Annotated in this window: 48 protein-coding genes and 1 tRNA gene; 40 read left to right on the top strand and 9 right to left on the bottom strand. The window is 63.2% G+C overall.

Translation table 11 applies throughout. The features are described 5' to 3' along the window. A partial coding sequence (locus tag H7A76_RS28965) for a retention module-containing protein (RefSeq protein ID WP_185701682.1) occupies positions 1-1190 on the bottom strand: 1190 nt, incomplete at its 3' end. 361 nt (positions 1191-1551) lie between these two features. Here H7A76_RS28965 and H7A76_RS28960 point away from each other — a divergent pair. The 7 genes from H7A76_RS28960 to H7A76_RS28930 all read left to right on the top strand — a co-directional run bounded on the left by H7A76_RS28960 (position 1552) and on the right by H7A76_RS28930 (position 11772). After that, positions 1552-2904: a TolC family outer membrane protein gene (locus H7A76_RS28960; RefSeq protein WP_152898918.1), complete on the top strand. Its 1353-nt coding sequence runs from the start codon at positions 1552-1554 to the stop codon at positions 2902-2904. A 38-nt stretch (positions 2905-2942) separates the two neighbouring features. Then, positions 2943-5099, top strand: a complete 2157-nt coding sequence (locus H7A76_RS28955; RefSeq protein ID WP_185701681.1) for a type I secretion system permease/ATPase — start codon at positions 2943-2945, stop codon at positions 5097-5099. Further along, positions 5089-6456, top strand: coding sequence for an HlyD family type I secretion periplasmic adaptor subunit (locus H7A76_RS28950; protein WP_185701680.1), 1368 nt, complete (start codon positions 5089-5091; stop codon positions 6454-6456). Before H7A76_RS28955 ends, H7A76_RS28950 begins: the two co-directional genes overlap by 11 nt. 153 nt (positions 6457-6609) lie before the next feature. Beyond that, positions 6610-7533, top strand: coding sequence for a LysR family transcriptional regulator (locus tag H7A76_RS28945; protein WP_185701679.1), 924 nt, complete (start codon positions 6610-6612; stop codon positions 7531-7533). 116 nt (positions 7534-7649) lie between these two features. Beyond that, a complete protein-coding gene (locus tag H7A76_RS28940; RefSeq protein ID WP_185701678.1) occupies positions 7650-9194 on the top strand; it encodes an MFS transporter in 1545 nt (514 codons plus the stop codon). A gap of 26 nt (positions 9195-9220) precedes the next feature. Next, positions 9221-10291: an HlyD family secretion protein gene (locus H7A76_RS28935; protein ID WP_185701677.1), complete on the top strand. Its 1071-nt coding sequence runs from the start codon at positions 9221-9223 to the stop codon at positions 10289-10291. Further along, the gene (locus tag H7A76_RS28930; RefSeq protein WP_185701676.1) at positions 10288-11772 is read left to right on the top strand and encodes an efflux transporter outer membrane subunit; all 1485 of its coding nucleotides are present in this window, start codon (positions 10288-10290) and stop codon (positions 11770-11772) included. Before H7A76_RS28935 ends, H7A76_RS28930 begins: the two co-directional genes overlap by 4 nt. Here the strand turns inward: H7A76_RS28930 and H7A76_RS28925 are convergent. Then, positions 11735-12484 carry a DUF3142 domain-containing protein gene (locus H7A76_RS28925; RefSeq protein WP_185701675.1) on the bottom strand — a complete coding sequence of 250 codons (750 nt, stop codon included), beginning with the start codon at positions 12482-12484 and terminating at the stop codon, positions 11735-11737. The two genes, H7A76_RS28930 and H7A76_RS28925, sit on opposite strands and share 38 nt — an antisense overlap. Then, positions 12454-14670, bottom strand: coding sequence for an outer membrane assembly lipoprotein YfiO (locus H7A76_RS28920; protein ID WP_185701674.1), 2217 nt, complete (start codon positions 14668-14670; stop codon positions 12454-12456). Before H7A76_RS28920 ends, H7A76_RS28925 begins: the two co-directional genes overlap by 31 nt. 230 nt (positions 14671-14900) lie before the next feature. On the opposite strand from H7A76_RS28920, the gene H7A76_RS28915 reads away from it, so the two are divergent. The 23 genes from H7A76_RS28915 (at position 14901) to H7A76_RS28805 (ending at position 45036) form a co-directional block, all read left to right on the top strand. Next, positions 14901-16487 carry a glycosyltransferase family 39 protein gene (locus H7A76_RS28915; RefSeq protein ID WP_185701673.1) on the top strand — a complete coding sequence of 529 codons (1587 nt, stop codon included), beginning with the start codon at positions 14901-14903 and terminating at the stop codon, positions 16485-16487. Between the two features lie 155 nt (positions 16488-16642). Continuing rightward, positions 16643-17104, top strand: a complete 462-nt coding sequence (locus tag H7A76_RS28910; RefSeq protein ID WP_185701672.1) for an aminoacyl-tRNA deacylase — start codon at positions 16643-16645, stop codon at positions 17102-17104. A 14-nt stretch (positions 17105-17118) separates the two neighbouring features. Then, a complete protein-coding gene (locus H7A76_RS28905) occupies positions 17119-17364 on the top strand; it encodes a DUF2789 domain-containing protein (protein WP_068576250.1) in 246 nt (81 codons plus the stop codon). Positions 17365-17428: 64 nt separating this feature from the next. Further along, a complete protein-coding gene (locus tag H7A76_RS28900) occupies positions 17429-17674 on the top strand; it encodes a type II toxin-antitoxin system prevent-host-death family antitoxin (RefSeq protein ID WP_085598199.1) in 246 nt (81 codons plus the stop codon). Further along, positions 17664-17945 (top strand): type II toxin-antitoxin system RelE family toxin, encoded by a 282-nt coding sequence (locus H7A76_RS28895; RefSeq protein ID WP_185701671.1) that lies wholly within the window; start codon positions 17664-17666, stop codon positions 17943-17945. The genes H7A76_RS28900 and H7A76_RS28895 overlap by 11 nt, the downstream gene beginning before the upstream one ends. 131 nt (positions 17946-18076) lie before the next feature. After that, the gene (locus H7A76_RS28890) at positions 18077-18505 is read left to right on the top strand and encodes a MarR family winged helix-turn-helix transcriptional regulator (RefSeq protein ID WP_185701670.1); all 429 of its coding nucleotides are present in this window, start codon (positions 18077-18079) and stop codon (positions 18503-18505) included. Further along, entirely contained in the window at positions 18502-20589 is a 2088-nt protein-coding gene (locus H7A76_RS28885; protein WP_185701669.1) for an FUSC family protein, read from the top strand. Before H7A76_RS28890 ends, H7A76_RS28885 begins: the two co-directional genes overlap by 4 nt. After that, the gene (locus H7A76_RS28880; RefSeq protein WP_022643266.1) at positions 20586-20795 is read left to right on the top strand and encodes a DUF1656 domain-containing protein; all 210 of its coding nucleotides are present in this window, start codon (positions 20586-20588) and stop codon (positions 20793-20795) included. Before H7A76_RS28885 ends, H7A76_RS28880 begins: the two co-directional genes overlap by 4 nt. Further along, positions 20792-21682 carry an HlyD family secretion protein gene (locus H7A76_RS28875; RefSeq protein WP_185701668.1) on the top strand — a complete coding sequence of 297 codons (891 nt, stop codon included), beginning with the start codon at positions 20792-20794 and terminating at the stop codon, positions 21680-21682. Before H7A76_RS28880 ends, H7A76_RS28875 begins: the two co-directional genes overlap by 4 nt. Beyond that, entirely contained in the window at positions 21679-23124 is a 1446-nt protein-coding gene (locus H7A76_RS28870) for an efflux transporter outer membrane subunit (RefSeq protein WP_185701667.1), read from the top strand. Before H7A76_RS28875 ends, H7A76_RS28870 begins: the two co-directional genes overlap by 4 nt. A gap of 90 nt (positions 23125-23214) precedes the next feature. Then, positions 23215-23850, top strand: coding sequence for an NADH:ubiquinone oxidoreductase subunit N (locus H7A76_RS28865; RefSeq protein WP_185701666.1), 636 nt, complete (start codon positions 23215-23217; stop codon positions 23848-23850). Positions 23851-24045: 195 nt separating this feature from the next. Then, the gene (locus H7A76_RS28860; RefSeq protein WP_185701665.1) at positions 24046-25548 is read left to right on the top strand and encodes a YdgA family protein; all 1503 of its coding nucleotides are present in this window, start codon (positions 24046-24048) and stop codon (positions 25546-25548) included. A 282-nt stretch (positions 25549-25830) separates the two neighbouring features. Further along, positions 25831-28308, top strand: coding sequence for a poly-beta-1,6 N-acetyl-D-glucosamine export porin PgaA (gene pgaA / locus H7A76_RS28855; RefSeq protein ID WP_185701664.1), 2478 nt, complete (start codon positions 25831-25833; stop codon positions 28306-28308). Between the two features lie 12 nt (positions 28309-28320). Next, a complete protein-coding gene (pgaB, locus tag H7A76_RS28850; RefSeq protein WP_185701663.1) occupies positions 28321-30318 on the top strand; it encodes a poly-beta-1,6-N-acetyl-D-glucosamine N-deacetylase PgaB in 1998 nt (665 codons plus the stop codon). Positions 30319-30321: 3 nt separating this feature from the next. After that, positions 30322-31671 (top strand): poly-beta-1,6-N-acetyl-D-glucosamine synthase, encoded by a 1350-nt coding sequence (pgaC, locus tag H7A76_RS28845; RefSeq protein ID WP_185701662.1) that lies wholly within the window; start codon positions 30322-30324, stop codon positions 31669-31671. Continuing rightward, positions 31671-32183 (top strand): poly-beta-1,6-N-acetyl-D-glucosamine biosynthesis protein PgaD, encoded by a 513-nt coding sequence (pgaD, locus tag H7A76_RS28840; protein WP_185701661.1) that lies wholly within the window; start codon positions 31671-31673, stop codon positions 32181-32183. Before pgaC ends, pgaD begins: the two co-directional genes overlap by 1 nt. Before the next feature lie 483 nt (positions 32184-32666). Then, positions 32667-34400 carry a ShlB/FhaC/HecB family hemolysin secretion/activation protein gene (locus H7A76_RS28835; RefSeq protein ID WP_185701660.1) on the top strand — a complete coding sequence of 578 codons (1734 nt, stop codon included), beginning with the start codon at positions 32667-32669 and terminating at the stop codon, positions 34398-34400. A 27-nt stretch (positions 34401-34427) separates the two neighbouring features. Continuing rightward, positions 34428-41927, top strand: a complete 7500-nt coding sequence (locus H7A76_RS28830; protein WP_260498104.1) for a DUF637 domain-containing protein — start codon at positions 34428-34430, stop codon at positions 41925-41927. A 2-nt stretch (positions 41928-41929) separates the two neighbouring features. Next, positions 41930-42202, top strand: a complete 273-nt coding sequence (locus tag H7A76_RS28825; protein WP_185701659.1) for a hypothetical protein — start codon at positions 41930-41932, stop codon at positions 42200-42202. A gap of 284 nt (positions 42203-42486) precedes the next feature. Further along, positions 42487-43632, top strand: a complete 1146-nt coding sequence (locus H7A76_RS32230; protein ID WP_260498103.1) for a VENN motif pre-toxin domain-containing protein — start codon at positions 42487-42489, stop codon at positions 43630-43632. 55 nt (positions 43633-43687) lie between these two features. After that, the gene (locus tag H7A76_RS28815) at positions 43688-44032 is read left to right on the top strand and encodes a hypothetical protein (RefSeq protein WP_185701658.1); all 345 of its coding nucleotides are present in this window, start codon (positions 43688-43690) and stop codon (positions 44030-44032) included. A gap of 365 nt (positions 44033-44397) precedes the next feature. Beyond that, positions 44398-44682 (top strand): hypothetical protein, encoded by a 285-nt coding sequence (locus tag H7A76_RS32900; RefSeq protein WP_185701657.1) that lies wholly within the window; start codon positions 44398-44400, stop codon positions 44680-44682. 3 nt (positions 44683-44685) lie between these two features. Beyond that, positions 44686-45036: a hypothetical protein gene (locus tag H7A76_RS28805; RefSeq protein ID WP_185701656.1), complete on the top strand. Its 351-nt coding sequence runs from the start codon at positions 44686-44688 to the stop codon at positions 45034-45036. A 1436-nt stretch (positions 45037-46472) separates the two neighbouring features. On the opposite strand, the gene H7A76_RS28800 is transcribed toward H7A76_RS28805, so the two are convergent. The 3 genes from H7A76_RS28800 to H7A76_RS32650 form a co-directional block, all read right to left on the bottom strand. Next, complete coding sequence (locus tag H7A76_RS28800; protein WP_185701655.1) at positions 46473-47066, bottom strand: DUF4291 domain-containing protein; 594 nt, start codon at positions 47064-47066, stop codon at positions 46473-46475. A gap of 113 nt (positions 47067-47179) precedes the next feature. After that, positions 47180-47641, bottom strand: a complete 462-nt coding sequence (locus H7A76_RS28795) for a hypothetical protein (RefSeq protein WP_022643471.1) — start codon at positions 47639-47641, stop codon at positions 47180-47182. Between the two features lie 5 nt (positions 47642-47646). Further along, positions 47647-48873 (bottom strand): PAAR domain-containing protein, encoded by a 1227-nt coding sequence (locus H7A76_RS32650; protein WP_085598071.1) that lies wholly within the window; start codon positions 48871-48873, stop codon positions 47647-47649. A gap of 442 nt (positions 48874-49315) precedes the next feature. On the opposite strand from H7A76_RS32650, the gene H7A76_RS28785 reads away from it, so the two are divergent. The 5 genes from H7A76_RS28785 (at position 49316) to H7A76_RS28765 (ending at position 53281) form a co-directional block, all read left to right on the top strand. Beyond that, positions 49316-49876, top strand: coding sequence for a YbhB/YbcL family Raf kinase inhibitor-like protein (locus tag H7A76_RS28785; protein ID WP_185701654.1), 561 nt, complete (start codon positions 49316-49318; stop codon positions 49874-49876). A gap of 90 nt (positions 49877-49966) precedes the next feature. Next, positions 49967-51715, top strand: coding sequence for a VWA domain-containing protein (locus tag H7A76_RS28780; RefSeq protein WP_185701653.1), 1749 nt, complete (start codon positions 49967-49969; stop codon positions 51713-51715). A gap of 37 nt (positions 51716-51752) precedes the next feature. Further along, positions 51753-52334, top strand: coding sequence for an RNA polymerase sigma factor (locus tag H7A76_RS28775; protein ID WP_185701684.1), 582 nt, complete (start codon positions 51753-51755; stop codon positions 52332-52334). Beyond that, positions 52331-53026, top strand: coding sequence for a hypothetical protein (locus tag H7A76_RS28770; protein ID WP_185701652.1), 696 nt, complete (start codon positions 52331-52333; stop codon positions 53024-53026). The genes H7A76_RS28775 and H7A76_RS28770 overlap by 4 nt, the downstream gene beginning before the upstream one ends. A 72-nt stretch (positions 53027-53098) precedes the next feature. After that, a complete protein-coding gene (locus H7A76_RS28765; RefSeq protein WP_185701651.1) occupies positions 53099-53281 on the top strand; it encodes a hypothetical protein in 183 nt (60 codons plus the stop codon). Positions 53282-53299: 18 nt separating this feature from the next. On the opposite strand, the gene H7A76_RS28760 is transcribed toward H7A76_RS28765, so the two are convergent. From H7A76_RS28760 to H7A76_RS28750, 3 genes are all read right to left on the bottom strand, one after another. Beyond that, a complete protein-coding gene (locus H7A76_RS28760) occupies positions 53300-53764 on the bottom strand; it encodes a hypothetical protein (protein WP_185701650.1) in 465 nt (154 codons plus the stop codon). After that, complete coding sequence (locus H7A76_RS28755) at positions 53748-54599, bottom strand: hypothetical protein (protein ID WP_185701649.1); 852 nt, start codon at positions 54597-54599, stop codon at positions 53748-53750. Before H7A76_RS28755 ends, H7A76_RS28760 begins: the two co-directional genes overlap by 17 nt. A 144-nt stretch (positions 54600-54743) precedes the next feature. Further along, positions 54744-54820 (bottom strand) — tRNA-Arg (locus tag H7A76_RS28750). A 187-nt stretch (positions 54821-55007) separates the two neighbouring features. Here H7A76_RS28750 and H7A76_RS28745 point away from each other — a divergent pair. The 5 genes from H7A76_RS28745 to H7A76_RS28725 form a co-directional block, all read left to right on the top strand. Further along, the gene (locus H7A76_RS28745) at positions 55008-55550 is read left to right on the top strand and encodes an RNA polymerase sigma factor (protein ID WP_260498102.1); all 543 of its coding nucleotides are present in this window, start codon (positions 55008-55010) and stop codon (positions 55548-55550) included. A gap of 118 nt (positions 55551-55668) precedes the next feature. Beyond that, positions 55669-55896 (top strand): RebB family R body protein, encoded by a 228-nt coding sequence (locus H7A76_RS28740; RefSeq protein WP_031321382.1) that lies wholly within the window; start codon positions 55669-55671, stop codon positions 55894-55896. Between the two features lie 24 nt (positions 55897-55920). Then, positions 55921-56553 carry a hypothetical protein gene (locus H7A76_RS28735; RefSeq protein ID WP_185701648.1) on the top strand — a complete coding sequence of 211 codons (633 nt, stop codon included), beginning with the start codon at positions 55921-55923 and terminating at the stop codon, positions 56551-56553. Between the two features lie 138 nt (positions 56554-56691). Then, positions 56692-57183 (top strand): hypothetical protein, encoded by a 492-nt coding sequence (locus H7A76_RS28730; RefSeq protein WP_185701647.1) that lies wholly within the window; start codon positions 56692-56694, stop codon positions 57181-57183. Positions 57184-57286: 103 nt separating this feature from the next. Next, positions 57287-57494 (top strand): RebB family R body protein (locus H7A76_RS28725; RefSeq protein WP_185701646.1); only part of this gene is annotated, 208 nt, incomplete at its 3' end.

Raw genomic sequence — 57494 nt, 5'->3', positions numbered from 1 at the left:
CCACCTTCAGCCACGGTGCCGGTGGCACTCAAGTTCAGCCCAGTGTCGTCGATGGTGTCGGTAACCGTGGTCACCGCCTTGTCAGGGTTGGGGACCAGGTTCTCGAAGTTGCCGCCATCGGCCTTGGTGATGCCGACTTCAACCTTGTCGCCATTCTTGTAGACGTCATCGGCTGGTGCCGGGACGTTGATCGAACCGCTGGACTTGCCCGCCTCGATGGTGATGACCGAGCCGTTGGACAAGGTGATGGTCACCGGGGTCTGCGCCGGGTTGGTCAGGGTCGCGGTGTAGGTGATCTGCCCACCTTCGGTGACGCTGGCATCGGCGGTCAGGGTTACCGTGGTGGTGTCGATGGTATCGGTGACTTGGGTCACCGCCGGGTTCGGATCGACCGTGACCAGCAGGCCACCGCCGCCGGTGGTGCCGGTCACGCTTACGCTGATCTGACCCGGGTCGATGTAGACGTTGTCCTGTGGCGCCATGGGCACCTGTACGGTCCCGGTCAGCTGGCCGGCGCTGATCACGATGACCGCGCCATTGGACAGGGTGACGCTCAGGCCCGTCAGCGGAGCTTGGGTCACGGTGGCGGTATAGACCAGGGTGCCGCCGGCTTCGGTGATGGTCGGGGTGGCGCTGAGGGTCAGGGTGGCCGGACGCAGGCTATCGCTGCCGCTGCCATTGGGGATGCCCTGGCCGTTACCGTTGGCCAGTCCGCCGAAGTTGTTATCCAGGGCCGAAGTGGCCCGGCCCAGGCCGGCGGTCGGGAAGCCGATGGTGGGGTCTACCCGGCCGGCGGTTTCCTGCAATTGGACGAAGCTGTGGCCACCCCCGGCATTGCCCCCGGTACCGGCGGCGGTCGGGCCGGCGGCAGTGGCTTCCAGGTCGGTGGTCGGGTCGACGCCAGCGGCGATGGCCTGCTGCAGCTCTTCGACCGAAGGTGCGGCTTGCGCGGCGGCCTGGGCCAGGTCGGCGCCGGAATCTGGAGCGGCGCCGCTCCATTGAGTGTCGCGCCCCAGGTCGAGCGTACGGCCATCGGTCAGTTCCAGGCTGACGGCGCCCGCGGGGCCGGTATCCACCTGGTCGCCCACGAACAGGCGGTCGCCTTCGATGAGTACACGCCGGATCCCTTCCGGGGATACCACGAAAACTTGACCGACAATGCTTTTGACGATGGCAACAACACTGCTCATTGAGAACTCTCCGGTGTACCGCTCATTCGACTTCCATGTACCGGCTCGGGCGCTGGCCGCAGCTCAGTCTGGGGGTACATTGCTGTGTATGTGGGAACGGGTAATTGACAGGGTGTCGTCAATATTTTGGCTATATTCTTTCGAAATTAAGTTTATGCCAAACTATTGACCTTCTGGGTGCCATCCTAAACAATCGCTCTATTAATGTCACATTGATATTCACGCGGTAACCTGACTTGAAGTATGTGAACCAGTTCTTAATTTGAACTTTCCGACAGACGGTCGTTGTGGTTGTAGTCATTCGATGTGGTCCCACGTTCTGACGTGAATCTGGACATACCGTCCGAGGAAATTTCTTACCATGCGTTTTCACCTGTTCAAGGCCCTGCCTTTCGCTCTTGCTGCCAGTTTCGTACAGGCGCAGACACTCCCTGAAGCCATGCAGAAAGCACTGGATGTGCACCCGGAAATCCAGGCCGGTGTGAACAGCCGCCTGGCCGCCGACTACCAATTGAAAGCCGCCAAGGGTGGTTACCTGCCCCGTGTCGACATGCTCGCCGGCTATGGCCGTGAGGGCACCGACAACCCCTCTACACGTGCGGGTACTGGCAGCAATCACTGGGAAAGCATGACCCGTGGTGAGTCAAGTTTACGTCTTCAACAGATGGTTTTTGACGGTTTTGCCACGTCCAGCGAAGTGGGGCGTCAACAAGCCACCGTCAACTCCCGGGCCTATTCCCTGTTGGGTACCTCCGAGCGCACCGGCCTGACCGTGGCCCAGGTGTACCTGGACGTGCTGACCCGTCGCCAGTTCGTCCAGCTGGCCGAGGACAACCTGCGCAACCACGAACGTATCTACGACCAGATCAAGCTGCGCACCCAACGTGGCGTAGGCAGCGGCGCCGACCTCGACCAGGCTGAGGCGCGCCTGGCCCAGGCCCGCAACAACCTGATCACCGAGCAGACCAACCTGGCCGACGCCCAGACCAACTACCTGAGCGCGGTAGGGGAGCTGCCCGACCAGCTGGAGCGTCCAGCCAGCTTCATGGCGATGATGCCGGCCAACCTCGACGAGGCTCGCCGCCAGATGCTGGAAAACAGCCCGATCCTGCGTTCGGCCGAGTCCGATATCGTGGCGGCCGAAAAGCAGTACGAAGCAGCCAAGTCGGCGTTCTACCCACGTTTCGATGCGGAGCTTGGGCGTACTGCCGATAACGACCTGGACGGCCAGAACGGCCACAACAACGAATGGCAGGCCATGCTGCGCATGCGCTTCAACCTGTTCGCCGGCGGCAGTAACAAGGCTGACCTGGAATCCAAGGCCTACCAGTCGAACCAGGCGCTGGATATCCGCAACAACGCCCTGCGGGTGCTGAACGAAGAGCTGGGCCTGGCCTGGAACGCCATGAACAACGCCAACTCCCAGGTGCCGATCGCCCAGGAATACGTCGATCGCAGCACCGCGGTACGTACCGCCTACCAGAAGCAGTTCAGCCTGGGCGAACGTACCTTGCTGGACCTGCTCGACAGTGAAAACGAACTGTTCACCGCTTCCCGTCGCCTGGCCGAGATCAAGAACATTCAGTTATTTACTCAGTATCGAATCAAGGCGACCATTGGCGAGTTGCTCAAGAGCCAGGGAGTGGTCGCACCCATGGCTTCCGTCGTGCAGAACGACGTGAAGCCCAAGGTCCAGCTGCCTGGGATGAATTGAGCTAATTTCATCCTTATAGCCAGCCAAGAGTGTCGAGCGTGGAATCAGAAGTCCGTCGAGTGCAGCTCCATCATGATCCACGCGGTATGCATGACGACCCTTTGCTGGACGGTTTGCTGACCCTCTGCTTCCTGCACCAGAAGCCTGCCAGCGCGGCCATGCTGACCACCGGCCTGCCATTGCCGTCCCAGCGCCTGAGCGCCGCGCTGCTGCCTCGCGCGGCGGCCCGGGCCGGGCTCCAGGGTCGCGTCCTGCGGCGCAAGCTGGAACAGATTCCGAGCATCGCCATGCCTGCCCTGCTGTTGCTCAAGGACGGCCGCAGCGCCGTGCTGCTGGGCTGGCAAAGTGATGACCAGGCGCGCCTGTTGCTCAGCGAAAGCGATGGCGGCGAGGTTTGCGTCAGCCGCGAGCTGCTGGCCGACGACTACATCGGGCAGGTGTTCTTCGCCCAGCCCCAGCACAAGTTCGACGTCAACCACGGTTCGCTGATCCCCCGGGCCCGCTCCTGGTTCCGCGATACCCTCAAGCGCTCGCGCTGGCTATACATCGATGCCGTCGCCGCCAGCCTGCTGATCAACATCATCGCCATGGCCGCGCCGCTGTTCGTGATGAACGTCTACGACCGGGTGGTGCCGAACCAGGCGACCGCGACCCTGTGGATGTTGTCCATCGGCATCATCGGCGCCTATGTCTTCGACCTGATCCTCAAGGGCTTGCGCAGCCTGTGCCTGGACCTTGCCGGGAAGAAGACCGACCTGATCATCTCCGCCACGCTGTTCGAGCGCATCGTCGGCATGGCCATGAAGTACCGTCCCCCGCGGGTCGGCAGCTTTGCCCAGAACATCCATGAGTTCCAGAGCCTGCGGGACTTCCTTGCCTCGCTGACCCTTACCAGCCTCATCGACCTGCCCTTCACCCTGCTGATCTTCCTGGTGATCGCCATCCTCGGCGGGCACCTGGTGTGGATCCCGGTGCTGGCCTTCCCCATCGCCCTGGGCATCGGCTATGCGTTGCAGAAGCCCTTGGTGGCGACCATGGAGAAGACCATGGCCCTGGGCGCCGAGCGCCAGTCGAGCCTGATCGAGACCCTGGCCGGGCTGGATGCGGTCAAGGTCAACAACGCCGAGAGCGAGCGCCAGTACCAGTGGGAGCAGACCATCGGCACCCTCAGCCGCCTCGAACTGCGGGTCAAGATGCTCTCCAGCCTGGCGATGAACATCACCCTGCTGATCCAGCAACTGGCCGGGGTGGTGATGATCATCTTCGGCGTGTACCAGATCATCGACGGCAACCTCAGCATGGGCGGCCTGATCGCCTGCTACATGCTCAGCGGCCGCGCCCTGAGCCCGCTGGCTTCGCTGTCCGGGCTGCTGACCCGCTACCAGCAGGCCCGCGTCACCATGACCTCGGTGGACCAGATGATGGAGCTGCCCCAGGAGCGCAACTTCGACGAGCGTCCGCTGAGCCGCAGAGTGCTGCAGGGCGCCATCGAATGCCGGCAACTGAACTTCACCTACCCGGGCCAGCAGAATCCGGCGCTGAAGAACATCAACCTGGTGATCAAGCCGGGCGAGAAGATCGGCATCATCGGCCGCAGTGGCTCGGGCAAGAGCTCCCTGGCCAAGTTGCTGGTGGGTCTCTACCAGCCGGACTCCGGAGCCTTGCTGGTGGACGGCGTGGACATCCGCCAGATCGACGTCAGCGAGCTGCGCCACAACATCGGCTACGTGCCCCAGGACATCCAGCTGCTGGCCGGCAGCCTGCGCGACAACCTGACTTCCGGCGCCCGCTACGTCGAGGACGAACTGGTGCTGCAGGCCGCCGAGCTGGCGGGGGTCCACGAATTCGCCCGGCTGCATCCCCAGGGGTACGAGCTGCAAGTTGGCGAGCGCGGGCAGAACCTGTCCGGCGGCCAGCGGCAGAACGTCGCGCTGGCCCGTGCCCTGTTGCTCAACCCGCAGATCCTGCTGCTCGACGAGCCCACCAGCGCCATGGACAACACCGGTGAGGAGCGGCTGAAGCAGCGCCTGGAAGCGGTGGTGCAGACCAAGACCGTGGTCCTGGTGACCCACCGGGCCTCGCTGTTGTCGTTGGTCGACCGGCTGCTGGTGGTCGACCGTGGGCAGATTCTGGCCGATGGTCCGAAGGCAGTGGTCATGGAAGCGTTGAAGAAGGGGCAGATCAGTGTTGCTTAAGCCGGAAATCAGGGACTCGATCCGCCGTTATTTCAAGGGCAGCGATTCCCTCCAGGGGCAGCCGCTGCCCGAGGTCAACAAGGCCCTGATCGAAGATGCGCCACGGGTCATCCGCCTGACCATCTGGGGCATCATCGCCTTCTTCCTGTTCATGGTGCTGTGGGCCAACTTCGCGGTGATCGACGAAGTGACCAAGGGCGAGGGCAAGGCGATTCCTTCCTCCAAGGTGCAGAGGATCCAGAACCTGGAAGGTGGAATCGTTGCCGAGCTGTACGTCAAGGAAGGCCAGGTGGTAGAGGCCGGCGCGCCGCTGATCCGCCTGGACGACACGCGCTTCCAGTCCAACGTCGGCGAGACCGAGACCGTGCGCCTGTCCATGCTGCTGCGGGTCGAGCGCTTGAGCGCCGAGGTGGAGGAGCGTCCGCTGAACTTCCCCGAGGACGCGCTGCGGGACGCCCCGGGCCAGGCGGCCAGCGAGAAATCCCTGTACGAGAGCCGGCGCCAGCAGCTGCATGACGAGATCGGCGGCATGCAAGAGCAACTGATCCAGAAGCAGCAGGAGCTGCGCGAGTTCAACTCCAAGCAGGCGCAGTACCGCCAGCAACTGGGCCTGCAACGCCAGGAAATCAGCATGTCCGAGCCACTGGTGGCCCAGGGCGCGGTGTCGCCGGTGGAAGTGCTGCGGCTCAAGCGGGCCGAGGTCGAGACCCGTGGCCAATTGGACGCCACCACCCTGGCGATTCCCCGCGCCGAGTCGGCGATCAAGGAAGTGCAGCGCAAGATCGACGAAACCCGCGGCAAGTTCCGCAGCGAGGCCCTGACCCAGCTCAACGAGGCCCGCACCGAGCTGAACAAGGCCAGCGCCACCGGCAAGGCCCTGGAGGACCGGGTCAGCCGGACCATGGTCACAACGCCGGTGCGTGGCATCGTCAAGCAGTTGATGGTCAACACCATCGGCGGGGTGATCCAGCCGGGCAGCGACATGGTGGAGATCGTGCCGCTGGACGACACCTTGCTGGTGGAAGCCAAGATCCGTCCCCAGGACATCGCCTTCCTGCATCCGGGGCAAGAGGCGATCGTCAAGTTCAGCGCCTATGACTACACCATCTACGGCGGCCTCAAGGCTCGCCTGGAGCAGATCGGCGCCGACACCATCACCGACGAAGACAAGAAGACCACCTATTACATGATCAAGCTGCGCACCGAGCGCAGCCACCTGGGCAGTGACGACAAGCCGCTGCTGATCATCCCCGGCATGGTGGCCTCGGTGGACATCATCACCGGCAAGAAGAGCATCCTCAGCTACCTGCTCAAGCCGATCATCCGCGCCCGCGCCGAAGCCCTGCACGAACGCTGATCCCTTCCCTGCGCCATGCTCGCTCGCCGGACGGCCCTTCGGGGCCGCCTGTCCCGGCAAGCCGTGGCGTGGGTTGATCCCGCTCAGGATCGCGACCCGCAAGCCTGCTAGGATTGCGTTCCAGTCATTATCGACCAGTCATGAGTGCTCAGAATGCAACTTCCGGACATGAATCTCCTGGTGGCCCTCGACATCCTGCTGGACGAGGGCAGCGTGGTAGGCGCCGCACGCCGCATGAACCTCAGCCCGGCGGCCATGAGCCGGACCCTGACGCGAATCCGCGACGCCCTGGGCGATCCGGTGCTGGTACGTGCCGGGCGTGGCCTGGTGCCGACGCCCAAGGCCCTGGAACTGCGGGCCCAGGTGCATGATCTGGTGGAGCAGGCGGCGCTGGTGTTCCGCTCGGCGGACACCATCGACCTCGCCTCGCTACAGCGGCGTTTCAGCGTGCGCGCCAACGACTTCTTCGTCGGTGTCTACGGTGGCCGCCTGATCGATATCCTCGAGCGCCAGGCGCCGCTGTGCGAGCTGCGCTTCGTCCCCGAGGGCGATGGCGACGACGAGGCCCTGCGCGAAGGGCGCATCGACCTGCGCATCAGCAATACCCGGCCCCTGAGCCCGGAAGTGAAGGTGCAGAACCTGTTCACCACCAACTTCGTCGGCCTGGTGCGCGAAGACCACCCGGTGCTGGCCGAAGAGATCACCGCCGAGCGGTTTGCCGCCTACCCCCATATCAGCATGTCTCGCCGTGGCATCGCCCGTGGGCCGATCGACGCGGCGCTGGCCGAACAGGGGCTCAAGCGCCGGGTGCCGATGATCGCCCCGGGCTTCCACGCCGCGATGTTCATGCTGCCGGACTCGGACCTGATCCTGCCGGTACCCAAGGAGTCCCAGTTCAGCGTTCGGCGCCTGGGGCTGCGGCTGCGCTCCTTCGTGTTGCCGATCTCCCTGCCGACCCTGATCCTGACCCAGTCCTGGCACCCGCGCTACGACAAGGACCAGGCCCACAAGTGGTTTCGCGAAGTGGTCCGCACCTGCTGCCACGAGACCTGGAAGGAAGCCCAGCAGGCGTCCTGACACAAGGGGATAATCATTGCGTCTGGTGCATTTATTAAGTTCCGATAAGTCAGTTTTCGTCAGCACTGCCTGTTCATAAACTGCTCTGGTATTTCTTTACCTGGAGCAGTACGTCCATGAGTTCCCTCGCTGTCGCTGCGCCTGCTTCGGTCGAAGCCGCCAGCAAGCCGGCAGCCCCCCCTGCGCAAACCTTCGGGCTGCGGATCGTCATCGGCCTGGTGGGCGTCCTGCTGGCGGTGCTGGTCTCCGGCCTCAACGAGATGGTGACCAAGATCGCCCTGGCGGATATCCGCGGTGCGCTGTTCATCGGCTACGACGAAGGCACCTGGCTGGTGGCCTGCTACACCGCCACCTCGGTGGCTGCCATGGCGTTCGCGCCCTGGTGTTCGGTGACCTTTTCCCTGCGGCGCTTCACCCTCTGCGCCATCGCGCTGTTCACCCTGCTGGGGATCCTGTGTCCCTTCGCCCCCAACTACGAGAGCCTGTTGCTCCTGCGGACCCTGCAAGGCCTGGCCGGCGGCGCCTTGCCGCCGATGCTGATGACCGTGGCCCTGCGTTTCCTGCCGGCCAACATCAAGCTCTACGGCCTGGCCGGCTATGCCCTGACCGCCACCTTCGGCCCGAGCCTGGGCACGCCGCTGGCGGCGCTGTGGACCGAGTACGTGGGCTGGCGCTGGGCCTTCTGGCAAGTGGTGGTGCCGTGCCTGCTGGCCATGGCGGCGATCGCCTACGGTCTGCCCCAGGACCCGCTGCGCCTGGAGCGTTTCAAGCAGTTCAACTGGCGAGGCCTGCTGCTGGGCTTCCCGGCGATCTGCATGCTGGTGATCGGCATCCTGCAGGGCAATCGCCTGGACTGGTTCGAGTCGCCATTGATCACCCTGTTGCTCGGAGGCGGCCTGATCCTGCTGGTGCTGTTCATGATCAACGAGTGGTCGCAGCCGATTCCCTTCTTCAAGCTGCAGATGCTGGGCATCCGCAACTTGTCGTTTTCCCTGCTGACCCTGGCCGGGGTGCTGGTGGTGCTCACCGCGGTGATCATCATCCCGTCGGCCTACCTGGCCCAGGTCCAGGGCTACCGGCCGTTGCAGACGGCGCCGGTGATGCTGGTGATGGCCCTGCCACAGTTGATCGCCCTGCCGCTGGTGGCGGCCCTGTGCAACCTGCGCTGGGTCGACTGCCGCTGGGTGCTGGGGATCGGCCTGGGCATGCTGACCCTGTCGTGCCTGGGCGGTACGCACCTGACTTCGGTATGGATTCGCGACGATTTCTATGTGCTGCAACTGCTGCAGATCTTCGGCCAGCCGATGGCGGTGCTGCCCTTGCTGATGCTCGCCACCGGCAGCATCGCACCGGTGGAGGGGCCTTTCGCCTCGTCCTGGTTCAACACGGTCAAGGGCCTGGCGGCGGTGGTCGCCACCGGGGTCCTGGACGTGCTGACCACCCACCGCCTGCACCTGCACTCCACCCTGCTGGTGGACAGCCTGGGCAACTCGCCCCTGGTGGACGACCGGGTGCCTGGCCTGGCCGCGCGCCTGCACCAGCAGGCGGTGGTCCTGACCTGTGCCGACCTCTATTTCTGCATGGCAGGGGTGGCCGCTGCGCTGATCCTGCTGATTTTCTGGCTGCCGACGCGGATCTATCCACCGCGGGCGCCTGTTTGAACGCTGAACGATACGGAAGAATTCCCATGACTATTGCAAGCAAAGACAAGATCGCCGTCGCGGTGGCGGCGGTAGCGGCCCTCGGCGTGCTCGCCTACCTGGTGGCGCCGGGGCTGTTCGGCCGCTCCAGCGAACAGAGCACCAACGATGCCTTCATCGCCGCCGACTACACCCTGGTGGCGCCCCGCGTGGCGGGGTTCATCAAGGAGGTGCTGGTGGAAGACAACCAGCAGGTCAAGGCCGGGCAACTGCTGGCGCTGATCGATGATCGCGACCTGCGGGCCGCGGCCCAGGCGGCGGACGCCGAGACCCTGGTGGCCAAGGCGCAATTGCAGAACGCCCGGGCGACCCTGGACCGCCAGAGCTCGGTGATCGCCCAGGCCCAGGCCGCGGTGGTGGCTGCCCGGGCCGAGATGGATTTCGCCCAGCATGAACTCAATCGCTACAACCACCTGGCCGGGGTCGGCGCCGGCACCGTGCAGAACGCCCAGCAAGCACGTACCCGCATCGACCAGGCCAGCGCCCGGTTGGCGACGGCCACGGCGGCCTTGGCGGCGGAGCGCAAACAGGTGGAGATCCTCACCGCCCAGCGCGATGCCGCCGAAGGTGGCCTGAAGCGGGCCCAGGCGGCCCTGGAAATGGCCAGCTACGAGCTGTCCTACACCCGCATCGTTGCCCCGGTCGATGGCATGGTCGGCGAGCGCGCGGTGCGGGTCGGTGCCTACGTCACCCCCGGCAGCAAGATCCTCGCCGTGGTGCCGCTGCAGCAGGCCTATGTCGTGGCCAATTTCCAGGAAACCCAGCTCACCGCCATGCACGCCGGGCAAGTGGTCGAGGTGCGTGTCGACAGCCTCGGCGGCGAGACCCTGCATGGCCGCGTCGAAAGCCTGGCCCCGGCCACTGGCGTGACTTTCGCCGCGGTGAAGCCGGACAACGCCACGGGCAACTTCACCAAGGTGGTGCAGCGCATCCCGGTGAAGATCCTCCTGGACCCCGACCAGCCCATGGCCGAGCGCCTGCGTGTGGGCATGTCGGTGGAAGCCAGCGTCGATACCCGCAGCTCCGCCACCAGCGCCCGCGAGGTGACCCAGCGATGAGCCGCGAATACGGCAGCCACGGAGCCCGTACTCTGCTGGCGGTGAGCTTGTTGGCGCTGGCCGCGTGCACTGTCGGCCCGGATTTCCAGCGGCCCCAGGCCACCCGGCTCCAGGCCTGGCCCACGCCGGCGCAGGCCGCCGACAGCCAGGCGGTGGACAGCGCCCTGCAAGAGCGCTGGTGGGAAGTGTTCGCCGACCCGCAACTGTCGGCCCTGAGCCGTCGGGCCCTGACCGACAACCTTGACCTGCAACTGGCCACCAGCCGCTTGCAGCAGAGCCGTGCAGCACGCCAGGTGATCACCGCCCAGCGCTATCCCGGCACTGCGGCCAATGGTGGCTACGGACGCAAGCGCAACAGCAGCGAAGGCCTGAGCGACCCTTCCGGGCACCAGGGCAAGTCCGACTTCAACCTCTGGGAAAGCGGCTTCTCGGCCTCCTGGGAGCTGGACTTCTGGGGCCGCGTGCGGCGCGAGACCGAGGCCGCCGATGCCAGCCTGGAGGTGGCGGAAAACGACCGGCGCGCAGTGTTGCTGTCGGTGCTGGCGGAAACCGCCCGGGACTACATCCAATTGCGCAGCGTGCAAAGCACCCGGGCCGTCACCGAGCAGAACCTGGAGGTCGCGCGCCACAGCCTGAAGCTTTCGCAATTGCGCCTGGCCGACGGGGTGGCCACCGACCTGGACGTGGCCGAGGCCGCGGCCCAGGTCGCCACCATCGAGGCGCGCCTGCCGCAATTGCAGCAGCGCCAGGCGCAGTTGATCAATGCCCTGAGCCTGCTGTTGGGCGAGCCACCCCAGGCCTTGCAAAAGGAGTTGGCCGGCGATGCGCCAGTGCCGCAGCCGCCGGTGCGGTTGGCCATCGGCCTGCCTTCGCAACTGGCCGAGCGCCGTCCGGACATCCGCCAGGCCGAGGCGCGGTTGCATGCGGCCACGGCCAGCATCGGCGTGGCCAAGGGGGATTTCTATCCGCGCATCACCCTGTCCGGCAATTTCGGTTCCCAGGCCATGCAACTGGCGGATTTCGGCTCCTGGAACTCCCGGCAGTACAGCTTCGGCCCGCAGTTCAGCCTGCCGCTGTTCGACGGCGGTCGCCTGCGCGGCGTGCTCAAGCTGCGTGAAGCCCAGCAGCAGGAAGCGGCGGTGGCCTACCAGCAGACCGTGCTGCGGGCCTGGCATGAGATCGACGACCAGCTGACTCGCTACAACGCCAGCCAACTGCGGCGCGACAGTCTCGCCGAGGCGGTGCGGCAGAACCAGATCGCCCTGCGTACCGCGCAGCAGCAGTACATCGAGGGGGTGGTGGACTTCGTCAACGTCCTGACCGTGCAGGGCGCCTTGCTGGCCACCCAGGAACAGCTGGTGGAAAGCTCCGCCGGGGTGTCCCTGGCCATGGTCGGCTTGTACAAGGCCCTGGGCGGTGGCTGGGAGTCGGTGTATCCGCTGGCTAGCCAGGGTTCTGCAGGAACACCACGTATCCCCTGAACCAGGGGCTGTCGCGCAGCGCCTGGGGCTCTTGCCAGGCGCCACCCTGGATCAGGCCGACCTTGTAGGGCAGGCCCATGCGATCCAGGCGCGGCAGATAGGAGGCATAGTTGGGAATGCTGTAGCGGCCCTGGTAAGTCTGCACCACCACCTCGTCCACCACGCCCTTGAGCTGGCTGATGGCTTGCGGGTCGCCGTTGCTGCTCCAGTCCATCAGGCCGGTGATGCTCAGGCGGTACTGCGCGGGCAGGCGCTGGCGCAGATCCCGCAGGAACTGCCCGTAGCGCTCCAGGTCACGGGTGCCGCTGTCGAAGTCGATCTGGATACCCACCACCTGGGTGCCGCTGTCTTGCCAGCGTTGCACCTGGCCGAGCAACTGGCTGTAGATCGTTTCCGGCCAGGCCAGGGTGTGGGCGCGATAGACCACCCAGACCTGGTCCTGGCGCAGCCGCGACACCGGCAGGCCCTGGGCGATGAGCTCGACACCCCGTGCCGGCTGGCGCCGCGAACGGCTGACCTGGCCCTGGAGGATGTACAGGGTCCTGGCCTGGGCCAGCACCGGTTGGGTCTTGACGCCGCTCCACAGCCAGAAGGCATCGTGGTCGGCGGCATCCACCGCTGCGGCCGCCGGATTCGTCCAGCACAGCCACAGTGGCAGCAGGCAGCAGCCCAGGTAGTTCCTCACCAGTAGTAACGCAGCGACTGGGCCCACTGGGTGTCCCCCAGCTTGGTCTTCAACTGGCGGAACCAGGCCTTGCGTACCTCTGGTTCCACGCCCTGGCCGCCACAGCGGTTGTTGCCGGAGGAGGCGTAGCAGTAGATCCCCCGGTACAGGGCGAAGGCCCGCTCATCGCGGCTGGCCTTGGGGTTGTCGATCACCTTTTGGTAGCTGTCGAGCCGCGAGTAGGTGCTGCCCGGGAACTGGTCCGGGGTGCCGCCCAGGCGCTCGGCCTCGGGCTTGGTATCCAGGGGCATCTGGTCGAAGTTGTTCAGCCGTATGAACTCCGCCAGGCACAACAGGCCAGCGGGGGACTTGGGGTCTTTGCGCAAGGTCGCCGCGGTCTCGGCAATGCCCGGGCATGTGTAGTTGGCGCTCTCGCCCGCCTCGCCCTGGCCATTCCAGTTGAACACCTGCAGCGAAGGGCCGTCGGCGTAGATGTAGCCCAGGTAGTTGCCGATGTTGTCGTTGGACAGGACGCCCTTGCCCTGGCTCGTATCCAGGCCCTGGTTGACGCTGTGCAAGTCTTCGCTGAAGGCGGCGTACTGGCCACGGGTCAGGCTCTTGTAGAGCAGGACGAAGTACGCGGTGTTGCGTTCTTCGAGCGAATCGGCCTGGCGCGCTTGCTGGCGCAGCAGTTCGGGCGAGGCCACGTGGCGCAGGAGGATGGCGCGCACCTGGGCGGACTCGATCGGCGAGTCGGCGGCGAATACCTTGGCCAGCTCGCCGCTGCGCTCATAGGTGTAGGCCAGGGCCAGTTCCAGCTGCTCACGTTGCAACGGTTGCTTGGCCAGGGGCAGCAGTTGCAGCCACAGCTGCGTTGCGCCCTTCCAGTCTTGCTGGGCCTGCATGGCCAGGCCGCGCAGGGTCTGCTGGCTGAAGGCCAGGTAGTCCAGTTGGGCTGGAATCTGCGTCGGCAATTGCTTGAGCGCTGCCGTTGGCTGCTGCTCGACAAACAAGGTGAAGGCCGCTTGCAGATAGTCGTACAAGGCCGGTTGCCCGGCGAACAAGGCTTTGTGTTGCACCAGGGTCTCTCGGGTCAGTCTGGTTGACGGATCGAGGCGCATGTCCATCAGGTCTCGCACCGCCAGCAGCAGCGGGACCTGGATATCGGCCTTGGGATTGTCCAGCAGCTTGTAGTCGATCTCCGCCACCAGGTCGTCCTGGCGCTTGTCGTCGGGGCTGTCCGACCTCCGGGTCAGTTGCTGGCCGTAGTCATCGGCCAGGGCTCGGGTATCGCCTTGCAGCCAGTGCACGCGGCGGATCAGCCCCTTGGCGGACACGCTATAGAGCCCTTGTGGATAAGTTGTCAGGTAGGCATCGAAGCCTGACCCGGCCTGTTGCAGCGCCGACTTATCCACATGCTCCAGGTTGACCGTGCCCCATTCGTCCAGGGCGCTCTGCTGGGCCTGGTTGAGGGCGGTGCGCGCCAGCATGTAGGTGGCCGTCTCGGCCAGCCAGGGCAGGGCGTTATCCTTGAGGCTGGTGAAACCCCGGGTCGCGTCATCGAAGTGACCGTCATAGAACTGGACGCTGGCCTGCAGGTAGCTGGCCAGGTCGCGAGCCGGCGCGGAAGCCAGGTTCTGCGGCAGAAGGTCGGCCAGCGGGTTGGCTTCCCAGGAACAGGCTCCCAGCAGTTTGATCCGGGCCTGGGCCAGGGCCTGGCGTTCGGCCGGGCTCAGTTGCGGGTGGTCCAGTTGGGCGACGAAGGCCAGGGCGCTGGTGTCCGAGTTGCTGCGGCAGCGGCTGCCCTCGCCCTCGATGAAGTTATCCCCCGCGGCCTTCTGGTTGTCGCGGGAAATGCCCAGGGCCTGCAGCCGGCTGTTGAGCTCGGCGGCAGCGGGAGACAAGGCGGCGTTGGTGCTATCGCCGTCGTGCTCGTCCGCCGGGTCCAGTGGCCGCAAGCGGTAGGTCGGGAAGGGCACGGGGCCGAAACCCAGGCTCAGGTCATCTTTGTTCAGCGCCCGGGGCACTAGCGCCAGGCTGCCCTGGTCGGCCATCAACAGGCGCAGGTTGACCCGGCTGTCGTTGCCTGGGCTGAGGAAGGGCAGGTTGCTGCAACCGTCGAGTCGACTGGAGTAGAGCTTCCAGGCCGGGGCACAGAAGTCGTCGGAGCTGGCCTGGGCCTGGTTGGTGCAGAGAGTGGCCAGGATCAGCGATGAGAGGAGTGCGATGCGCATGAATTGTCCCTAATTCAGGAGGCCATCAGGACAAGCCTTCAGCTGTTGATGAGTGAGGTGGACGGCCCGATGCGCGGATTATATGGCCATCCGCCTGGATCTGCTGTGCGCCGATCGACAGCGTGGATGCGCGCAACCATAAGTCCCGGACAAGCCCCGGGGGTTCTGGCCTACAATCAGCGCGTCATGGCTTCCGGGTGGGAGCGAAGATCTATCGGCAGAGGGTGGTGATGGGCGTACCGAGTACCGAGCAAACGGCCAAGCAGCTATATCGCCAGGCTGTCACGCATTCGCAACCCCTGGCGCAATTGCTTCGCGAACCCTGGCTGGTGCCGTTGCTGCTGTTGGCCCTGGCCTTGCGCTGTTACGAGCTGACGGCGGCGGCGATCTGGGGCGACGAGGGCTCCAGTGTTTTGTTGGCCCAGTTCCCGTTGTCCGGCATCTGGGCGCATGCCGCCTACGATGTCCATCCGCCGCTGTATTTCGTTCTGTTGCATGGCTGGATAGGGCTGTTCGGCGACTCGATCCTGTCGATCCGCCTGATGAGTGCGTTGCCTGGGGCGCTCGCGGTATTCCTCGGGACCTGGTTGATGCACCTGGTCGCCGGTCGGCGGGCCACGTTGCTGGCCTGCCTGCTGCTGGCGCTGCTGCCTACCGCCGTGCGCTACAGCCAGGAAGTGCGCATGTATTCGCTGCTGGGCGTATGGCTGCTGGGGGCGACCCTGGCGTTGGTCTACTGGGTGCGCGGGCCCCAGCGCCGACGCTACCTGGTGATTTATGCGTTGCTGATGGCGGCCGGCTTCTATACCCACTACTTCACGGCGTTCTGCGTGGTCTCGCACTGGCTCTACCTGGCCCTGGCCCGACCCCGGCATGAGTCGGCGCGGCATTTCCTGCGGCGCCGGAGCTGGTGGTGGGCCAATGTCGCCATCGTGCTGCTGTTCCTGCCCTGGCTGCCGGGGCTGGTGGACCTGGTGTTGCATATGGAGGAGTTGAAGGCGGGTGGCGATGTCGGCTGGGAGCCACCGGTCACCTTGCGTTCATTGCCTTCGATGATCTGGCAACTGTTGGCCCAGGACGATGGCGAAGGCATGCCCGGTTGGTTGTTCGTCAGCCTTCCAGCCTTGCTGGCGGCGGTGCTGGCCTACCTGCTTTGCAGCGACCGCAGCCGCTCCCGCCTACCGACCTTGCTGGTGATCTACAGCGTCTTGCCCCTTTTGCTGGTGTTCGCGGTGTCGTTCATTTCCCCGGTATTCATCGAGCGCTACCTGACGGTGCCAGCCCTCGGGCTGCCGTTGTGCCTGGCCCTGGCCGTCGACCGGCTGGCGCAACGCTTCAAGATCCTGGCCGTGGCGCTGCTGCTGGTGGTGTTGGCGGTGTTCGGCGTGGGCCTGAAGAACAACTACACCGTGGATGCCGACGACCAGTTCGACAACATGGTCGAGTACATGAATCGCCACACCCTGCCTGGCGACCAGGTGGTACTGGGTGACATGTTCTGGTACCTGACCTGGGGCTACTACGATCGGAGCCATATCGCTCCCCGGTTGTACACGCCGCCGACAGCGGCAGGTGTGTCGACCCGCCCCAACCGCTACGGCTTTGGCACCTTGATCGATGAGAATGCCGGGGTCTACCTCGACCGCCTGGAGGACTTGCCCCTTGGCAATGGCCGGGTCTGGCTGGTAATGAGCCGGGTCGATCCGGATGAGTTCCCGTCGATTCCCGGCCATTGGCGAAAGCTCGACCAGCATGCCGGTGGCGATACCCAGGCGATCCTGTATGAGACCTGCGGCCTCGCTTGCCCGGGGCGCTGAGCGGGCGTGCGCCCGCCTGTGGATAATTCGCCCGGCCCGCCGCGAGCGCCCGGGATCACCGTTGGGAAGTTGCTCCGGCACCTGGCTGCACCCGGCCTAGACTTGCATCAGGGAGTCACAGTCCTGTCCCCGTCGGCGGGGCATCGAGGTGCATCATGCGTATGGCCAGAACCGTGCAACACAGTCTGGAACAAGCCCATTGCCAGTTCGACCTGGTCACCCATCCCCACTCGGCCAGCAGCCTGGAAACGGCACGGGTGGCGGGGGTGCCGGCGGAGCGCCTGGCCAAGTCGGTGATCCTCGATGACCGGCACGGGCGCTACCTGATGGCGGTGCTGCCGGCCAGCCGCCACCTGGACCTGAGCAAGCTAAGCGGCAGCGATCAGTGGCGAGTCACCCGGGAAAGCACCCTGGCGTACCTGTTCAACGACTGCGAGCGCGGCGCGGTACCGGCCCTGGGCGAGTCCTATGGGCTGGACGTGGTCATCGATCCATTGCTGACCCGCCAGAAGGACATCTACCTGGAGGCCGGAAACCACCACAGCCTGGTGCACATGAGCATGGCCGAATACCTGCGCATGGTGCCCAATGCCGAGATCTGCGAAGTCTGTCACTGATCAGGAGTTTTCCCATGGAATCACCGACCCACACCCTGCCAGCACTGTTCAAGCAACTGGGGCTGGCCGATGACCCGGTGAGCATCGAGCGTTTCATCGCCTCCCATTCCCCGCTGAAACCAGAACTGCACCTGGCGGATGCGTTTTTCTGGAGCAAGAGCCAGGCGGATTTTTTGCGCGATGAAATCCTCGACGATGCCGACTGGGCCGAAGTGGTGGACCAACTGGATGTGCTGTTGAGGAAGGGGCGGGGAGGATGATGAGCTGTGGTTGTTGGGAGCGATGATTTAGACCAGAATCATGACCTCAATTGAGGTCATGAAAATGCAAAGTATCCTGGCTGACAAAGCCGTCAGCGTATCTGAGTTGAAGAAGAATCCTTCAGCGGTATTGAACGGCGCTCAAGGTGGGCCGGTGGCTGTGTTGAACCACAACCGGGTCATGGGCTACATGATTCCTGCTGAAGTTTTCGAAGCGTTGATGGAGCGTTTGGACGACCTGGAACTGGCCGAGATCGTTCGGGCGCGTAGTCAGGAGACTCCCGTCCCGGTCAGTCTGGATGACTTATAAACTCGAGTTCCTGCCTTCGGCGCTCAAGGACTGGAACAAGCTGGGCCATACGCTTCGCGAGCCATTCAAGAAGAGGCTCGTGCAACGGCTGCAAATGCCCCAAGTCCCAGCAGATGCCCTTTACGTTTTACCCGACTGCTACAAGATTAAGCTCAAGGCCTCGGGTTATCGGCTGGTCTATAAGGTTATCGAGCAGCGCGTTGTGGTGGCTGTTGTCGCGGTCGATAAGCGCGAGCGCGGGGCTGTTTACGAGCAAGCCAGGAAGCGTTGAAGCACATTCGGAACGTGATCCGGATATTTGTTACAAAACTTGACTGAAAATATTTGTTGCTGTCATATTGATAGTTAGCAAACTATCAGTGTGCGAACAGTCTTGTGCCCCATTCCCTTGAATCTCTTCACATGAACATCAGCAGTGGCATGGTGGTCGCGGCGCGGCATTGGCGCCGGATCTGCCAGAACACGCTGATCAATTTCGGGGTTTCCGAAGCCTGCGCCGTGCCCTTGTTGATGATCGGGCGGCTGGGCGAGGGTGTGCGTCAGGTTGCCGTGGCCCATGCGGCCGGGATGGAGAGCCCGTCCCTGGTGCGCCTGCTGGACCAGCTGTGCAACGCCGGCTATGTCTGCCGCAGCGAAGACCCCCATGACCGCCGGGCCAAGTGCCTGAGCCTGACCGACAGTGGTCGCGAGCTGGTGCAGGCAGTGGAGGGCGAACTGGTGCGCCTGCGTCACGAGGTCCTGGCGGGCATCAGTGCCCAGGACCTGGAAGCGGCCTTGCGAGTGATCCAGGCCTTCGAGTCCGCCAACCACTCTCCGGTGCAGTCATCTTGAAAGGCTTTTTCACTGGCGTGCCTCCCGCGCGGGACTGGTTCTACGGCGTGCGCACCTTCGCCGCATCGATGATCGCCCTGTACATCGCCATGCTGATGCAGATGCCTCGCCCGTACTGGGCCATGGCCACGGTGTACATCGTTTCCAGCCCGTTCGTCGGCCCTACCAGTTCCAAGGCGCTGTACCGCGCCGTCGGCACCTTCCTCGGCGCCTCGGCGGCAGTGCTGCTGGTGCCGATGTTCGTGCAGAGCCCCTACCTGCTGGTGGTAATCATCGCCCTGTGGACCGGCATCCTGCTGTTCCTGTCCATGCACCTGCGCACGGCCAACAACTACGCGTTGATGCTGGCCGGCTATACCTTGCCGATGATCGCCCTGCCGGTGGTGGACAACCCCCTGGCCGTATGGGACGTGGCGGAAGCGCGAACCGAGGAAATTTTCCTCGGCATTATCTGTGCGGCGGTGATCGGTAGCCTGTTCTGGCCCCGGCGCCTGGCCCCGGTGTTCGTCGGGTCGGCGGGCAAGTGGTTCGCCGATGCCGCGACCTACAGCCGGCGCTTCCTCACCCGCGATGTGCGGCCCGAGGAAGTCAGTGCCCTGCGCGCCTCGATGGTGGCGACCTTCAACACCCTGGAAATGATGATCGGCCAGTTGCCCCACGAAGGCGCGCGGCCGCAGACGGTACGCAACACCAAGGAACTGCGCGGGCGGATGATCCACCTGCTGCCGGTGGTGGATGCCCTGGACGACGCCCTGTCTGCCCTGGAGCGCCGGGCGCCGGAGCTGGCCGAGCGCTTCGCGCCCTTGCTGGCCAAGGCCGACGAGTGGCTGGACAGTACCGCCCAGGATGCCTCGACGCAGCGCTGGCAGGCCCTGCGCGGCGAGCTCGAAGCCCTGCAGCCCGATGCCCGGGCCCTGGACGACCGGAGCCAGTTGCTGTTCTCCAATACCCTGTACCGCCTGGGCGAGTGGATCGACCTGTGGCAGGACTGCCGCAGCCTGCAGCACGCCATCCAGTGTGAAAGCCAGGACACCTGGCGCGCGGTCTACCGCCATTGGCGCCTGGGCCGGCTGACGCCGTTCCTCGATCGCGGGCTGATGCTCTATTCGGCAGGCTCCACGGTGCTGGCGATCATCGTCGCCTCGGTGCTGTGGATTCTCCTGGGCTGGACCGACGGTGGCAGCGCGGTGATCCTGGCGGCGGTGGCTTGCAGTTTCTTCGCTGCCATGGACGACCCGGCACCGCAGATCTACCGGTTCTTCTTCTGGACCGCGCTGTCGGTGCTGTTCGCCAGCCTCTACCTGTTCCTGATCCTGCCCAACCTGCATGATTTCGCCATGCTGGTGCTGGTGTTCGCCGTGCCCTTCATCTGCGTCGGCACCCTGACCGTGCAGCCCAGGTTCTACCTGGGCATGCTCCTGACCATCGTCAACACCGCGTCGTTCATCAGTATCCAGGGCGCCTACGACGCCGACTTCCTGAACTTTTCCAACTCCAACCTGGCAGGCCCCATCGGCCTGCTATTCGCCTTTATCTGGACCCTGGTCGCGCGGCCGTTCGGTTCCGAGCTGGCGGCCAAGCGCCTGACCCGCTTCAGCTGGCGCGACATCGTCAGCCTCTCGGAGCCGGCGACCCTGGCCGAACACCGGCACATGGGCGCGCAAATGCTCGACCGGCTGATGCAGCACCTGCCGCGCCTGGCCATGACCGGCCAGGACACCGGCGTTGCCCTGCGCGAACTGCGGGTGGCGCTCAACGTGCTGGATCTGCTGGCCTATGCGCCACGGGTCCAGGGCGTGGCCCAGGGTCTGTTGCGCCAGGTGGTGGCCGAGGTGGGCGAGTACTTCAAGGCCTGCCTCAAGGCCGGTGAGCGCCTCGAGGCGCCGAGCCCGCTGCTGATGACCCTGGACCGCACCCGCCAGGCCCTGGACAGCCAGCGTCTGCAAGGCGACGACGAAACCCGCCGGCACCTGTTGCACGCCCTCAGCGGCCTGCGCTTGGCGCTATTGCCGGGCGTCGAGTTCGTGGCCTCGGGAGACCGTGCAGAACCCCTTCCCCCTGGCATTGATGGAGCGCCCCTATGATCGGTGATCTGGATATCAGCGGGGTGTTCCTGCCCACGCTGCTGGTGTTGATGGGCATCACCTATGGCGTGTACCTGCTGGTACACGGCTTGCTGACACGCCTGCACTTCTATCGCCTGGTCTGGCACCGGGCACTGTTCAACGTGGGTCTCTACGCCTTGTTGCTGGGCGTCGTCGACTCTCTCAGCCGATACCTGATGACATGAAAAAACCTTTATTGACCATCGGCCGTGTGGTCCTGACGTTATTGGTGGTGACCTTCGCGGTCGTGGTGGTCTGGCGCATGGTGATGTACTACATGTTCGCGCCCTGGACCCGGGACGGGCATATCCGTGCCGATATCGTGCAGATCGCTCCGGATGTCTCCGGGCTGATCCAGCAGGTCGAGGTCAAGGACAACCAGTTGGTCAAGCGTGGCCAGGTGCTGTTCAGCATCGACCAGGACCGCTTTCACCTGGCCTTGCGCCAGGCCCGGGCGAACCTGGCCGACCGCCAGGAAACCCTGGCCCAGGCCCAGCGCGAGGCCAAGCGCAACCGCGGCCTGGGCAACCTGGTGCCGCGCGAGCAGCTGGAAGAGAGCCAATCCCGCGAGGCCCGGGCCCAATCGGCCCTGGCCGAGGCCCAGGTGGCGGTGGACAGTGCCCAGCTCAACCTCGATCGCTCGGTGGTGCGCAGCCCGGTGGACGGCTACGTCAACGACCGTGCGCCACGGCCCCAGGAATTCGTCACCGCCGGGCGCCCGGTGCTGTCGGTGGTGGACAGCAACTCCTTCCATATCGACGGCTACTTCGAGGAAACCAAGCTCGACGGCATCCATATCGGCCAGGCCGTGGATATCCGCGTGGTGGGCGATCGCGCGCGCCTGCGCGGGCATGTGGAGAGCATCGTCGCCGGGATCGAGGACCGTGACCGCAGCAGCGGCAGCAACCTGCTGCCCAACGTCAACCCGGCCTTCAGCTGGGTGCGCCTGGCCCAGCGGATCCCGGTGCGCATCGCCTTCGACGACGTGCCGGCGGACTTTCGCATGATCGCCGGGCGCACCGCTACGGTGGCGATCATCGACGACCAGCCCCGCCAGGAGCGCGGGCAATGAACCACGGCGCGCGCGTGGCCCTGCTCGGGCTCGGCTTGCTGCTCTCGGCGTGCCAGGTCGGGCCGGATTACCAGTTGCCCAAGGAGGCGGCGCTGCAACGCCCGGACCTGCAAGGCGAGCTGGCGGGCCAGGGCGCCAATGTGGTTTCGGCCCCGGTGCCCGGCGATTGGTGGCGCCTGTACCGTGATCCGCGCCTGGACCAGCTGGTGCAGCAAGCCCTGGCTTCCAGCACCGATTTGCGTGTGGCGGCGGCCAACCTGGCCCGCGCCCGGGCCCAGGTGGACGAAGCCCAGGCCGCCGGCGGCTGGAGCGGTGGGGTCAAGGCCGGGGTCGAGCGCCTGCAGGAGTCCGGCGAGGCCTTCCTGCTACCGGAGAAAGTGCCGGTGGCCAACGTCGGCAACCTGTCCATCAGCACCTCCTACCAGTTCGACCTGTTCGGCACCCTGCAGCGCGGCATCGAGGCGGCCAAGGCCAATGCCGATGCGACCCAGGCCGCGGCGGACATCGCCCGCATCACCCTGGTGGCGGATGTGGTACGGGCCTACACCCAGGTCTGCGCGGCCAACGAGGAGCGGGAAATCGCCGAGCATTCCCTGGCCCTGCAAGCCCAGAGCACCGAGCTGACCCAGCGCCTGCGCGACGCCGGGCGTGGCGACGAAACCCAGGTCACCCGCTCCCAGACCCAGTTCAAGTCCCTGCGGGCCGAGTTGCCGCGCTACGAAGCGGCGCGCCAGTCGGGGCTGTTCCGCCTGTCGATGCTGCTGGCCAGGCCGGTGGACCAGTTGCCGGCCGGCACCGCCAGCTGCGCCGAGCTGCCGCATATCGCCCAGCTGTTGCCGGTGGGCGATGGCGCCGCGCTGCTCAAGCGCCGTCCCGATGTACGCCAGGCCGAACGTCACCTGGCGGCGGCCACCGCGCAGATCGGCGTCGCCACCGGGGCCCTGTACCCGGACATCAGCATCGGTGCCACCGTGGGCACCGTGGGTATCCTCGATAACCTGGGCAAGGCTTCCACCAATCGCTGGGGCTTCGGCCCGGTGATCAGCTGGACGGTGCCGGCCAACGGTGCCCGCGAGCGCATCCGCGAAGCCGAGGCGACGAGCCAGGCGGCCCTGGCGCATTTCGATGGGGTGGTGCTCAACGCCATTCGCGAAACCCAGACCGGCCTGGCCCAGTACAGTGCCCAGCTGCAACGGCGCGATGCCCTGGCCGACGCCGAGCAGTCGGCGCAGGTGGCGGCGGACCAGACCCACCGGTTCTTCCAGGCCGGGCGCGCGTCCTTCCTCGCCGACTTGCAGGCCACTCGTACCTACACCGACATGCGTGCCCAGCTGGCGGCGGCCAACACCCAGGTGGCGATGAGCCAGATCGACTTGTTCCTGGCCCTGGGCGGCGGTTGGGAAAGCGGACGAACGCAAGCTCCGCCAGTCACTAAACCCTGAGGCCGTTGCTATGCTTTGATCAGTTGGCAAGACGCCGAGTGCCGGGCGCCTTGCCATGATCAAAGCGTGATGGCCATGGGGATTCCAATAATGAAAAACCCTTATGCTCCGGGCTTCTGGTGCGCGCTCTGCGCCCTGATACTGCTGTCTGCCACCTACTTCTACGGGGTCATGCTGGCCCATCAGATCGACAAGGCCATGGTGTTTCTCGACAGTGCCAGCGCCTTGATCGCGGTGCTGGCCATCGCTGTGGTGGCCTGGGCCTCGTTCCAGGGCCAGAAGATCAAGAAAAGACAGCTCGAGCAGAGCAAGACCCTGGTGGCCATCTGGGACACCAAGGTGGCCCTGCGTCGGGTCGAGACCGTCTTCGACCGTTACTTCTGGGGCAGCTATTGGCAGCCTGGGCGGACCTTCGCCGAAATCATGGGCGAACTCACCGGCACCCCGCTGGAAAAAAGCCTCGAAGCCCTGAAGGCGCAGTGCATGCGGCTCGACAAGCAAGCCGACGACGGCCACCACTGGCTGAGCAATGCCCGGGAGCTGTCGGATGTCGCCACGGCCATGGCCCGCGAGCGCTACCAACTGGATTTCTGCGACCCCCGTGGCGAGTCCCGAGGCAACAGCGCGGTGATCGATCGCGACTTCGAAGTGCTGGTCTACACCTGGAGCGCCCGGCTCAAGAGCTTCGACCATCAGCTCGATGCCCTCGAGCTCGAATACTCCTAGCCGCAAGCCTGGAGCCAGCGCCCCCCTGCCTTTCGCTTTTGCTTTCGCTTGGCGCTTGCAGCTGCACCACTGTTGCGCTCCAACCCATCGCCAATGCTAATCTGCGCCGGTTTCACGCGGAGTCGAGCCGCGACCTGTCATGGGTTCAGGGAAGACCAGCGCACTTTCAAACTATGGATATCGATCGGGTCAAGCATGAATAAATCAGCAGGCGTACTTCTAGGAATCGTCGTCGCAGTGGGTGCAATCAGTGCCGGCGGCGCCTGGTACACCGGCACCAAGCTGGAGGGGGTTCTGCAGCAGCAGATCGTCGAGAGCAACAAGGAGCTGCAGGCAGTGCTGATCGGCTACGACGCCACGGCGAGCCTGGAGCTGGTGTCCCTGGACCGCGGTGTGTTCAGCAGCAACGCTCGTTATCGCCTCAAGGGCCAGGGCGACCTGTTCCGGGGTGACCTGGAGCTGCTGATCAGCGACCACATCGAACACGGCCCGCTGCCGTTCTCACGCCTGGTCCGCCTCAAGTGGCTGCCAGTGATGGCCTCCAGTCGCTACGAACTGGAAAAGAGCCCGCAGACCGAGAAGTGGTTCGCCGCCACCAAGGGCGCTGTGCCCTTCAAGGGCGTGGTCAACGTCGCCTACGATCTGTCTGCCGATGGCACCCTGGAATTGGCCCCGGTGGACCTGGCCCTGGATGAACAGAGCAGCCTCAAGTTCTCCGGTCTGAACGCCACCATCAGCGTCAGCGACAGCCGCCAGAAGGCCAAGGTCGATGGTTATGTGGATAGCCTGAGCCTGGCCATCAGCGCCCCCGACCAAGCTCCGGGCAAGCTGGAGGTCAACGGCCTGACCCTGGCCAGCAACCTGACCAAGAGCAGCTTTGGTTACTACCTGGGCCAGAACACCCTGGAACTGAGCAACACCAAGGCCACCTTCGGCGACAAGCAGTCGGTGCTGACCCTGAAGAACTTCGAACAGAAGACGTCCAGCGAGGAAACCGGCAGCAACGTCTCCGGCCGCGCGGATTACCGCGTGGGCGAGATCGCCTTCGACGGCAAGACCGTGGGTTCCGCCGAGATGCTCTGGAGCATGAAGAACCTGGACAGCCAGGGCATGGTCGACCTGGTGCAGGTCTATCAGAACGTCTTGCAGCCATATCAGAAGGCCGCGACCGAGGCGGCCGCCCGTGGCGAGCCGGCTCCGGAGCTGCAACTGACCCCAGCCGAGGAAACCAAGGTACGTGACGCGGTGAACAAGGTCCTGGCCGCCAAGCCGCAGATCGCCCTGGAAAGCCTGGCGCTCAAGACCGGCAACGGCGAAAGCCGCTTCAGCCTGGGCCTGGACCTGGCCAAGCCGCAGAACCTGGAGCTGCCTACCGCAGAGCTGGGCAAGCAGCTGATCAGCCAACTGGATGCCAAGCTGTCGCTGTCCAAGCCGATGGTCGCCGACGTGGCGGCCCTGCAGGCCCAGGCCGAAGGCATGACCGACGCCAAGCAGATCGCCGAGCAGAGCGCCGCCACCGCGGAAATGCTCAGCGCCATGGCCGTTGCCACCCAGTTGGCCAAGCTGGACGGCAACAACGTGGTCTCGGCCCTGCATTACGCCAATAACGAAGTGAACTTCAATGGCCAGAAAATGACGGTCGAGCAGTTCATTGGCTTCGTCATGAGCAAGGTGGCTGGCGCAGGCGCGCAGCAGTAAGCGACCGCCATCCGATCGCCCCTGGCGATCGGCTGCACCACCCTAGACGCCCGGTGCCGTGGATGCCACAGCCCGGGCGTCGTGCTGTCCAAGGCCCCGGTGCATGGGCCTTTGGGGAGGTTTTGCCGATCTGATCCTGAATAATTATGGCGTTGCAATTTCTGAACTAACCTACGTGAAAGACTTCTCCCGGAAAGCTTCGCCCGGTCGCTTGGTCCCGGTCGCCGGGGCGTACAGGCATGGACGCAGTACTCCGGCCAGCCATGTAAAGGTGCTGACGAAATGCAACGCACTGTTCATCCTGCTCGCCGCTTTGGCCTGCGCCCGCTGTTTCGTCTGGCACTGTGCAGCCAACTGCTGTTGCCGGGCCTGGTATTCGCCGACGCCGCCTATGACCAACTGATCATCCAGGCCCGGGCGGGCAGTTATGCCCCGGCCCTGGATCACTTGCGCCAGGTACCGGCCAACCAGTTGACCAACGGGCTGGTCAGCGACCATTTGCAGATCGCCAGCTGGGCCGGGCTGGATGCAGAAGTGGTGAATGTCTATGAGAGCCAGGGGCGCAATCGCGTGCTGCCGGTACAGGCCCTGACCGCCACCGCCCGGGCCTATCGCAACCTCAAGCAGTGGGACAATGCCACCCGGCTCTATCGCCAGGCCCTGGAGCGCGACCCCAAGAACGCCGACCTGCAACTGGGCCTGGCCCTGACCCAGGCCGATGCCGGCCAGCCCGCCGAAGCCGTGGCCCGGGCCCGGGCGTTGGTGGCCGCCAAGCCGGAGGATCTGAACCGGCGCCTGGCCCTGGGCTACGCCCTGACCCGGGCCAATCAGCCCCAGGATGCCCTGGTGGAATACGACCAGGCCTTCGTGCGTGCCGGCGAGCGGCCCGACGTGCTGCGCGAGTACATCCATGCCCTGCAACGCGCCCGCCTGCCGGAGCCGGCCGTGCGCCTGGCGCACCAGCATCCGGGGTTGATCGACCCGGTCATCCAGCGGCGCATGGAGGGCGACCTGGCCGCCGAGCGGGTGCGCCTGTCGGAGCTGGCCAGCCGCAGCGAGAAGGAGCGCTTCGTGGTGGCCGATCGCGCCCTGGCCGACTATGACGCGCTGTTCGCCGCCTGGGGCAACGATCCCAAGGCCCAGGACGATGTGACCCGCTGGCGCATCGACCGCCTGGGCGCGCTCAAGTCCCGGGCGCGTACCGCCGAGGTGATCAGCGAGTACGAGCAACTGACCGCCGCGGGCGTGGCCATCCCCACCTACGCCCTGCGCTGGGTCGCCTCGGCCTACCTCGACCAGCGCCAGCCGGAGGTCTCCGCCGACCTGTACCGCAAGGTGCTCAGTGCTCCGGACGCCGACCCTGGCAATCGCGTCGAAGACACCACCGGCCTGTACTACTCATTGCTGGAAAGCGAACAGCCAGAGGCGGCGCTGAAGGTGGCCAACGACCTGGCCAATAGCGAACCCCAGCGCATCCAGCTGGTGGGGCAGACGGTCGGCGATCCCAACGACGACTGGCTGGACGCGCAACTGCTGGCGGCCCAGGCCGGCACCTACGGCAATGCCCTGCCCGATAGCGAACAGCGCCTGGACGACCTGGCCACCAAGGCCCCGGGCAACGTCAATGTGCGCCTGGCCCAGGCCAACCTGTACCTGGCCCGCGACTGGCCGCGCCGGGCGGAATACCTGCTCAAGGAAATCGAGAGCGTGGCGCCGCGCGATGTCGCCCTGGAAGTGGCCCAGGGGCATACCGCCCAGGACCTGCAGGAATGGCGGCAGCTGGATGCGCTGACCGACGACGTGGTCGCGCGCTATCCAGAGAACCGCGCGGTGCAACGCCTGGCCCGGGAGCGTGAGGTCCACGACATGGCCGAGCTGCGGGTCTCGACCTATGGCGGCAAGAGCAATGGCGGCGGCAGTAATGGCCCGGGGGCGGTGTCCGGCAGCCGTGATTTCGGCATCGAAAGCCGGCTCTACAGCCCGCCCATCGATGAAGACTGGCGCGTATTCGCGGGCGTCGGCTACGCCATGGGCGACTTCCAGGAGGGCAAGGGCCATCACCGCTGGCAATTGCTGGGCGTGGAGCGGCGCACCCGTGACATGACCCTGGAGGCCGAGGTGTCCAACCACTCCTACGGCTACGGCAGCAAGACCGGTGCCCGGGTGGCCCTGGCCCGGGACATCGACGACCACTGGCAGTACGGCGGCAGCCTCGACTACCTCACCGCCGCGACCCCGCTGCGGGCCCTCAAGAACGACATTCGCGCCAATGGCGGCAGCGCCTTCCTGCGCTGGCGGGCCAATGAAAGCCGGGAATGGAAACTGTCCCTGAGCCCCTCGCACTTCAGTGATGGCAACAACCGTTTCGAAGCCCTGCTCACCGGCCGCGAAGGGGTTTATCGCTCACCCGGGGTCCAGGTCGACCTGGGCCTGGAGGTCGGTAGCAGCCACAACACCCGGGACGACGCGCCGTACTTCAATCCCAAGTCCGACTTCAGCGTCTTGCCGACGGTGAACGTCAACCATGTGCTCTACCACCGCTACGAAACCTCCTGGAGCCAGCAGTTCCAGTTCGGCGTCGGCACCTACAGCCAGCGCGACTATTCCACCGGCGGTGTCGGCCTGGTCAGCTACGGCCAGCGCTATAGCTGGAACGACGTGTTCGATATCGGCGCGGTGCTGAGCGTGATCAACCGACCCTACGACGGTGAGCGGGAAACCGACTTGCGCCTGGCCGTGGACCTTACCTATCGCTTCTAGAGGACGGTGACGATGAGCCTGATCGAGCGTTGCATCCTCTTGCTGGGCGCGCTACTGCTCAGTGCTTGTTCCCAGCCCGCCGCAGACTTCGTCGCCCCGGCGCAACGGCCACTGCCGAACAACGAAGCGCCCTGGCCGAAAAACCATGTGCTGGGCATCGCCTACCACGATATCGAGGATCGCAACCCGGACCAGCGCGTGGTGGCGGTGCGCACCGATCGCATGCTCCAGCAACTGGCCTGGCTGCGCGAGAACGGCTACAAGCCGGTCACCGTGGACCAGATCCTGGCGGCCCGCCGGGGCGGTCCGGAGTTGCCGGCCAAGGCCATCCTGCTGAGTTTCGACGACGGTTATTCGAGCTTCCATACCCGGGTCATGCCGGTGCTGCGCAGTTATCGCTGGCCGGCCCTCCTGGCCCCGGTGGGCACCTGGATCGACACCCCGGCCGACCAGCCGGTGAACTTCGCCGGCGACCTGCGGCCGCGCTCGCAGTTCCTGACCTGGGCGCAGATCCGCGAGATCTCCCGTTCCGGCCTGGTGGAGATCGCCGCCCACACCGACAACAGCCACCTGGGTATCCTCGGCAATCCCCAGGGCAACATGCAGCCTGCTGCCGCGACCCGACGCTACGACCCGCGCACCGGGCGCTATGAAAGCGAGGCGGAGTTCCAGGCGCGCATGCGCAAGGATGTGAGCACCATCTCGGACAAGATCCTGGCCGCCACCGGCTATCGTCCGCGGGTCTGGGTCTGGCCCTATGGCACGGCCGATGGCTCGACCTTACAGGTGGTCGACAGCCAGGGCTTCAAGCTGGCCCTGACCCTGGACGACGGCCTGGACCGTCTCGACAACCTGATGAGCAGCCCGCGTTTCCTGGTGGTCTCGGACCCTGACGGCATCCACTTCTCCAACAGCATCGTCGGCACCGAGACCATGGCGCCCATGCGCGTGGTGCACGTGGACCTGGACAACGTCTACGACCCGGACCCCAAGCAGCAGGAGATCAACCTCGGCAAGCTGGTGCAGCGTATCGCCGACCTGGGGGCCAATACCGTGTTCCTCCAGGCCTTCGCCGATCCCAAGGGCGACGGCCTGGTGCAATCGCTGTACTTCCCCAATCGCCACCTGCCGATGCGTGCCGACCTGTTCGACCGGGTCGCCTGGCAATTGCGCACCCGCTCCCACGTCAAGGTCTATGCCTGGATGCCGGTGCTCAGTTTCGACCTGGATGCCAGGCTGCCCCGGGTCACGCGTTGGGACCCGCAGACCGGCCAGGTGGCGGTCGATCCGAAGCAATACCGGCGCCTGTCGCCTTTCGACCCGCAGGTACGCCGCCTGATCGGCGACCTGTACGAGGATGTGGCGCGCATGACTTCGGTGGACGGCATCCTGTTCCATGACGACGCCGTGCTCTCGGATTTCGAGGACGCCAGCCCCGGGGCTCTGCGTGCCTATGCCGCCCAGGGGCTGCCGGGTTCCATCGCCGGGCTGCGCGACGACCCCGCCGCGTTGCAACGCTGGACCCGCTTCAAGAGCCGTTACCTGATCGACTTCACCCATGAACTGGCGGCCAAGGTCCGGGCGGTCCGTGGGCCCCAGGTGCAGACCGCGCGCAACCTGTTCGCCGAGCCGATCATCAATCCTGAAAGTGAAACCTGGTTCGCCCAGAACCTCGACGATTTCCTCGCCAGCTATGACTGGACCGCGCCCATGGCCATGCCGTTGATGGAAGGGCAAAGCGCACGGCACTCCGGGCCCTGGCTGGAGGCCCTGGTGGATCAGGTGCGCACGCGCCCCGGCGCGTTGCAGCGCACGGTCTTCGAACTCCAGGCCCGGGACTGGACCCAGAAGCCCGCCAGTGATTTGCCCGCCATGCAGATGGCCGACTGGATGGGCCGGCTCAAGCGCCAGGGCGCCATCAACTTCGGTTACTACCCGGACAACTTCCTCGAGAACTCACCGGACCTGAAGACCTTGCGGCCCGCGCTCTCCAACAAATGGAGTCCATGAATCATGCTGGATCGTATCTTCGCTGTAGTGGTCTTGGCCTTGGTCATGGGGGTGCCCCTGGGCCTGATCTTCGTGGTGACAGGCGAGTTCCTCATGGATTTCGTCTTCTACTACCCATTGTTCATGTCGGCGCTGTGGATCGCCGGCGGCCTGTATTTCTGGTTGCACTGGGAGCGCCACTGGCCATGGGACGACGATACCTTGCCGCCACCGCTGGCCGGCGAGCCGCTGATCAGTATCCTCATCCCTTGCTACAACGAGGGGGATAACGTCGCCGACACCATCCACGCGGCCCTGGCCCAGCACTATCCGAACATCGAAGTGATCGCCATCGACGATGGCTCCAAGGACAACACCGGGCCGATCCTCGACCAGTTGGCCGCCCTCGACCCGCGCCTGCGGGTGCTGCACCTGGCGCAGAACCAGGGCAAGGCCGTGGCCCTGCGCATGGGCGCGGTGGCGGCCCATAGCGAATACCTGGTGTGCATCGACGGCGATGCGTTGCTGGCGCCCAACACGGCGGCCTACCTGGTGGCGCCGATGCTGGATAATCCGCGCCTCGGGGCGGTGACCGGCAACCCGCGCATTCGTACCCGCTCGACCCTGGTGGGCCGGGTGCAAGTGGGCGAGTTCTCCTCGATCATCGGCCTGATCAAGCGCACCCAGCGGGTGTTCGGCAAGGTCTTCACCGTCTCCGGAGTGATCGTCGCCTTTCGCCGCACGGCGCTGCATCGGGTGGGCTACTGGAGCCCGGACATGATCACCGAGGACATCGACGTCAGCTGGAAGCTGCAGCTGGACCATTGGTATGTGTTCTTCGAACCCCGGGCGCTGTGCTGGATCCTGATGCCCGAAACCCTGCGCGGCCTGTGGAAGCAGCGGCTGCGCTGGGCCCAGGGGGGCGCCGAGGTGCTGTTCAAGAACATCCGTGGCATCTGGGAGTGGCGGCATCGCTACCTGTGGACCCTGTTGTTCGACTATTGCCTGTCCACCGGTTGGGCCTTCACCTTCCTGCTATCGGTGATCTTCTGGGCCCTGGGCAAGTTCATCGTCATGCCCGAGGCCATCGCGGTGCACACCATCGTGCCGCCGGCCTTCACCGGCCTGGTGCTGTCCATGGTCTGCCTGACCCAGTTCGCGGTGAGCATCCTGATCGACCGCCGCTACGAGAAGGACCTGTGGAAAACCATGTTCTGGGCGGTCTGGTACCCCCTGGCGTTCTGGTTCATCAGCCTGTTCACCACCCTGGTGAGCTTTCCCAAGGTGTTGTTCAGCGAGCACCAGAAGCGCGCGCGCTGGGTCAGCCCCGACCGCGGCATCAAGCCCATCAATGACAAAGAGGAGGTGCGCTGATGAAAATCATCCGCACCCGCCAGCGCCCGTTCCTGGTGATAGTCGACGTCTTCTTCACCCTGTTGGGCTGGGCTGGGCTTCTCTATTTGCTGGTCCGGGGTCTCTGGCCGCTGCTCTATACCCACGAAGGGCCCAGGTTCGAGGCCGGTGTGCTCGATGCCCTGACCACCCTGCAGTTCTATGGGCTGGTGGCGGTCATCAATGCGGTGTTGCTGATTTCCTGGGCTCGCTATCGCCAGCGCCGCAATCGCAAGTATCCGCCACGCCTGCCGGCCCCGGTAGTGGACGACAAGCGCCTGAGCGAGACCTTCAAGCTCAGCGACGAGACCTTGGCCCAGATGCGCCAGCCCGGCAGCCTGATCGTGCACAACGATGCAGAGGGCTGGATCAGCCATGTCACTACCCAGTTTTACCGCGTCCTGCCCGAAGACCAGCCCCATCCACCGCTGGTGGCCGAACCGCCACCCCGGGTGATCCACTTGCGCTCGGAGGGGGATGAGGACAAGGCCTAGGGATCAGCGGGAAACCGACCTGACTGGTTTGAGTGCACCGAGCCCGGATCTGACGATCCGGGTTTTTATTGTGCTGAATTTTGTATGTTCAAGATCAGATGTTTATCTAGTGCATTTAGGAACTTTCTGAATATTGATCAATTATTGATGTTTCCCGTGACTGCGCGTTAGTTGCGCGAATATGCTCCTCACGCTCCATTCGAGGTTCAGGCCAGGCCATCCGGAAAATAGTTGAAAGGCCATGGAATCAAGGGCTTGGCCGGTGCGAGCTTGTGTTCAGAGGGGTAAATGACCCCTTGATACAAAAAGAACTCCCCCTGGGTTTATTGGCGTTTGGAGCGCTGTTTTCCTTTAGCCGGGAAGTTCTTTGAATAAACAGCAAATGTTGATTTTAAGTAGTTGTTGATTAATTGACGCCAGTGTAGTGGCACATTAATATCGCCGGCTCTGTTGACCCTGCCGTATGTTTTCGAAGGACCGAACATGTTTTTTCCTACCCTCGGGATGAGGTTGTGTTGTGTGCTGTCCTGCCTGGTGTTTTTGGCTGGCTCACTGAACAGTGCTTCTGCTGCCCCGCTGAACAATCCCGGCGACCAGGATCTGATCCGCGAGCGCCAGAACCGCCTGCTGGAAGAGCAGCAACGGCGCCTCGAAGACCTCAAGGACCTGCCTGGCAAGAGCGCGCTGCCGGTGGCGCCGATGGCCCCGACCGACAATCGCTGCTTCCCCATCGAACACATCGAGCTCAAGGGCGCCGACGCCCTGTCCACCACCGAGCGCGAGCGCCTGCTCAAGCCCTACATCGGCCAGTGCCTGGGCGTGGCCCAGCTCAACGAGTTGCTCAAGGTCATTACCGACCACTACATCGCCAAAGGCCTGGTCACCAGTCGTGCCTACCTCCCGCAGCAGGACCTGTCCCGCGGGCACTTGCAGGTGCTGGTGGTGGAGGGCCGCCTTGAAGGCCTGAAGGCGGCCGAAGGCAGCAAGCTCACGGCGCGCGAGCTGGACATGGCGTTTCCCGGGAGCGTCGGGCAACTGCTCGACCTGCGGCAGATCGAGCAGATGGTCGACCAGCTCAACCGCCTGCCGTCGAACCAGGCACAGATGGAACTGGCCCCCGGCCAGGCGGTGGGCGGCAGCGAGGTGCTGGTCAAGAACACCCCGCAAAAGCCCTGGCGGGTCGGTCTGTCCCGCAGCAACGACGGGCAGAAGAGCACCGGCGAGCAGCAATGGGGCAGCTCCTTGGAATGGGACAGCCCCCTGGGCCTGGCCGACCAACTGGTGCTGCGCGGTGGCCACGACGCCATCAGCGACCACCAGAAGACCTCGCGCAACGCGATGCTCTACTACAACCTGCCGCTGGGCTGGTGGAACCTGAACTACAGCTACAGCCAGAGCGAGTACCGCTCCCAGGCCCAGGGCCAGGGTTTCAACTTCAAGCAGACCGGCGACAGCCAGAACCACCAATTGCGCGTGGAGCGGGTGATCCATCGCGACTCGGTGAGCAAGACTTCGCTCAACGCCGGCCTGACCCACCTGCGCACCAACAACTACATCGAAGACAGCAAGCTGAGCACCAGCAGCAACCGCTTGAGCGAAGTGCAGTGGGGCATCAACCATGGCCGGCGCATTGGCGGGGCCTTCGTCAACCTCGACCTGGGCCTGCAAGAGGGAATCGGCCTGTTCGATGCCCAGCGCCAGTCCGAGCGCGACCGGTACGGCAACCGCCAGGCCAACGCCCGCTACCGCAAGTACACCGCCACCGCCAGCTACCTGCAGCCGTTCAAGCTGTGGGACGAGTCCCTGGTGTTCAGCAGCCTGGTCACCAGCCAGCGCAGCGAAGACATCCTGTTCAGCTCCCAGCGCATGAGCCTGGGCAGCCAGTCCTCGATCCGCGGCTACAAGGACCAGAGCCTCAACGGCGACAGCGGCTACTACTGGCGCAACGACCTGCGCTGGAGCCGCCCGGTGACCTGGGACTGGCTGCGCCCGGTGTTCGCCGAGTACGGCACGGGGCTGGGGTATGACGTGGGTGCCATTCGCCATGACCGCTACAACGCCGAGCAGCACGGGCGGGTGTCCAGCGACTCCATCGAGTTGTTCGCCCGTGGCCAGCACCTGGCCGCCAGCGTGACCTTCGCCCACTCCCTCGAGCGGCCAGATGCCCTGAGTGACCGCGAAGCCCCGATCTATTTCCGCCTGGATCTTTTTCTCTAATTTCGCTCTTTACCCGAGACAGCCGACATGGACGTTCGTCAGTTTGCCTTCCTGGCCCGCCAGCCCTCCGCCGCCCTGCAATCGCGTGATTCGTTCTGGGGCCTGCCCAAGCGTGGCCTGGCGTTCATCCTGGCCAACGCGATGTTCTGGCAGCCGTTGCTGGTGATGGCCGACGGCATCGTGGTCAACGGCAGCGGCACCACGCTCGGCCAGGCGGGCAATGGCGTGCCTGTGGTCAACATTGCCGCGCCCAATGGCGGCGGCCTGTCCCACAACACGTTCAGCGACTACAACGTCGGCCAGCAGGGCGTGATCCTCAACAACGCCACCGACCGTACCCAGTCCACGCAACTGGGCGGGATCATCCTCGGCAACCCCAACCTGGGTGGCCGCGCGGCCAATGTGATCCTCAACGAGGTCAACGGCGGCAGCCCCAGCCAGCTCAAGGGCTACACCGAAGTGGCGGGGCGATCGGCCCATGTGATCGTCGCCAACCCCTACGGCGTCACCTGCAATGGCTGCGGCTTCATCAACACCCCGAAAACCACCCTGACCACCGGCAAGCCGGTGATCGAGAATGGCCAGTTGCAGCGCTACCAGGTGGACCAGGGCAGCGTGGCCATCGAAGGTGCGGGGCTCAACGCCAGCAATATCGACCAGTTCGAGATCATCACCCGCAGCGCCAAGGTCAACGCCCAGATCCAGGCCCGGCACCTGGCGCTGGTCACGGGCGCCAACGACGTCGACGCCCAGACCCTCAAGGCCACCGCCCGGGCCGCCAACCCGGCGGATGCACCGCAACTGGCCATCGACTCCTCGGCCCTGGGCGGCATGTACGCCGGGGCGATCAAGCTGGTGGGCACCGAAGCCGGCGTGGGGGTCAAGCTCGACGGCAAGCTGATCGCCAGCGGTGGCGATATCCAGCTCGACGCCAACGGCCAGTTGCGCATGGTGGAGGCCACTGCCGAGAAAGGCGCGGTGGTGATCAAGGCCCAGGGCCTGGAGACCCAGGGCGCGGTGTATGCCGGGACCGATCTCAAGGTGCAGACCCAGGGTGACCTGAACAACCACAGCACCCTGGCGGCGGCCCACCGCGTCGACCTCGGCAGTGCCGGGCAGTTGAACAACCGGGGGATCATCGAGGCCGGGGTCAACCTCGACAACAGCCGCAACCCAGGCGGCGATGTCACGCTGACTGCGCAGACCCTGAACAACAGTGGCAAGAGCGTGGTGGCCAGCCGCGATCTGACGGTCACGGCAACCCAGACCCTGAACAACCAGGGCGGTACTCTGAGCGGTCAGCGCCAGGTGAAGGTCAGTGCCGGTGCCCTGGATAACCAGAAGCAGGGTCGAGTGCTCAGCGCCGATGGCCTGCAACTCGATGCCGACCAGGTGCACAACGGCCAGGGCGGCTTGATCAAGAGCCAGCGCTTGCTCAAGGCCAACCTTGGTCACTTGGGCAACAGCGGCGGCGAGTTGTCCAGCCAGGGCGACGGCACCCTGGTGCTGGCGGGTATGGACAACCTCACCGGCGTGGTGCTGGCGCAACAGACCCTGGCCATCACCGGCAGCGCCGAGCTGGACAACCAGGGCGGCCTGCTCTCGGGCTGGCAGGGCCTGAGCCTCAACGGCACGGGGTTGAACAACAGCAACAAGGGCACCGTCTCCAGCCTCAAGGGCAGTGTCGACGTCACCCTCAGCGACGCCTTGAACAACAGCCAGGGTGGCGCCCTGGTCAGCCATCAAACCCTGGACGTCAAGGCCGCCAGTCTCGACAACAGCCAGCAGGGCGTGATCTCCAGCGCTGGCGAGCAAAGCCTCAAGCTGCGCGACCTGCTGGATAACAGCCAGGGCGGTTCCATCGACAGTGCCGCGGCCCTGACCCTGCAGGCCATGGTCCTGGGCAACCAGGGCGGCACGCTCAACGCAGCCGGCGACCTGGTGTTCACCGGCAGCGACCTGGACAACGGCCACGGCTCCTTCACCGGCAAGGGTGCCGTCACGCTCGATCTGCTGGGGCGCTTGATCAACAACCAGGGCACCCTGTCCGCCGCAGGCCCTTTGCTGCTCAAGCGCAGCGCTGCGGTTGAAAACCAGGGCGGTGAGCTTTCCAGCCAACAGTGGTTGCGGCTGTTCGCCGGACGATTGGACAACCGCCAGAAAGGTCGGGTAGCGGCCAATGACTCGGTGCTGGTCAGCACCACGGGCCAAGTGCAGAACGGCGACGGCGGGGAGATTCTCAGTCGCCAGGCCGGCCTGCAGATCGATGCCGGGCGCCTGGACAACACCAAGGGCCTGCTGCAGGCCAAGAGCACCCTGGGCCTGGAAGTGGCGACCGATGCCGGCAACCAGGGCGGGCAGGTCATTGCCCAGCAGGGCGACCTGACGCTCAAGGCGGCGAGTTTCGACAACAACGCGGGCAAGGTTTCGGCCCTCAACGGCGGCGCCACCTTTGAAACTGCTGCCGATGGCCGCCTCGACAACCGCGACGGCGCGCTCTTCGCCCAGCAGGCTCTGCATATCCGCGCCAAGGACCTGGACAACAGCGCCGGCCAGATCAGCGCCCGGCAGATCGAGCTGGAACTGGCTGGCGCCCTGGACAACCGCCAGGGCCTGATCGAAAGCCGCAGCACCCTGGCGACCGCTGCCGCCAGCCTGGACAACCAGCACGGGCAACTGCGGGCCCTGGGCCTGGCCAGCACGACCCGGTTCAGCATCGGTGGGACCTTCGACAACCGCGACGGCGCCCTGGAAACCGCCAACAACGACCTGGCCTTCGCTGCCGGCGGCTTCGACAACCGTGGCGGCAGCCTGCTGCACAGTGGCCGTGGGGTGTTCGGCATCTCCATGGCCAACCTCGAGGACGTCGGCGGCCGCTTGAAGACCGCCGGCCACCTGAGCCTGGAAGCCGAGCGCTGGACCAACAGCAGCTCGATCCAGGCCGACCAGTTGCTGGTCAGGGTCGATCACCTGACCCAGACCGCCGACGGCCAGCTCCTGGCGGGCAACGGCCTGACCGGCAGCGGCAGCCACTGGAGCAACGACGGCCTGATCGGCAGTGACGCCGCGCTCAACCTCGACCTGAACGGCAACTACAGCGGCAAGGGCCGCCTGAGCAGTCTTGGGCAACTGGACCTGCATGCCGCCCAACTGGACCTGGCGGACAGCGCCAGCATCGCCGGCGGCGCCAACAGCACCCTGAAGATCGACGGCGCGCTGAACAGCGCCGGGCGCATCACCGCCAGCCAGAAGCTGCTGCTCAACGCCGCCAGCATCAACAACCTCGGCACCCTGGGCAGTGGTGAAGACCTGAGCCTCAACGCCACCGCCCTGGTCAACGACCATGGCCTGATCTCCAGCGGCGGCAATATGCAGCTGCTGACCACGAGCTTCACCAACCGCTATGCCCAGGTGTACAGCCTGGGCAACGTGCTGATCGCCAAGGACGACCGGCAAGCCAGGGCCGACCTGCTGGACAACCGCTCCGGGGATATCGAAAGCCTGGGCAGACTGACCATTGCCGCCAGCACCCTCAACAACGTCAGGGACGTGCTGCAGTACATCGAGCACGAGAAGAGCGCAGCCAGCATCACTCGTTTGTCTTGCGCCCTGATCCCCGGCGCTGGCTGCGACGACCGCGGTGGTGGCCGCATCAACGGCCTGTGGGAAGTGGCCGAGACCGATCGCCTGCGTGTGACCGACAGCAGCGCCGCCGCCAGCCTCAACAGCGGCGCCGACTTGCAGATCGATGCCCAGACCCTGACCAACACCAGTAGCCTGATCGCTGCGGCCGGTGATATCGACATCAAGGCCCAGACCCTCAACAACCAGGGCCTGCAGCCCCAAGAGATCACCACCCTGCGGCGCTACTGGAGCTTCGTCAACGAAACCGGCAACGCCGCCGCCCGGGCCGCCGCGTTCAACGCTCGCAACAACCCGACGCCTTCGAGCAGCTTCGCCTCGGACCTCAGCGCCTTCATCGCCTGGACCGGAGTGATGCTGTCTTCCAGCAGCAAGGTGGTGGACGGCGACCAATCCTTCGCCGCCACCATCCAGGCCGGTGGCAAGGTCAACCTCAAGGCTGACCAGACCCTCGATAACAGCGTGATCCGCTCCTTCTACGAGTACGTCGGCGCCGGCAAGACCCTGACCGACACCGGCGTAGGCAACGGCTACTCGACGGCGATCCGGATCAACCCGCAACTGCCCCCGGAACTGGCCCAGCAACAGGTCAACCCCCTGGAACTGCCGGGCTTCACCCTGCCCACCGGCGGCAACGGCCTGTTCCGCCTCAGCGGCCAGGGCAGCACCCTGGCCCAGGCCCCGACGCCTGCGCAGATCGCCGGCCTGCCGGATACCGCGAGCCTGTCCCGGCCACACAAGTACCTGATCGAAACCAACCCGGCCCTCACCGACCTCAAGCAGTTCATGAGTTCGGACTACCTGTTGTCCAACCTGGGCTACAACCCCGATGAAAGCGCCAAGCGCCTGGGCGACGGCTTCTACGAACAGAAGCTGATCCGGCAAGCGGTAACCGCCCGCACCGGCCAGCGTTTCATCAATGGCCAGGACACCGACGAGAAGCTGTTCAAGTACCTGATGGACAACGCCATCAAGAGCAAGCAGCAGCTCAACCTGGCGGTGGGCGTGAGCCTGACCTCCGAGCAGGTGGCGGCCCTGACCCACGACATCGTCTGGTTGGAAAATGCCGAAGTGAATGGCGAGCAGGTGCTGGTGCCGGTGCTGTACCTGGCCCACTCCAACAATCGCCTGGCGCCCAATGGCGCGTTGATCGCCGGCAAGGACGTGAGCCTGATTGCCGGCAAGGACTTGAACAACGTCGGCACCCTGCGCGCGGCCAATGACCTGTCGGCGGTGGCGGGGCAGAACCTGGTCAATAGCGGGTTGATGGAGGCGGGCAACCGTCAGGGCCTGCTGGCGGGCAACCACCTGGTCAACCGCGCCGGCGGCATCATCGCCGGGCGCGACGTCACCCTGACCACCACTCAGGGCGACGTGATCAACGACCGCACCCTGACCACCCACCAGAGCAGCAGCGAAGCCTACATCCGTGAGCAACGCCGCGACTTCCTCGACAGCGCCGCCCGCATCGAAGCCGGCAGCAGCCTGAGCATCGATGCCGAGCGGGACTTCGACAACAACGGCAGCCTTCTACAGAGCGGCGGCAACACCACCATAAAGGCCGGTCGCGACGTCAGCTTGAGCGCAGTCGAACAAGTGGTCAGCAACGACCGCGGCATCGGCAACCTCGACCAGAGCAGAACCCAGCACGGCGCCACCCTGAAGAGCGGTGGCGGCCTGAGCATCGAGGCCGGTGGCAACGTCACCGCCATCGCCAGCCAGATCGCCGCCAAGGGCGACGTCTCGATGACAGCCAAGGACAACCTGACCCTGGCCTCGGCCGCCAATGAACAACACTGGGCCAGCAAGACCGGCACCACCAAGAGCGAAGAGGATCGCGTCCACCAGCAAGCCAGCACGGTGACGGCGGGCGGGGATGTGATGCTCAAGTCCGGCCAGGACATGACCCTGATTTCCAGCCAGGTCAAAGCCGGAGATGAAGCCTACCTGGTGGCCGGTGGCGAATTGAACTTGCTGGCAGAGCAGGACAGTGAACATTCGCTGTATGACATGAAGAAGAAGGGGGGCTGGGGCAGCAAGGAAACCAAGCGCGATGAAGTCACCCGGGTTACTCATGTCGGCAGTGAGATCAGTGCCGGTGGCAACCTGACGCTCAAGAGCGATGGCGACCAGAAGTATCAAGTCGCCAAGCTGGAGAGTGGCAAGGACCTGACCTTGGAGAGTGGCGGCGCCATCACCTTTGAAGGGGTGAAGGACCTGCACCAAGAGAGTCACGAGAAGACCAATAACAACTCCTTCTGGGTGTCCTCCAAAGGCAAGGGCAACACCGACGAAACCCTGCGCCAGACCCAGATGGCGGCGGCTGGCAATATCGTGATCAAAGCCGTTGATGGCCTGAAGATCGATGTGAGGCAGGTCAACCAGCAAACCGTCAGCCAGAGCATCGACGCGATGGTCAAGGCCGACCCGCAACTGGCGTGGCTCAAGGAGGCCGAGAAGCGTGGCGATGTTGATTGGCGGCTGGTGAAGGAGATCCACGACTCCTACAAGTACAGCAACTCCGGTCTGGGGCCTGCGTCGCAAATCATCATTGCGATCGTGATGGCGGCAGTGGTGGGCCCAGCAGCGGGTGGACTGGCGGGTGGTGGTACTACAGGCGCAGTTGTAGGGTCTGTCGCGACAGCTGCCTCGACCAACGCAACCACGAGTTTCATCAACAACGGCGGCAATCTGGGGGCTGTACTCAAGGATGTGACCTCTTCGGATGCAATGAAGGGGTATGTGATCTCGGGTGTGACAGCAGGGCTGACCAGTGGTGTTTTCGATGACCTCACCGGGACGAAAACCAATCCGTTTACTGGGAAAGTTATTCCTCCCAACCTGAGTACTTGGACAGGGGTGGGGCAACTCGCTGCTAACCAAACGCTGCAAAGTGGCACCTCGATGTTGCTCAGCAAGGCGCTGGGACAAGGTGGAAGTGCAAGCGATGCATTGAAAAGTGCCCTGTTCAATACCTTGGCGGCGGCGAGCTTCAACTTGGTCGGCGACTACACCAAAGATGTTTTGGCGGACGGCTCGTTACCTAAGGTTGCGGTTCACGCGATGGTCGGTGGACTGCTGGCCAAGGCAACCGGAGGTGACTTCAAGACCGGGGCGTTGGCCGCAGGTGCCAACGAGGCTTTGGTGGTTCAGTTGAATGATCTGGTCAAGGGAAATGAGTCCTTATTGACCATGAGCTCACAAATTGTGGGGGTGCTGGCGGCAGCGTCTCAGAAAGACAGTGATGCAGCCAAGATTGAGAAGGGGGCTTGGGTTGCTCAAAACGCGACGCAGTACAACTTTGTGGAACACATGCCGCCGGGGCTGGTTGAGTACGGTGAGTCGGCCATCACGCTGGCGGAAACCTTACAGAAGCAAGGGGTGCCTAGTGATCAGGTATCCCAAGCACTAGTAGATCAGGCCCGAGGGCTAGGCTTTGAAGGCGTCCAGCCCGCTACCGAGTTCACCAAGGCCTGGGGTATGTTCATGGCGGGTGAGCTTACGGGAGCGGGGCTGGCGGCGATATTAGGGCGAGTCCTGTCGGTAGGCGCAAAAGCAACTGGTTCGGTAGATAAGCTTCCACCCCTACGGCAAGCATATATCGATGAAGTTAATAGCTTGTCAGAGATTAGTCTTAGTATGCGCGCAGCGGGTGCAACGCCAGAGCAAGTCGCTCGTCAACTCCATCAGATACGCCGTGAGCTAGGTGTTCAATATAAGGATCTAACACCACCTGATAAACTTGCAGAGATTTATGAGCGAAACTTGCGAGTATATGGGGACAAGCTTGGGCCATCTATTGATTGGCTGAGAGCTAAAGGCAAAAGTTGGGAGCAGATAACTGAGTCTGCAAGTCGTTCAGGTGGGAAGGATTTAGGTTTTTAAATATGACTTATGAATATGCATCAATAGTGCTGGGTGATGAGTACGATGCGGTATTGCGTAACGCCCTGCATATTGTTTTAGTCAGGCTTGGTGCTGTAGGGCTTGATAGGTCTTGGGCGGTTGGAGGCTCTCAAGAAATTGAGGTCGCAGAGGTTGAGTTGATGGGCGAGAAAGTTAAAATTGAGTCAGAAACATTCGTGGGTCTTACTATATTTGGGCCTAGGTTTATTGTTGATGAAGTAGCCGAGAAAGTGCACCTGGAGCTTGCGCTCTAACTATTTAAACTATTGGTTGGACGTCTTGGGGTAGCGTGGGCAGCATCATAACCCGCGTCGGGCCAGTTTTTCCCACGACAGCCAGTTGCTGGTCGAGTCCGGCGCGCAGTTCGCGCTACATCTGGCGTTGCGCGCCTAGGGGAACTCTGAAAAAGACTTCCTGATTTGGCAAAATCCACGGACACCTGTCGCCGAGTTTCCAATGAAGCAAATGACCTTCGCTGACGCCGAGTACGCCGGCAAACGCAAGCAGACCCGCCAGGAGTTGTTCCTGATCGAGGCAGTTGTACGGCACCAGCGATACCAGCTCCCTCAGCGAAGAACAAAAGCAGACAGTGGCGGCGCTATCGACGTTAGCCGCTGGGCTCGCGGGGGGAATTGCCAAGGGCGATAGCGCGGGTGCTATTGCGGGTGCTGGGGCTGGCAAGAATGCTGTGGAGAACAACTTATTAGCGAATAAGTACGGCGTCGACAAGTTGAATGAAGCCAGCTTGGTAGCGCTTCATGAAAAACTGGTGGCCGCAAAAATCGGTGGTATGAACGACTTGCAGGACAAGTTTTCTGCCTGTGCTGGAGATGGAGGTTGTGAGCGTGCGGTACGCAATGAGTACCGGCAGCGGGAAAAAGAGTCTGGAGAAAACCTGGTTGCGTTGTATCAGGCAGGAGCACTAAGCCAAGAGGAGTTGAATCTTCTTTTTGGAAAATATGCACGCATCATGATGGAGGGTGCGAAAGAAGGGCAACTGAGTTCGGGTTGGGGCGGGATTCTTGGAGATATTTATACCCTCAACGGAAATGACTGGACTCCCATTGGAACCATCAGCAACCCGTATCTGGCTCTGGTCAGAAGCAGTGAGCAGATTGCCGAGTGGAAAAAGCAGGGTTTAAGTGACGAAAAAATTCGTGAGCTATCTCTTAAGGACGGTGTTATCAGTTCGGTCCTGGCTCCCATAGATGTTAATGGTTTCACGAACCTACTAAATAATGGCGCCTCGAAGGAGGAGCTCGTCCGGTTTGCCATGCTTGCCGCTTTTGGCAGGGCGGCCAGTGGTAGCAGTAAGCCTTCAAAGGTTATAGACGGATCGAGTGGATCAGGGGGGCAAGCGACAAAAGGGACACAAACCGTAGAAACCGCCTTGCAAGTCCCTGGTAGAGTACAAAGCCGGGTAAATCTAAGGAACGGAAGCCAGGCAGAGGGCGCCGGCTGGAATCATCTGACAAATGAGCACTATTCACTAACAAAAAACAAAAGTCAGTTTACTGTTCCGCAAGAGGAACTACGTCAAATTTTGCAAAGTAAAGAGGTTATTAACACACCAATAACTAAGATTCTGCCGAGTGCTGATGGACCTCGATATGTACGTGAGGTTGACTTGGAGGAAGTATTGGGTCTGATAAGTATAATAACTTCTCTCCGACATCTAAAATGAGCGTGCTGACGGATGGGGCAGGAAATTTGGTTTCCGCATTCCCAGGAGTGATCAAATGAAATTTGTAGGGAGTGCTGCTGAGAAGGAAATTAGAGCGACTCTCATTTCGTCAGCAGCATATATATTCGAAAATATATTTGTTCTGAAGTTTCTTGAGCGAGTGTTTGGCTCTTTATCGTCTGCTTATGTGCTAAGCCATACTCCCGACCAAGGTGAGGATTTTTATGTGGTTCTAGTAAATTGCTCTGCTGTAGTTAAATTTGAGCTTTCTCGGGGTAATGCTGATGCCGAGCCTGAAAATTTTTCCATTGTTGATATTAATAGTTATAAAAAATTAGTTCGGGGGCGTCATGCTCAGTTGAAGTTAGCTGTTGCGATAGAATTGGCAGCGGGAAAATAAGCTAGGTTTAGCGCTGCAAAAGGAACTGTTCAAGAAGCGGGAGCCTTAGTCAGTGCATAAAAGGCGGCTTTGGAGCGTATAGGGAGCAACCCGAAGGGACCTGATTTAACGAGTAAGGCGCCGGGTACGGTACTTGAGCAGCAGGCGGCAAAAGGAACTGCAACGGTTAGAAGTGAGTGGACTCCTGTATTTAAGGATGCTGATACAGGCTTAAATACAATTAATCCCGTTGTCTCCAACAATAGAGGCAGGATTCAGGGGCTGGGTCTTGATCCAGACAAAGGAAAGTTTGTGTTGCATGAAAGTCAGGTGGTAGTTCAGTTGGAGAAGTCCTTGAGTGGGCCCTGAAAAGGGTTGACCCACTGATGGTGTCAGGACAGAAGAACCCCGATTTCGTGTTTGTTGATGGGCCTTATGCAAGAAAGACTGTGGACTTTATGTGGACTGATGGCACAAGGTCTGCTCAGATAAATAAATTCTTCTCAAATAATGCCTCTCAAAATCAGAAGCAGCTAGTTGATCGCATTGGGAAGGCAGACATTGTTCCGCTGGACTATAGGAATTTAACCCCTGCTAACCAAAGCATGGTTAATTTATGGATAAAGAATCTTACTCCTGAACAGCAGAGCAAGATTCTTATTTTGAGGTGACCCATGGGTATGTATATTTCTATAGGTGAAGATACTGGCTGGTCTGCTTCTGGCGGGGTTTTTGATTGCATTGTTGAAGCGACAAGAAAGCTGTTCAAAGATGATGAGCAGTGTTGCCTGAAATCAATTTATACGCCGCTTGATGAACAGGGACAAAGTTTCATTGTCTTGGATTATGTTGATGAGAATTGCTTTAACCTGTTTTATTCATATTGCAAGAAAGCAATGGATGATTTTTCTCTTTCGGAGAGAGCGGAGCTTATTACAGAGAGTCGCGTTCCTGGAGTTTTATTTGGGTGGTCTGAAGTTTTAAGGATTATGCGAGAGGACCCTCGATACCAAGAGCTTTTATAAAACTAGCCCCAGTACTGCCGAGGCAATTTATTTTCACAACGGTGTAATTACCAAGCAGTCCTTCAATACTCTGGATTGGGAGCTGCAGAGGATACGAGTCTACTATCTATGCTTGGTAGTATGGTGGGGGATTCTCAAAAGCATAAAGGTATTGTATGGCGAGAGATCCTAAAACAGGTTCTCTTGAACACTTCTTGTATTGCGCGATGGAGCATAGTGTTGGCGCTATTTTTTAATTGGTAAATAATAATGAAAACTCTAGGATTTCTGTATGAGAAATTCTTTTGCAAACCTATAGATGAAGACGGGGCTGTAGAGATAGCTGGATAGCTGGATGGCTGGTGATCATTGATTTTAGGCTTTTTCTTATTCCTCTTGAATATTGTGATAACTATAAGTATGGCGAGAAAATTGAGTTTTTTGAGTCGGAGTCTATGCTCTCCATAGTAGATAAGATTCTTCCGTTATGAGGATGGGCAGTTTTATTTTGCATAAGGCAAAAGTTATAGGGTTATTGCTTGGGCCCAGCCCGCCTAAAATAAGCCAGTTAACCTTGTAAAGGGCCGTTTCTGAGCGAGTATAAGATTGGGTCGTCATCTGGCATAAAAATATACGAGTTGGTCTTTGGGAACCGCGAAAGGTAGAGCAAGTGAAGATGATATGCTATCGAATAACTGCAGGTTTACAGCTTCTGAGGGGCGTGTTTTGGGTTATATAGATAGCAGAGGTTTATATCTTTAGGGGAATCATCGGCTGGTCGAAGCCCAGGGAATATATAGAAATACAGGAGGCGCTTTATTTGTTGAGCTGTTGTTGAAAAATGACAGTTGGATTCAAACAGCTAGTGCGCCTGCCGGGGCTAGATCTTTGCCGACGAGAAAGTGATGGTTTCATGAAAAAGAACTTAATATACGTTAGGATGTTATCTTTGGCTCTACCATATATAAGGAATATCCAGTCTTTGGGTGAGAGAGCAAAAGGCAAGGACCAGTCATGTTTTTTTGAGGCGGAGTTGGTGCATAACCTTACAAATAGTTTGTTGGATTCTGAATTTTCTGAGCATGATGTATGGTTTCTGAATTATCAAGCTAAGAGCTATTTGGAGAGCTGTAGCGACCGGATATCGCCTAATTATCATGAGCACTTGAAAAGCATAAAGTCTCTTTTTGAGCTTGTTCCTGACGAACTTAGAGGTAAGTTGTTATGGGCTGGACCTGAAGATAGATGTTGAATGGTAATAGCTTGACTGGAAAAGAGAAGGGTTTGTTTTCCCTTACAACTGCGTCGCAACTGTCAGGTTATATATCGAAGGTAGACGGCAGGTTCAGAAGCAACTATCGGTTATCACTCCAACGCCGCCCGAGGTGGCGCTGACGACAATGCTCGACGAGCTGCAAACGCCCCATGCCGATCGCTGGCCTGGCGCGCCAGGCGGTTTACGCAGCAGGGCCCGCCATAGGGTATTCGCGCTCCTGGGGTAGCAGGCGCCGCGCCTCTTCCAGGTCGCCAGCCAGCACCCGCTCATGGATGCGATGCGCCAGCGGCGTGACGTCGCTGATGCGCTGGATCCACTGGTTCACGTACAAGCCCACCGCTTCCTGGCCAAGGCCGATCTGGATGGCCCGGTGTTCCTGGGGCCGCAGGTGCAGGTCGCGCTCCGGGTCCCACTGGATGCGCACCGGCGACTGCTCCTTCAACTGCAACCATTGCTCCTTGCTCAACCCCTCCTCGGCGTGGCTCGGGCAGCTGTGGGCCAGGGCCCATTCGAAGCCTTCGCGGCTGATGTCGATGGCCAGGATGCGGCTCTGCCCTGCGTCTTTGAAGCCCCAGCCGGCGCGATACATCATCCAGAGGAAGGAGGGCTTTATCCAGGTCATGCGCTCCATCTTGAACGGTGGCGAGACGAAGGTGCCATGGGCCAGCGCCGCATCGGCAATGCTTGCCGAGTAGGCCTGGTAGACGCGCAGGGTACAGGCGTCGTAGACCGCCCGGATCTGGCGCAGGGTGATGTTGTCGGCCGTTGCAGGCATGGCGTTTCCTTGTGAAAACGGACGGCTGAGTGGCCGCCCGTGATGCGCTTGGTGCGCTGCGCCATGCACTGTTGCGCGGCATTTGTGTGCTGGTGCAGCAGGCGCAAGGGTATTCAGCGGGAATGCTGTACCGAAAGAATGTCGCCGGTCGCCGCGTCGATATCCACCCTGAACATCGCCTGGTCGCGTTGCCGGCTGAACATGCAGGTGAAGACGCTGGGCGAATCCTGCGGGAACTGTTCGAACCAGCTGTAGACCCCGGTTTCGAGTTGGCCATCGATCAGCAACTGGTCGGTAATCCGGATCTGTTGCTGGCGGTCGCCGGAAACCACGTAGAGGGTCGCGGCTATGCCCGTGTCGTCATCGTTCCACAGGATGGCGAGGTGTTGCCGATCCGGTACCACGATCGCCAGCAGGCCGCGGCTGTTGACCACGCTAAGGAGCTGTTCCTGCCAGCGCCAGCGTGCCTCGACGACCAGGCAAGGAGACCACCCGAGGGCGATCATCCGGTCCACCGTCATGTTTTCGTCGATGACCTTGCCGTCTTCCCGGATGCGTTCGAAATCACTGATCACAATTTTCACTCCACAGGCAGCACTTCAGGCGTGCCGACTATTTTCAGAAACCTCTCGTCGAGGAACTCCACTTGCTTCACCCCGCCCTTGTAGTTCTCCAGCGGACCGGTGATGCCACTGTGAATCTTTTGCGGGGCGGTGGTTTCGACGGTGATCACATGGGACACATCTGTCTTGAACCGATCGAGGATCACCAGTTTATCCCGGGCATAGGCCTGGTTGGGAATCGCATCGGGGGTGGCGAAGCCGCCGAAGGCCTTTTTGCCCTGCATGATGGCTTCGGCCTGGCCCTTGGCGACCACCATCTGGTATTGCGTTCCCGGTGGCACTATCTCGGTCTTGACCTGGGTTCCTTCCAGCCACGCTGGTAAGTCGCCCTTTTCGATCATCACCTTGTTGACCTCCGCGGCCGTGCGCACTTCCAGTACCTGCGACTGGTTGGCCAGGCGCGCGGCGTTGCGTTCCGCGCTCATCTTGGCCATTTTCGGCCCGGCGCCGAGCAGTGCCAGGCCGGCGATGCCCTGCAGCAGGTCACGGTAGCCCGGGCCGAGCCGGTCACCGATCTGTCCGAGCAATTCCATGCCGCCATAGATTGCAGCCCCCACCGCCACGGTGGTCAACAGGGCTGCCACGCCAGCCATGGCCGCCAGCACCAGGGCTCCTGCGGCAGCGACCAGGCCCAATGCCTCCAGGCCGGTATGCAGCCAACCCTCGATATCCAGCACGAACTCCACCCGCAGCGTCGGGCCGCCGATGAATGTGTTCTGGCTACCGGACTTGATGTGCGCCCCGCAGGTCATCTTGCTGGTCAGGCGCGCCGCCGGCTTGCCGTTGATGTACACGGTGGCGCTGCCTTCGGCGATGGTGACCGGGAACGGCCAGGGCGGATGCCCCAGGGGAAAGCCGCTACAGGAACTCGATACATCCTCACCGGCCCGCATGGCGTTGCGCAGGTTGACGAAGACGTTGGGGCTGCCTCTTATGAGCTCGCCGGTGGTTGGCTCGGGCAAATCGAAGATGGTCGACAGGCCTTTCACCAGCTGGAACATCGACAGGCCGCCAGCGGCGACCGAGCCCGCCAGGATCACCACCGCCAGGCCGCCCGTTGCGGCAGTTGCCGCGACGATGGCTGCACCGATGAGAGCCCCGGCGACCGCGCCGGCGATCATCGCCGCAACTCCGAATCCATGGGCGATTTCATCGCCAAACCGCGCTGCGGCCTGTACATCCATGCTGAGACTCCGCCCTGGGTGCGCCAAGCACCTTTTTGAGCTACTGATTGTCGTGAGCGGCGGATTATCGAAGAGCGGCCCGGGGGGCAGCAAGTCCTGGAAGTTACCCGGCATTCGCCAATGCCGCACACCGTCACACCGGCCAGGGCTCGCCGGGTGGGCAAGGCGTGCCAGCGAGCCAATGTCACAAGCCGCAGCAGGGGATGGCGGAAGATTCACGCCAATGATGAAACCCTGTTCGAAGAGCCCTCAGCGCCTGATTGCTGGCTTGAACTCAGTGTTCTGAGTGGTCGTGGCTGGAAAATTCCACTTTTTTTAATTTACAACCACCCCCGCACTCAAGCTCAATCTCCCACCGCGCCTTGCGTAAAGGGGCGCATTCATTCAAGCCGGCTATAGTCTGGTGCTCACCCCGTTTCCATCCGCAAAAAGGTGCTTTCGTATGTCTCGCTTTGCCTCCCGCAATACTTGGCTGGCCGCTGGTGCCGTGCTGTTGTGCCTGCAACTTCCCGTGCAGGCCCAGGAGCGTTTCACCCTGAATGTGCCCGGGGTGTCGGATGATCGGTTGTTCACCACCGGCAACGCCAGCGATGCCAAGGGCTGTGGCGGGCATAACAACTCCCCGGCGCTGAGCTGGACCGCAGGCCCTGCCGGGACCTTGAGCTACGCCATCGTCATGCACGATCCGGATGGCGCCAAGGGCCAGGGTGTCGATCACTGGGTGCACTACGGCATCAAGGCCAGCACCCGGCAGCTTCCGGCCGGCGCCGGCACCAAGCCGAACCTGGAAGGCCTGGCCGGTATCAACAGCCGCAACAGCACCACCTACATGGGGCCGTGCCCGCCGGTGGGCGACAGCGCTCATCACTACATCATCCAGATCTTCGCCCTGGACCTGCCCCCCGAGGCCTTGCCTGCCGGGCTGACCCGCGCCCAGCTGCTGGAGAAGATCAACGGCCATGTACTGCGCAACAGCAGCGTGGTGCGCCGCTACTCGCGCTGACGAAATTTTTTTCCGGGGGCTTAACCCGAATCGCCAAGGCGCTTCGTCTGAAGGGGGGAATGGATCATTTCTTCCCCGAGGTCAGCCCCCATGTCCCTTCCTCTGCATTTCCTTCGCCCGGCCGCCCAGGGTTTCGCCATCGCTGGCCTGCTGCTGGCGATTGCCGGTTGCGGCGTGTCGTCCAAGCCTGATGCCACTGCGGAGGCTGTGGTCCAGGGCGCCCTGCAGGCGGCGCCTGAGGCCCAGTACGAGAGGCCGCGTGCCGATACGTCCCTGGCCAAGCGCGGCCTGCGCCCGGTATCGATGATCGCGCCCATGCCGGCCCCGGCAGAGTACCGCGAGTCATTCCAGGCCTACCGGGACGAGCCGCGCGAGCAGTACCAGGCCCTGCCGGACAACCCGATCCACAGCGTGGCCGAGGCCCCGGTATCGACCTTCAGCGTCGACGTGGACACCGGTGCCTACGCCAACGTCCGCCGCTTGCTCAACCAGGGCAGCCTGCCGCCCGAAGGCGCGGTGCGCCTGGAAGAACTGGTCAACTACTTCCCCTACGACTACGCCTTGCCCAGCGATGGCTCGCCCTTCGGCGTGACCACCGAGCTGGCGCCCACGCCGTGGAACCCCCATACCCGCTTGCTGCGCATCGGCATCAAGGCTTCGGATCGCGCGGTGGCCCAGTTGGCCCCGGCCAACCTGGTGTTCCTGGTGGATGTCTCCGGCTCCATGGACCGCCGCGAAGGCCTGCCCCTGGTCAAGAGCACCCTCAAGCTGCTGGTGGACCAACTGCGCGACCAGGACCGGGTATCGCTGGTGGTCTATGCCGGCGAGTCGCGGGTGGTGCTGGAGCCCACCTCCGGCCGCGACAAGGCCAAGATCCGCAACGCCATCGACCAGCTCACCGCCGGAGGTTCCACCGCCGGTGCCTCGGGGATCGAGCTGGCCTACCAGATGGCCCGGCAGGGCTTCATCGACAAGGGCATCAACCGCATCCTGCTGGCCACCGACGGCGACTTCAACGTCGGGGTCAGCGACTTCGACAGCCTCAAGGCCATGGCGGCGCAGAAGCGCAAGAGCGGCGTGTCCCTCACCACCCTGGGTTTTGGCGTGGATAACTACAACGAGCACCTGATGGAACAGCTGGCCGACGCCGGCGATGGCAACTACGCCTACATCGACAACCTGCGCGAGGCGCGCAAGGTGCTGGTGGACCAGCTCAGCTCGACCCTGGCGGTGGTGGCCAAGGACGTGAAGCTGCAAGTGGAATTCAACCCGGCCCAGGTCAGCGAATACCGCCTGCTGGGCTATGAGAACCGGGCGCTCAAGCGTGAAGACTTCAGCAACGACAAGGTCGATGCCGGGGAAATCGGCTCGGGGCATACCGTCACGGCGCTGTATGAAGTTGTCCCGGTGGGCGAGAAGGGCTGGCTGGAGCCGCTGCGTTATGGCCAGGCCAAGACGTCCGCCACCAGCGGCAAGGCCGATGAGCTGGCCATGCTGCGGGTGCGCTACAAGGCGCCGGAAGGGGGCAGCAGCCGGTTGATCGAGCGGCCGATCAGCACCCAGCAGCCGACGGAACTGGCCAAGGCCAGCCCCGACTTGCGGTTTGCCGCCGCCGTGGCGGCGTTCTCCCAGCAGCTCAAGGACGGTCGCTACACCGCGGATTTCAGCCTGGCCGACACCGCCAAGTTGGCCCGGGGCGCCAAGGGCGATGACCCCTACGGGTTGCGTGGTGAGTTCGTACAGCTGGTGGAGCTGGCGCAAAGCCTGCAAACTCAAGCCCCCAAAGACCAGGCGGCCGATGCGACGGGCCAGCATGCCGTGCAAAGCCGCCTTGAGTAGAGCCATGACGAGCAGTGAACAGGAGTTCCAGCGCCCTATGTCTGCTCCCCATCCGTCCCCCGACGCCAGCAGCGACGAAGCGCTGCTGGCGCGTTATCGTGCTGGCGAAAGTGCGGCCTTCGAGCTGTTGTACCAGCGCCATCGCCAGGGCCTGTACCGCTTCCTGCTCGGCTTGTCCGGCAAGGCGGAGCTGGCCGAAGAGGTCTACCAGGAAACCTGGCTCAGCCTGATCCGCAGCACCAGCGGGCCAGCGGGTCGGGCCAGCTTCCGCACCTGGCTGTACCAGATTGCCCGCAATCGGCTGATCGACCACTGGCGCAAGCACGGCGTGCGCAACCCGCTGCACGACAGCTATGACGAACAGCTGCATGCCGAGGCTGACCAGGCCCCCGGGCCCGAGCAGCAATTGAGCCTGTGCCGCGACCGGCAGCGCATCGAGGCGGCCCTGCAAGACCTGCCCGAAGACCAGCGCGAAGTATTCCTGCTGCGGGCCCACGGCGAGCTGGAATTGCCGCAGATCGCCAGCCTGACCCAGGCACCCTTGGAGACGGTGAAGAGCCGTTTCCGTTATGCGCTGAAAAAACTGCGTCGGCTCCTGGCCGAGGAGGTACTCACATGACTGACGCCCGACAGACTCCATCCACCGAGGAGCAGATGCTGGCCCATGTGCGCGAGCACAGCGCCATGGAGCCACCGGCCCATCTCGATGCCCTGATCCTGGCTGCTGCCCGCCGCGAGGCTCCCGCCTCCCGTGCCGGGTGGTGGCAGCGCTGGCTGCAGGCCTGCCAGCGTCCGCGTTACCAGGTGGCCTTTGCCAGCCTGTTCGGCGTGGCCTTGATCATCGGTATGGTGCAGCGCACTCCGGAGCAGTACCCGACCCAGGTCTTCGCCCCGGCGCGAGCCCCGGCCCCTGCGGCAGCCAAGGCCAGGCCCCGGACCATGGAACAGGCCGAGATGGCCCCGGCCCCCGCTCCGGAACCGGCACCGGCCGAGGTATCCGGTGCCCTGAGCGCTCCCGCCCCGGCGGCGCCCACCAGCAGCTTCGCCATGGCGCCGCACATGGACCGGCTCGAGGAACGGCTCGCGCAATCGGACGTCCCCACCGAGGCCCATGCATCGCACCTGGCCAAGCGCATGGCCGCGACGCTCGGCCCGAGCCCCGGCGAGCGGCTGGACCCGGTGTTGAAGGAGGTGGTGCGCCTGTGGGACAGCGGCCACAACCGCGAGGCGGCCGAGCTGTTGCTCAAGCTCTACGCCGCCTACCCGGACGAGGACCTGGACAGCCGCTTGCAAGCCTTGCGTCGGCGGTGAGGCACAAGGATTGGCCCTCAAGGCGGAAAACGCGCACTATCGTGGCCGTTTCCAGAACTTGAGAGGCCGTCCATGGCACCTCGCATCGACCGCATTGCGGCAATGTTGAACTGCCCGATCAAGGGCGCGCAGATCCGTCAGGCCATCAAGGAGAGTCGCAAGGATTTCGACCTTGAACAGGCTGAAGAGGACGATGCCGAAGCGCTGGCGCCGCAGGCCCAGGCAGACCCGCCGAAGGCCGACGAGGCTCCATGAGCCCGGCGGCCTGATCCGTCAGGCGTAAGGCGTGGCGGGCAGGTCGAGGAACTCGGCGCAGGCGCCGTCCGCGCTCATGCGCCGGGCCCGCTCCGGCAGCAGCCGATGGTGGTTTTCCACTTGCCAGCGATACCTGCCCAGGCGTTGGACGATCCGCCGCTTGCAGGCCGGCGGCAGTTGCCCCAGCAGGTCGGCGCTGCCAGGCGCCAGGCGGGCTCGGGTCGAGTAGTAGTTGAACAGGTTTTCCCGCAGGCCGAAGCAGTCTTCCAGGGTGTGCTCGATGCTGTAGGCGTACAGCTCGAAGCTGGCACTGAGCTGCTGCGCGCCGTCGGCGTTGTCGCGCAGGTAGCTGAAGATTCCCGTCCAGTTGATGCAGTACAGGTGCTCATCCCAATCGCCGTCCCGGGTCAGGTACTGGCCCTGGCCACGAAAGAACTGCAGCACTTCCTTACGCTCCAGCGCCTCTTCAAAGTGGCTTTTCATCGTGTGTTCCCTTGACCTGGGCAATGCTCACAGACAGCGCCACGCATTCGATCACGCTGTCGAAGCCGATCTCCAGGCGCACGTAGTAACCGGGGTTCAAGCGCGTGAGCTGGGTGCGCATGGGCCCATCGAAGCGTGTACCGCTCATGGCCAGTTCGCTGATGCCCTGGATCTCCAGCACCAAGCGGCAATGGCTCGGCCCTGGCGAGCTGTTCCAGCTGGCGGGCAGCAGTTGGCGGGGCAGCTCCCCGGACAGGGCCAGGCGCAGTCGTTCGCCGTGGAACTGTGGGCCGGGCGTCTGCAGTTCGTAGGGTGTGGCGGCGAGGCCGAATTGCGCTTTCCAGGCCTCGGGGTTATCGACGCTGAACAGCCAGTCGCGGCTGCCGCGATCGCGTTCGGCAATTTCCTGGCATTGCTTGAGCGAGGGCAAGTCCGCACGGACCAGGTCGTCGTGCCACAGCTCGCGGGCAGCACGCAGCAGGCGCTGGAAAAAGTCGCGGCTATCGATCACTCGCTCCGGCCAGCCGCTGGGCCACTGCGGGTCTTCGTAGTCGTCCTCGGGCGGTTCCCAGACCTGCCCGAAGTCGTAGTGCGCATCCGCCACGGCCGCTTGCAGCGCCAGGACCCGCTGCTGCCGATGCCGGAAGTTCTCGCGCACATCGTCCCGCGCCAGGCAATAGCGGCGGATCAGCTGCTCACGGTCGTCGGGATCATTGGGGTCGTAGCGGCTCAACTCGGCATCCAGCGCCTCGGGCATGCGGTAGCCGGTGAAACAGGCGATCCAGCGCTGCAAGGTTGGCTGGTACGGTTGGTCGAGCAAGGGGTGGCGCAGCATCGGGACCTCCTGTCCTGGGGGCGAGGAATGTAGCAAGTTGCCCACCGCCTGGGCAGGCCCGGCTGGCGATGCCCTTGTCGTCCGGTCTTGGCCGGGCCAACAAAAAAGCCCCGGGCCATGGGCCTGGGGCTTTCTCGTTGAAGCTGGCGCACTCGGCGGGATTCGAACCCACGACCCCTGCCTTCGGAGGGCAGTACTCTATCCAGCTGAGCTACGAGTGCAGTGCGGGCGACATCATACCTATGTCGACCCAAGGCGTCCACGCTGGTTTTCATGCGCGTGTGGTTGTCGGTCGCGATCCCCGGAAACCCCGGGGCTAGCGGTAGTTTTTCCCGCTGAATCGTCCTCGCGCGTCCGCGCACCCTGCAGCCATGTCCGTGCGATCACGGGGCACAGGGAGGTGCGGGGATGAACTGTTCCATGCAAGGGGAGCTGTCGGCGGCGTTGGCGGACCATCTGTTCGAGTCCAGTTGGCGGGCGGTGCTGCCCGGTTTGCAGCGCCGAGCCCGGCAACTGGCCCGAGGCAATGCCGATGGCGCCCAGGAATGGCTGGCCGCCACGGCGATCAAGGCCTTGCTGTTCTTTCGCCGGTCGCCGGAGCGGATCCGCGATCCCCAGGGTTTCCTGTTCCTGGTCCTGGAGCATGTGTTCCTCGACAGCTGCCGGCGGCGGACCCGGGAACAGCGCTTGTTCGTCGACCTGAGCGATGTCGAGCAAGACCCCTTGCAGCAACTGGAGGCCCCGCAGATCTCGGTGCTCGAGCATGTGGAACTGCAAGAAACCCTGGCCCAGCTCAGCCGACGGGTAGCCAGGTTACCCCTCAAGAAGCGCAGGCTGTTTGAACTGAAGTTCGTCCAGGATCTGCCCTACCCGCACATCGCCGCCGAGCTGGGCATCAACCAGCCCCTGGTCCGCAAGCATGTGCAGTTGCTGCGCGAGCAGCTGCGCTGAAGCTCGACGAGGATTCACAACAGGCACGCCGGAGCGTTTTCTTTCAATGAGCCTGTTTTCGACGCTGTAGCCGGCGCCGCCGCCCCTGCGGTGGGCCATTCCATCTAAGGAGAGATGTATGCCAGATCCCATGGTCAACTCGCAGATCACCGATGCCGTCACCCAGACCAACGTCAAGGTGGTGGCCGAGGCTCCCGCCCAGTCCATTGCTTCGCTGTACCAGGTGGCCAGTCATTCCGCGGGCTTGTCGTTGCAGAACGCGGTCAACAGCCAGCAGGCGCTGAACCAGATCTCCAACGCGGTGGTGTCCAAGGCCGTTGCCTTGATCATGGCGATCGGCGAGTAGGGCTGATGGCCCGGGAGAAGCGTCATGGCTTGGTTCAAAAAGAAAACCCCTCGTGCGGATGAAGTCGGTGCAACCCCCGATCCCGTGATAACGCAAGAGCCGGGTCCGCAAAAAGAGCCGGACCCGGCGCCGCAACCTGAACCGACCCCGCACGTTTCGCCGCCCACGGGCGGCGACAAAGTCTCGATCATGACGATGTTGAACGATCAGTTGCTCAAGAAGGCCAACAATCCGGATACCGGCAACACGGCTGCCTTGAACAGCCAGATCGTGCAGGCGGTGCAGTTCACCAATGCGGAAGCCTTCAGCTATGCCCCGGCGCAGATCGCCGTGCCTCCGGACATGATGATCAGCCAGGCGGCCGGCCTGGTGGCGCAGTCCGCCGCCGGATACTTCGATGGGGTCAGCAAGCTGGCCCTGGCGGCCCAGGCGGTGCTGATCAAGCAGATGACCGAAAACATCGTCAAGGAAAACGTCACCGGGGCCGCCGAGGATGCCCTCGGCGTGCTGGCCACCGATTTGATGGTGGGGGCGGCGGCGGCAGTGGCTGCCGCCGCCGGGGCCATGGAAGCCGACGCCGCGGCCGGGGCCATCGACAAGATCGACGCCAGCATCGCCAAGTACGCCGATACCCTGGCCAACCGTTCGGCATCCTGAACACCGCTCCCCGGGCGTGCAAGTCGTCCGGGGAGTTTGTACTTGGGGCCCGCGTGGGCTCTTTTTCATCCCGGGCGCTGAAGTCCGACCAAGCCGACAGCCAGTGTTTCAGCGCCGTTCATCGACAAGGAGCATGAGATGGCGAATGAAGACCTTGATCCGCTGGCAACGATCCAGCGTTTTGCCGAAGCCTACCTGAACCGCCCGCTGACCCAGGTCGAGAGCCAGGTGCTCGATGCGTTCGTGCGCGACAAGCCCCTGGACTTTTCCGTGAGTGCCCAGCAGAGCGTCGAGCAGGCCCGCCGGCGTGCCATGGAGCTGATCCAGTCCGACAGTCAGCGCACCCGCAGCATTCTCGATCAGGTGACCAGCGCCAGGGCCAACGACAGGGCCGATCCCCAGGCCCGCGAATTGGTGCTCTCGCAGTTGCTGGCGGCCATCGCGGCCCAGGGCCAGGCGTCACCGCCCCCACCACCGGCGCCCGCCGGCCCGCTGGACGATCCGGCGCTCAAGGCGCTGATCCGCGACCTGGTACAGGCCGAGGTCAAGAGCGTGCTGGAAAAACAGCTGGCCGAACTCACGCGCAAGGTCGAGGAGGCACTCAAACAGGTGAGTCCGGCATCGCGCTGAACCGGCTCGGACCTGATGGCCGAGGCCGGTTCACAGTCTCCAGGCTGCCACGTTCACTCAATGACACGGAATGCTCCGTGTACCAAACAAAGGAAGTTGAGCCATGCCACTTGTAAATGAACAAATCACCGATGCCGTCACCCAGACCAACGTCAAGGTCGTCGCCGAAGCGCCGGCCATGGCAATGGGCACCATCTACCAATCCATGGCCCAGGCCACCGCGATCCTGTTCCAGAACTCGGTCTCGGCGCAGCAGCAGCAAAACACCCTGGCGCAAGCCGCGACCAACCAGGGCGTGATGCAGATCTACA

Source organism: Pseudomonas sp. MSSRFD41 (genome assembly GCF_014230245.1).
Taxonomy (GTDB): domain Bacteria; phylum Pseudomonadota; class Gammaproteobacteria; order Pseudomonadales; family Pseudomonadaceae; genus Aquipseudomonas; species Aquipseudomonas piscis.
This window is presented reverse-complemented; position numbering and strand designations above follow the sequence as displayed.

Excerpts from the sequence above, each read along its gene's own strand:
- H7A76_RS28835 (WP_185701660.1), top strand. The coding sequence starts at position 32,667 with ATGTTTTTTCCTACCCTCGGGATGAGGTTGTGTTGTGTGCTGTCCTGC.
- H7A76_RS28895 (WP_185701671.1), top strand. The coding sequence starts at position 17,664 with ATGACTTATAAACTCGAGTTCCTGCCTTCGGCGCTCAAGGACTGGAAC.
- H7A76_RS28815 (WP_185701658.1), top strand. The coding sequence starts at position 43,688 with ATGAAATTTGTAGGGAGTGCTGCTGAGAAGGAAATTAGAGCGACTCTC.
- H7A76_RS28830 (WP_260498104.1), top strand. The coding sequence starts at position 34,428 with ATGGACGTTCGTCAGTTTGCCTTCCTGGCCCGCCAGCCCTCCGCCGCC.
- H7A76_RS28805 (WP_185701656.1), top strand. The coding sequence starts at position 44,686 with ATGGGTATGTATATTTCTATAGGTGAAGATACTGGCTGGTCTGCTTCT.
- H7A76_RS28880 (WP_022643266.1), top strand. The coding sequence starts at position 20,586 with ATGATCGGTGATCTGGATATCAGCGGGGTGTTCCTGCCCACGCTGCTG.
- H7A76_RS28860 (WP_185701665.1), top strand. The coding sequence starts at position 24,046 with ATGAATAAATCAGCAGGCGTACTTCTAGGAATCGTCGTCGCAGTGGGT.
- H7A76_RS28800 (WP_185701655.1), bottom strand. The coding sequence starts at position 47,066 with ATGCCTGCAACGGCCGACAACATCACCCTGCGCCAGATCCGGGCGGTC.
- H7A76_RS28740 (WP_031321382.1), top strand. The coding sequence starts at position 55,669 with ATGCCAGATCCCATGGTCAACTCGCAGATCACCGATGCCGTCACCCAG.
- H7A76_RS28785 (WP_185701654.1), top strand. The coding sequence starts at position 49,316 with ATGTCTCGCTTTGCCTCCCGCAATACTTGGCTGGCCGCTGGTGCCGTG.
- H7A76_RS28745 (WP_260498102.1), top strand. The coding sequence starts at position 55,008 with ATGAACTGTTCCATGCAAGGGGAGCTGTCGGCGGCGTTGGCGGACCAT.
- H7A76_RS28770 (WP_185701652.1), top strand. The coding sequence starts at position 52,331 with ATGACTGACGCCCGACAGACTCCATCCACCGAGGAGCAGATGCTGGCC.
- H7A76_RS28735 (WP_185701648.1), top strand. The coding sequence starts at position 55,921 with ATGGCTTGGTTCAAAAAGAAAACCCCTCGTGCGGATGAAGTCGGTGCA.
- H7A76_RS28775 (WP_185701684.1), top strand. The coding sequence starts at position 51,753 with ATGTCTGCTCCCCATCCGTCCCCCGACGCCAGCAGCGACGAAGCGCTG.
- H7A76_RS28730 (WP_185701647.1), top strand. The coding sequence starts at position 56,692 with ATGGCGAATGAAGACCTTGATCCGCTGGCAACGATCCAGCGTTTTGCC.
- H7A76_RS28890 (WP_185701670.1), top strand. The coding sequence starts at position 18,077 with ATGAACATCAGCAGTGGCATGGTGGTCGCGGCGCGGCATTGGCGCCGG.
- H7A76_RS28915 (WP_185701673.1), top strand. The coding sequence starts at position 14,901 with ATGGGCGTACCGAGTACCGAGCAAACGGCCAAGCAGCTATATCGCCAG.
- H7A76_RS28780 (WP_185701653.1), top strand. The coding sequence starts at position 49,967 with ATGTCCCTTCCTCTGCATTTCCTTCGCCCGGCCGCCCAGGGTTTCGCC.
- H7A76_RS32900 (WP_185701657.1), top strand. The coding sequence starts at position 44,398 with ATGGTGTCAGGACAGAAGAACCCCGATTTCGTGTTTGTTGATGGGCCT.
- pgaC (WP_185701662.1), top strand. The coding sequence starts at position 30,322 with ATGCTGGATCGTATCTTCGCTGTAGTGGTCTTGGCCTTGGTCATGGGG.
- H7A76_RS28935 (WP_185701677.1), top strand. The coding sequence starts at position 9,221 with ATGACTATTGCAAGCAAAGACAAGATCGCCGTCGCGGTGGCGGCGGTA.
- H7A76_RS28910 (WP_185701672.1), top strand. The coding sequence starts at position 16,643 with ATGCGTATGGCCAGAACCGTGCAACACAGTCTGGAACAAGCCCATTGC.
- H7A76_RS28900 (WP_085598199.1), top strand. The coding sequence starts at position 17,429 with ATGCAAAGTATCCTGGCTGACAAAGCCGTCAGCGTATCTGAGTTGAAG.
- H7A76_RS28870 (WP_185701667.1), top strand. The coding sequence starts at position 21,679 with ATGAACCACGGCGCGCGCGTGGCCCTGCTCGGGCTCGGCTTGCTGCTC.
- H7A76_RS28875 (WP_185701668.1), top strand. The coding sequence starts at position 20,792 with ATGAAAAAACCTTTATTGACCATCGGCCGTGTGGTCCTGACGTTATTG.
- H7A76_RS28825 (WP_185701659.1), top strand. The coding sequence starts at position 41,930 with ATGACTTATGAATATGCATCAATAGTGCTGGGTGATGAGTACGATGCG.
- H7A76_RS28940 (WP_185701678.1), top strand. The coding sequence starts at position 7,650 with ATGAGTTCCCTCGCTGTCGCTGCGCCTGCTTCGGTCGAAGCCGCCAGC.
- H7A76_RS28930 (WP_185701676.1), top strand. The coding sequence starts at position 10,288 with ATGAGCCGCGAATACGGCAGCCACGGAGCCCGTACTCTGCTGGCGGTG.
- pgaA (WP_185701664.1), top strand. The coding sequence starts at position 25,831 with ATGCAACGCACTGTTCATCCTGCTCGCCGCTTTGGCCTGCGCCCGCTG.
- H7A76_RS28755 (WP_185701649.1), bottom strand. The coding sequence starts at position 54,599 with ATGCTGCGCCACCCCTTGCTCGACCAACCGTACCAGCCAACCTTGCAG.
- H7A76_RS28765 (WP_185701651.1), top strand. The coding sequence starts at position 53,099 with ATGGCACCTCGCATCGACCGCATTGCGGCAATGTTGAACTGCCCGATC.
- H7A76_RS28945 (WP_185701679.1), top strand. The coding sequence starts at position 6,610 with ATGCAACTTCCGGACATGAATCTCCTGGTGGCCCTCGACATCCTGCTG.
- pgaB (WP_185701663.1), top strand. The coding sequence starts at position 28,321 with ATGAGCCTGATCGAGCGTTGCATCCTCTTGCTGGGCGCGCTACTGCTC.
- H7A76_RS28760 (WP_185701650.1), bottom strand. The coding sequence starts at position 53,764 with ATGAAAAGCCACTTTGAAGAGGCGCTGGAGCGTAAGGAAGTGCTGCAG.
- H7A76_RS28960 (WP_152898918.1), top strand. The coding sequence starts at position 1,552 with ATGCGTTTTCACCTGTTCAAGGCCCTGCCTTTCGCTCTTGCTGCCAGT.
- H7A76_RS28920 (WP_185701674.1), bottom strand. The coding sequence starts at position 14,670 with ATGCGCATCGCACTCCTCTCATCGCTGATCCTGGCCACTCTCTGCACC.
- pgaD (WP_185701661.1), top strand. The coding sequence starts at position 31,671 with ATGAAAATCATCCGCACCCGCCAGCGCCCGTTCCTGGTGATAGTCGAC.
- H7A76_RS32650 (WP_085598071.1), bottom strand. The coding sequence starts at position 48,873 with ATGGATGTACAGGCCGCAGCGCGGTTTGGCGATGAAATCGCCCATGGA.
- H7A76_RS28905 (WP_068576250.1), top strand. The coding sequence starts at position 17,119 with ATGGAATCACCGACCCACACCCTGCCAGCACTGTTCAAGCAACTGGGG.
- H7A76_RS28865 (WP_185701666.1), top strand. The coding sequence starts at position 23,215 with ATGAAAAACCCTTATGCTCCGGGCTTCTGGTGCGCGCTCTGCGCCCTG.